Annotated in this window: 54 protein-coding genes and 3 pseudogenes (1 of these 57 cut by a window edge); 30 read left to right on the top strand and 27 right to left on the bottom strand. The window is 67.9% G+C overall.

From position 1 onward, the window contains the following. Positions 1 to 424 carry the 3' end of an o-succinylbenzoate synthase gene (locus AB0H49_RS18200; protein ID WP_357252759.1) on the top strand. Its footprint begins 548 nt before the window's first position, so only the last 424 of its 972 coding nucleotides appear in the window; the start codon falls outside the window, past its left edge; the stop codon is at positions 422 to 424. A 151-nt stretch (positions 425 to 575) separates the two neighbouring features. On the opposite strand, the gene AB0H49_RS18195 is transcribed toward AB0H49_RS18200, so the two are convergent. Both AB0H49_RS18195 and AB0H49_RS18190 read right to left on the bottom strand, forming a co-directional pair. Beyond that, positions 576 to 1,088 (bottom strand): TIGR04338 family metallohydrolase, encoded by a 513-nt coding sequence (locus AB0H49_RS18195; protein WP_357252756.1) that lies wholly within the window; start codon positions 1,086 to 1,088, stop codon positions 576 to 578. A 127-nt stretch (positions 1,089 to 1,215) separates the two neighbouring features. Beyond that, a complete protein-coding gene (locus AB0H49_RS18190; protein ID WP_357252753.1) occupies positions 1,216 to 2,061 on the bottom strand; it encodes a DUF2786 domain-containing protein in 846 nt (281 codons plus the stop codon). A 358-nt stretch (positions 2,062 to 2,419) separates the two neighbouring features. On the opposite strand from AB0H49_RS18190, the gene AB0H49_RS18185 reads away from it, so the two are divergent. From AB0H49_RS18185 to AB0H49_RS18160, 6 genes are all read left to right on the top strand, one after another. Further along, positions 2,420 to 3,721 carry an ABC transporter substrate-binding protein gene (locus tag AB0H49_RS18185; RefSeq protein ID WP_357252750.1) on the top strand — a complete coding sequence of 434 codons (1,302 nt, stop codon included), beginning with the start codon at positions 2,420 to 2,422 and terminating at the stop codon, positions 3,719 to 3,721. A 123-nt stretch (positions 3,722 to 3,844) separates the two neighbouring features. Then, positions 3,845 to 4,801: a sugar ABC transporter permease gene (locus tag AB0H49_RS18180; RefSeq protein WP_357253150.1), complete on the top strand. Its 957-nt coding sequence runs from the start codon at positions 3,845 to 3,847 to the stop codon at positions 4,799 to 4,801. 44 nt (positions 4,802 to 4,845) lie between these two features. Next, the gene (locus tag AB0H49_RS18175; RefSeq protein ID WP_354999008.1) at positions 4,846 to 5,715 is read left to right on the top strand and encodes a carbohydrate ABC transporter permease; all 870 of its coding nucleotides are present in this window, start codon (positions 4,846 to 4,848) and stop codon (positions 5,713 to 5,715) included. Between the two features lie 335 nt (positions 5,716 to 6,050). Beyond that, positions 6,051 to 8,333: a transglycosylase domain-containing protein gene (locus AB0H49_RS18170; RefSeq protein WP_357252748.1), complete on the top strand. Its 2,283-nt coding sequence runs from the start codon at positions 6,051 to 6,053 to the stop codon at positions 8,331 to 8,333. Between the two features lie 176 nt (positions 8,334 to 8,509). After that, a complete protein-coding gene (locus AB0H49_RS18165) occupies positions 8,510 to 9,091 on the top strand; it encodes a GyrI-like domain-containing protein (RefSeq protein ID WP_354998417.1) in 582 nt (193 codons plus the stop codon). Between the two features lie 9 nt (positions 9,092 to 9,100). Beyond that, positions 9,101 to 9,526 (top strand): GyrI-like domain-containing protein, encoded by a 426-nt coding sequence (locus AB0H49_RS18160; protein ID WP_067786841.1) that lies wholly within the window; start codon positions 9,101 to 9,103, stop codon positions 9,524 to 9,526. 99 nt (positions 9,527 to 9,625) lie between these two features. Here the strand turns inward: AB0H49_RS18160 and AB0H49_RS18155 are convergent, their stop codons facing one another. Beyond that, positions 9,626 to 10,144, bottom strand: a complete 519-nt coding sequence (locus AB0H49_RS18155) for a DUF3237 domain-containing protein (protein WP_357252744.1) — start codon at positions 10,142 to 10,144, stop codon at positions 9,626 to 9,628. Positions 10,145 to 10,200: 56 nt separating this feature from the next. Between AB0H49_RS18155 and AB0H49_RS18150 the strand changes: the two genes are divergently transcribed. Further along, positions 10,201 to 10,866, top strand: coding sequence for a TetR/AcrR family transcriptional regulator (locus AB0H49_RS18150; protein WP_357252741.1), 666 nt, complete (start codon positions 10,201 to 10,203; stop codon positions 10,864 to 10,866). Positions 10,867 to 10,986: 120 nt separating this feature from the next. Here the strand turns inward: AB0H49_RS18150 and AB0H49_RS18145 are convergent, their stop codons facing one another. The 6 genes from AB0H49_RS18145 to AB0H49_RS18120 form a co-directional block, all read right to left on the bottom strand. Beyond that, positions 10,987 to 12,171, bottom strand: coding sequence for an FAD-dependent oxidoreductase (locus tag AB0H49_RS18145; protein WP_357252738.1), 1,185 nt, complete (start codon positions 12,169 to 12,171; stop codon positions 10,987 to 10,989). 81 nt (positions 12,172 to 12,252) lie between these two features. Beyond that, entirely contained in the window at positions 12,253 to 13,194 is a 942-nt protein-coding gene (gene sigJ, locus AB0H49_RS18140; protein ID WP_357252735.1) for an RNA polymerase sigma factor SigJ, read from the bottom strand. Between the two features lie 179 nt (positions 13,195 to 13,373). Further along, a complete protein-coding gene (locus tag AB0H49_RS18135) occupies positions 13,374 to 14,474 on the bottom strand; it encodes an inositol-3-phosphate synthase (RefSeq protein ID WP_354998412.1) in 1,101 nt (366 codons plus the stop codon). Continuing rightward, entirely contained in the window at positions 14,467 to 15,024 is a 558-nt protein-coding gene (locus AB0H49_RS18130; protein ID WP_067786837.1) for a PadR family transcriptional regulator, read from the bottom strand. The genes AB0H49_RS18135 and AB0H49_RS18130 overlap by 8 nt, the downstream gene beginning before the upstream one ends. 114 nt (positions 15,025 to 15,138) lie before the next feature. Then, positions 15,139 to 15,927: a DUF1707 domain-containing protein gene (locus AB0H49_RS18125; RefSeq protein ID WP_354998411.1), complete on the bottom strand. Its 789-nt coding sequence runs from the start codon at positions 15,925 to 15,927 to the stop codon at positions 15,139 to 15,141. After that, positions 15,924 to 17,000 (bottom strand): DUF1707 domain-containing protein, encoded by a 1,077-nt coding sequence (locus AB0H49_RS18120; protein ID WP_357252731.1) that lies wholly within the window; start codon positions 16,998 to 17,000, stop codon positions 15,924 to 15,926. The genes AB0H49_RS18125 and AB0H49_RS18120 overlap by 4 nt, the downstream gene beginning before the upstream one ends. Positions 17,001 to 17,148: 148 nt before the next feature. On the opposite strand from AB0H49_RS18120, the gene AB0H49_RS18115 reads away from it, so the two are divergent. Together AB0H49_RS18115 and AB0H49_RS18110 are read left to right on the top strand one after the other, a co-directional pair. Then, positions 17,149 to 17,568, top strand: a complete 420-nt coding sequence (locus AB0H49_RS18115; protein ID WP_162272772.1) for a DUF5318 domain-containing protein — start codon at positions 17,149 to 17,151, stop codon at positions 17,566 to 17,568. Positions 17,569 to 18,376: 808 nt separating this feature from the next. Further along, a complete protein-coding gene (locus AB0H49_RS18110; protein WP_354999007.1) occupies positions 18,377 to 20,563 on the top strand; it encodes a transglycosylase domain-containing protein in 2,187 nt (728 codons plus the stop codon). Positions 20,564 to 20,667: 104 nt separating this feature from the next. Here the strand turns inward: AB0H49_RS18110 and AB0H49_RS18105 are convergent, their stop codons facing one another. Then, complete coding sequence (locus AB0H49_RS18105; protein WP_357252728.1) at positions 20,668 to 20,988, bottom strand: hypothetical protein; 321 nt, start codon at positions 20,986 to 20,988, stop codon at positions 20,668 to 20,670. An 82-nt stretch (positions 20,989 to 21,070) separates the two neighbouring features. On the opposite strand from AB0H49_RS18105, the gene AB0H49_RS18100 reads away from it, so the two are divergent. Then, positions 21,071 to 22,780, top strand: a complete 1,710-nt coding sequence (locus tag AB0H49_RS18100) for a glycosyltransferase 87 family protein (RefSeq protein ID WP_357253146.1) — start codon at positions 21,071 to 21,073, stop codon at positions 22,778 to 22,780. Between the two features lie 132 nt (positions 22,781 to 22,912). On the opposite strand, the gene AB0H49_RS18095 is transcribed toward AB0H49_RS18100, so the two are convergent. Further along, entirely contained in the window at positions 22,913 to 24,499 is a 1,587-nt protein-coding gene (locus tag AB0H49_RS18095; RefSeq protein WP_357252725.1) for a TerD family protein, read from the bottom strand. A gap of 31 nt (positions 24,500 to 24,530) precedes the next feature. Beyond that, a complete protein-coding gene (locus AB0H49_RS18090) occupies positions 24,531 to 25,835 on the bottom strand; it encodes a TerD family protein (protein ID WP_357252722.1) in 1,305 nt (434 codons plus the stop codon). A 180-nt stretch (positions 25,836 to 26,015) separates the two neighbouring features. Between AB0H49_RS18090 and AB0H49_RS18085 the strand changes: the two genes are divergently transcribed. The 5 genes and pseudogenes from AB0H49_RS18085 (at position 26,016) to AB0H49_RS18065 (ending at position 29,844) form a co-directional block, all read left to right on the top strand. Continuing rightward, a complete protein-coding gene (locus AB0H49_RS18085; RefSeq protein WP_097246425.1) occupies positions 26,016 to 26,639 on the top strand; it encodes an AIM24 family protein in 624 nt (207 codons plus the stop codon). 10 nt (positions 26,640 to 26,649) lie between these two features. After that, positions 26,650 to 27,342, top strand: a complete 693-nt coding sequence (locus AB0H49_RS18080; protein ID WP_141808141.1) for an AIM24 family protein — start codon at positions 26,650 to 26,652, stop codon at positions 27,340 to 27,342. A gap of 2 nt (positions 27,343 to 27,344) precedes the next feature. Then, on the top strand, positions 27,345 to 28,106 hold the full coding sequence (locus AB0H49_RS18075) for an AIM24 family protein (protein ID WP_357252718.1): 762 nt from the start codon (positions 27,345 to 27,347) through the stop codon (positions 28,104 to 28,106). A gap of 381 nt (positions 28,107 to 28,487) precedes the next feature. Then, positions 28,488 to 28,595, top strand: a pseudogene (locus AB0H49_RS18070) (IS200/IS605 family transposase); the annotation flags it as partial. Between the two features lie 115 nt (positions 28,596 to 28,710). After that, entirely contained in the window at positions 28,711 to 29,844 is a 1,134-nt protein-coding gene (locus tag AB0H49_RS18065; protein ID WP_357252715.1) for a transposase, read from the top strand. On the opposite strand, the gene AB0H49_RS18060 is transcribed toward AB0H49_RS18065, so the two are convergent. From AB0H49_RS18060 to AB0H49_RS18045, 4 genes are all read right to left on the bottom strand, one after another. After that, entirely contained in the window at positions 29,841 to 30,647 is an 807-nt protein-coding gene (locus AB0H49_RS18060; RefSeq protein ID WP_357252712.1) for an HAD family hydrolase, read from the bottom strand. The two genes, AB0H49_RS18065 and AB0H49_RS18060, sit on opposite strands and share 4 nt — an antisense overlap. Positions 30,648 to 30,704: 57 nt before the next feature. After that, positions 30,705 to 33,485: a phosphoribosyltransferase domain-containing protein gene (locus AB0H49_RS18055; protein ID WP_357252709.1), complete on the bottom strand. Its 2,781-nt coding sequence runs from the start codon at positions 33,483 to 33,485 to the stop codon at positions 30,705 to 30,707. Positions 33,486 to 33,558: 73 nt separating this feature from the next. Next, entirely contained in the window at positions 33,559 to 34,770 is a 1,212-nt protein-coding gene (locus AB0H49_RS18050) for an HpcH/HpaI aldolase/citrate lyase family protein (RefSeq protein WP_354998403.1), read from the bottom strand. 13 nt (positions 34,771 to 34,783) lie between these two features. Further along, positions 34,784 to 36,001, bottom strand: a complete 1,218-nt coding sequence (locus AB0H49_RS18045; protein ID WP_357252706.1) for a hypothetical protein — start codon at positions 35,999 to 36,001, stop codon at positions 34,784 to 34,786. Between the two features lie 145 nt (positions 36,002 to 36,146). On the opposite strand from AB0H49_RS18045, the gene AB0H49_RS18040 reads away from it, so the two are divergent. The 3 genes from AB0H49_RS18040 to AB0H49_RS18030 all read left to right on the top strand — a co-directional run bounded on the left by AB0H49_RS18040 (position 36,147) and on the right by AB0H49_RS18030 (position 38,702). Then, positions 36,147 to 36,722 carry a TerD family protein gene (locus tag AB0H49_RS18040; protein WP_354998401.1) on the top strand — a complete coding sequence of 192 codons (576 nt, stop codon included), beginning with the start codon at positions 36,147 to 36,149 and terminating at the stop codon, positions 36,720 to 36,722. Between the two features lie 160 nt (positions 36,723 to 36,882). Continuing rightward, positions 36,883 to 37,986 carry a DUF475 domain-containing protein gene (locus AB0H49_RS18035; protein ID WP_354998400.1) on the top strand — a complete coding sequence of 368 codons (1,104 nt, stop codon included), beginning with the start codon at positions 36,883 to 36,885 and terminating at the stop codon, positions 37,984 to 37,986. Positions 37,987 to 38,078: 92 nt separating this feature from the next. Further along, complete coding sequence (locus AB0H49_RS18030) at positions 38,079 to 38,702, top strand: Tellurium resistance (protein ID WP_354998399.1); 624 nt, start codon at positions 38,079 to 38,081, stop codon at positions 38,700 to 38,702. 50 nt (positions 38,703 to 38,752) lie between these two features. On the opposite strand, the gene AB0H49_RS18025 is transcribed toward AB0H49_RS18030, so the two are convergent. Next, positions 38,753 to 39,715, bottom strand: coding sequence for a DUF389 domain-containing protein (locus tag AB0H49_RS18025; protein WP_357252702.1), 963 nt, complete (start codon positions 39,713 to 39,715; stop codon positions 38,753 to 38,755). Positions 39,716 to 39,855: 140 nt separating this feature from the next. Next, on the bottom strand, positions 39,856 to 41,196 hold the full coding sequence (locus tag AB0H49_RS18020; RefSeq protein WP_357253143.1) for a glycosyltransferase 87 family protein: 1,341 nt from the start codon (positions 41,194 to 41,196) through the stop codon (positions 39,856 to 39,858). Between the two features lie 289 nt (positions 41,197 to 41,485). On the opposite strand from AB0H49_RS18020, the gene rpsF reads away from it, so the two are divergent. The 5 genes from rpsF (at position 41,486) to dnaB (ending at position 45,692) form a co-directional block, all read left to right on the top strand. Then, positions 41,486 to 41,773: a 30S ribosomal protein S6 gene (gene rpsF, locus AB0H49_RS18015; protein ID WP_067786805.1), complete on the top strand. Its 288-nt coding sequence runs from the start codon at positions 41,486 to 41,488 to the stop codon at positions 41,771 to 41,773. A 92-nt stretch (positions 41,774 to 41,865) separates the two neighbouring features. Continuing rightward, complete coding sequence (locus tag AB0H49_RS18010; protein WP_354998397.1) at positions 41,866 to 42,414, top strand: single-stranded DNA-binding protein; 549 nt, start codon at positions 41,866 to 41,868, stop codon at positions 42,412 to 42,414. A gap of 56 nt (positions 42,415 to 42,470) precedes the next feature. Then, positions 42,471 to 42,722, top strand: coding sequence for a 30S ribosomal protein S18 (gene rpsR / locus AB0H49_RS18005; RefSeq protein ID WP_067786801.1), 252 nt, complete (start codon positions 42,471 to 42,473; stop codon positions 42,720 to 42,722). Between the two features lie 17 nt (positions 42,723 to 42,739). Continuing rightward, positions 42,740 to 43,195: a 50S ribosomal protein L9 gene (gene rplI / locus AB0H49_RS18000; protein ID WP_354998395.1), complete on the top strand. Its 456-nt coding sequence runs from the start codon at positions 42,740 to 42,742 to the stop codon at positions 43,193 to 43,195. 673 nt (positions 43,196 to 43,868) lie between these two features. Continuing rightward, positions 43,869 to 45,692, top strand: coding sequence for a replicative DNA helicase (gene dnaB, locus AB0H49_RS17995; RefSeq protein ID WP_354998394.1), 1,824 nt, complete (start codon positions 43,869 to 43,871; stop codon positions 45,690 to 45,692). Between the two features lie 106 nt (positions 45,693 to 45,798). Here dnaB and AB0H49_RS17990 read toward each other — a convergent pair whose 3' ends face one another. After that, positions 45,799 to 46,278: a helix-turn-helix domain-containing protein gene (locus AB0H49_RS17990; protein WP_357252696.1), complete on the bottom strand. Its 480-nt coding sequence runs from the start codon at positions 46,276 to 46,278 to the stop codon at positions 45,799 to 45,801. Positions 46,279 to 46,359: 81 nt separating this feature from the next. Between AB0H49_RS17990 and AB0H49_RS17985 the strand changes: the two genes are divergently transcribed. Further along, positions 46,360 to 47,670, top strand: a complete 1,311-nt coding sequence (locus AB0H49_RS17985; protein WP_357252693.1) for an MFS transporter — start codon at positions 46,360 to 46,362, stop codon at positions 47,668 to 47,670. On the opposite strand, the pseudogene AB0H49_RS17980 reads toward AB0H49_RS17985, so the two are convergent. Together AB0H49_RS17980 and AB0H49_RS17975 are read right to left on the bottom strand one after the other, a co-directional pair. Further along, positions 47,660 to 47,974 (bottom strand): annotated as a pseudogene (locus tag AB0H49_RS17980) (GNAT family N-acetyltransferase); the annotation flags it as partial. The gene AB0H49_RS17985 and the pseudogene AB0H49_RS17980 overlap by 11 nt on opposite strands. Positions 47,975 to 48,213: 239 nt before the next feature. Continuing rightward, positions 48,214 to 48,381, bottom strand: coding sequence for a hypothetical protein (locus AB0H49_RS17975; protein ID WP_357252690.1), 168 nt, complete (start codon positions 48,379 to 48,381; stop codon positions 48,214 to 48,216). Here AB0H49_RS17975 and AB0H49_RS17970 point away from each other — a divergent pair. Beyond that, positions 48,380 to 48,637, top strand: a complete 258-nt coding sequence (locus tag AB0H49_RS17970) for a hypothetical protein (RefSeq protein ID WP_357253177.1) — start codon at positions 48,380 to 48,382, stop codon at positions 48,635 to 48,637. The genes AB0H49_RS17975 and AB0H49_RS17970 overlap by 2 nt on opposite strands. 170 nt (positions 48,638 to 48,807) lie before the next feature. On the opposite strand, the gene AB0H49_RS17965 is transcribed toward AB0H49_RS17970, so the two are convergent. Continuing rightward, positions 48,808 to 49,014 carry a hypothetical protein gene (locus AB0H49_RS17965; protein ID WP_357252687.1) on the bottom strand — a complete coding sequence of 69 codons (207 nt, stop codon included), beginning with the start codon at positions 49,012 to 49,014 and terminating at the stop codon, positions 48,808 to 48,810. A gap of 103 nt (positions 49,015 to 49,117) precedes the next feature. After that, positions 49,118 to 49,528 (bottom strand): RidA family protein, encoded by a 411-nt coding sequence (locus tag AB0H49_RS17960; RefSeq protein WP_357252684.1) that lies wholly within the window; start codon positions 49,526 to 49,528, stop codon positions 49,118 to 49,120. 78 nt (positions 49,529 to 49,606) lie between these two features. Here AB0H49_RS17960 and AB0H49_RS17955 point away from each other — a divergent pair, with 78 nt between their 5' ends. After that, complete coding sequence (locus AB0H49_RS17955) at positions 49,607 to 50,038, top strand: helix-turn-helix domain-containing protein (RefSeq protein ID WP_354999004.1); 432 nt, start codon at positions 49,607 to 49,609, stop codon at positions 50,036 to 50,038. Here the strand turns inward: AB0H49_RS17955 and AB0H49_RS17950 are convergent. Then, positions 50,004 to 51,011, bottom strand: coding sequence for an alpha/beta hydrolase (locus AB0H49_RS17950; protein WP_357252681.1), 1,008 nt, complete (start codon positions 51,009 to 51,011; stop codon positions 50,004 to 50,006). The two genes, AB0H49_RS17955 and AB0H49_RS17950, sit on opposite strands and share 35 nt — an antisense overlap. Positions 51,012 to 51,166: 155 nt before the next feature. Here AB0H49_RS17950 and AB0H49_RS17945 point away from each other — a divergent pair, with 155 nt between their 5' ends. Continuing rightward, positions 51,167 to 51,766 carry an XRE family transcriptional regulator gene (locus tag AB0H49_RS17945; protein ID WP_357253141.1) on the top strand — a complete coding sequence of 200 codons (600 nt, stop codon included), beginning with the start codon at positions 51,167 to 51,169 and terminating at the stop codon, positions 51,764 to 51,766. Between the two features lie 23 nt (positions 51,767 to 51,789). On the opposite strand, the gene AB0H49_RS17940 is transcribed toward AB0H49_RS17945, so the two are convergent. Together AB0H49_RS17940 and AB0H49_RS17935 are read right to left on the bottom strand one after the other, a co-directional pair. Then, positions 51,790 to 52,503 carry a MerR family transcriptional regulator gene (locus tag AB0H49_RS17940; protein ID WP_354998384.1) on the bottom strand — a complete coding sequence of 238 codons (714 nt, stop codon included), beginning with the start codon at positions 52,501 to 52,503 and terminating at the stop codon, positions 51,790 to 51,792. A 31-nt stretch (positions 52,504 to 52,534) separates the two neighbouring features. After that, complete coding sequence (locus AB0H49_RS17935; RefSeq protein WP_357252678.1) at positions 52,535 to 53,956, bottom strand: serine hydrolase domain-containing protein; 1,422 nt, start codon at positions 53,954 to 53,956, stop codon at positions 52,535 to 52,537. A gap of 165 nt (positions 53,957 to 54,121) precedes the next feature. Here AB0H49_RS17935 and AB0H49_RS17930 point away from each other — a divergent pair, with 165 nt between their 5' ends. Then, entirely contained in the window at positions 54,122 to 54,529 is a 408-nt protein-coding gene (locus tag AB0H49_RS17930; protein ID WP_141808122.1) for a YciI family protein, read from the top strand. Then, positions 54,529 to 55,701 (top strand): DUF6596 domain-containing protein, encoded by a 1,173-nt coding sequence (locus AB0H49_RS17925; protein ID WP_357253138.1) that lies wholly within the window; start codon positions 54,529 to 54,531, stop codon positions 55,699 to 55,701. Before AB0H49_RS17930 ends, AB0H49_RS17925 begins: the two co-directional genes overlap by 1 nt. 124 nt (positions 55,702 to 55,825) lie before the next feature. Here the strand turns inward: AB0H49_RS17925 and AB0H49_RS17920 are convergent. Further along, a pseudogene (locus tag AB0H49_RS17920) lies at positions 55,826 to 56,212 on the bottom strand (DNA-directed RNA polymerase subunit beta); the annotation flags it as partial.

Here is a 56,212-nt window from a genome sequence, read left to right as displayed (position 1 = left end):
CGCCGACGAATCCATCCGGCGCGCGGAGGACCCGCTGCGCGTCGCCGTGGCGGGCGCGGCCGACGTCGCGGTGTTGAAATGCACACCGCTGGGCGGCGTCCGGCGCGCGCTCGAGGTCGCGGCGGCAGCTGGACTGCCTTGCGTGGTGTCTTCCGCACTCGAGACCAGCGTCGGCCTGGGTGCGCAGCTGGCGCTCGCCGGTGCGCTGCCCGAACTCGACTTCGCTTGCGGACTCGGCACGCTCTCCCTCTTCGAGAGCGACGTAGTCACCGAATCCCTGCGTCCGGTAGCCGGTTTCCTCCCCGTCCCGCGCACCCCCTTTACACCGGACCCCGACCTTATAGACCGCTACCGCCACCCCGACCCCGAGCGAGTCGCTTGGTGGCACGCCCGTTACGAGCGCGTCCGCGCTTTGCTCCCCTGACGAACCCTGCTCGGCCCTTCGACGACCCTGGCCATCAAGACCACCATTTCTCTATCGACCGTAGTCGAACGGATCTGACGCGCGAGAAAAGGCGGTTTCGGCGGCCCCGAAAGCAACCATTTCACTACCGTCGATTGCGGACGCCGCCCGCTCAGCCGAATCGGACGCCGCAGCTGAGCATTGCGGTTCGCAGCACTAGGGCCGCTTCGGGGCCGATGACGCCGTCCACCAGTTCGAGGTAGCGGGTGCAGAATTCGGGGCCGTGGGGGGCGACTTTGTCGGCGGCGGGTTCCAGATGGTGGGCGAGTTCGTGCAGCACGACCAGTTCGCGCAGAGCCCACGCGGTGCCGCCGGTGTGCAGCGGCACCGCGAGGACCGCGTCGGCCGCTTCGTAGTGAGCGGCGGTCGCTCCGGCACGCGACCGCACCCGAACCGGCACCTCGGCTCTATCCCATTGGGCCCGAACCCAATTGAGGGCGAGCACTTTCTCAGCATAGGTCTGGACCGACGCGACCGAGGCGAAACGGCGTTCGATGGGCAGCGTGATGTGCGAGCCGTAGAGCTCGACCGTTCGGTTGCCGTGCTCGTCGGCCAGATCGAACATCCCGCGAACCAGCTGCTCGGCGTCGTAAACCTTGGCGCGCTGCACATCTCGCACACTCATCGCCGCGGAACCGGTCGCCGCCTACACCCCACCCGACGGTCCACGCCTCCGCTACGCCAGTCCTGGGTCGAGCCGAAACCTCCCCTACTTCGTACGTTCCAGCGCTTGCCCGATGCCACCGGACGAATCACCCTCCCGCGCCCGAGGACAACTGCCCACGCACCCCACCCAATTCCGTCGACGTCCCCAACCGCGCCGCCTGGCCAGCGCGATCACCAGCGCGCCGGGCGGCTGCCGAGTGCCCGGCCGACGCCTGCGGACCGCGCCACGTTCCGCGAGCCTCCGAGGTGCTGGTGTAGAAGTCGGCGAGTTCGAGTTCTTTGTCGCGCAGGGCGAGCGCGGTTCCGGCGGCTGCGGTTTCCGGCGCCACCGCTTCGGCTTCCACTTCCGATTTCACCTCGGCGAGCCGGCGGCCGATGCGCGCGGCGAAGGCCATCTGGAAGTTCAGCCGGGCGGTCACCGGCGCCGCCGGGGCTTGGACGCGGCGCTGTACCGTGCGGCCCCAGCGCTTTTCGCTGACGACCTTCTCGACGGTCGCCGAACGGTACTGCCCCGTTTTTATGTAGTAGTCGGACGCGCGCACCATCTGGACGAGCAGGCTGGCGTAGAGCGCCTCGCAGGTGTCGATGTCGGTGTCGAAGCCGTAGGCGTAGACCTGGGTGGAGGTGCGGGCAACATCGCAGCGCACGTCATTGGCGTGCGCGATCGCGACGAACAGCTGCACGTAGGTGCGCAGCCCTTTCTTACCCGGCTCGCCGATCGGGATGACCCGCTGCACCGGCGTCGGCCTGCGCTCGCGCCCGGCTATGTGCGCCCGCGCCACCGCGAGATCGATCGAGGAACGGGTGGCCAGCCGCTGCGCCGCGGCGAGGAACGCCTCCGCCTCGTGCTCGTTGTCGGTGGCCTCGGCCTTGCGCAGCAGACCGCCGATGCGTGTGAGCATCCGATCGGGAACCGCATTCGGCGAAGTCATCGGCAGCCAGAGTAACCGCGAACGCCGACACCGTCCGCCCGCCGCCCACCCCTGCACACGGGCCAGCCGCTCCCCGCCTCGCCGGCGCCCGCCGCCCGCCCCGCACCGTTCGGCCGCCCGGCGGACCAGCCACGCTCGCCCGCGGGCTGTCTCCGCAACGCGAACGTGAGCTCGGCATCTTCCGAACCGCGCAGCCGGACACGGCGGCCACGCACAGCCGCACAGCACCGCCCCGACATCCTCCAAGACCTGCGCATCTGGACCGCTCTTCGGGCGTGGCGGGTGAACACCATGTATCTTCCGTTGTGCAACCGGCAGGGTGTGCTGCTGCTCACGTCGTACCCATGGAGTGTTCGCGATGGCTTTGAAGAAGGTGTCGTCCCTACGTTCGTCGCTCGTATCGAGGGCTGCGCTGGCGGCCGCCTCGGTGGCGCTGCTGACGGCGACCTTCACCAGCGCGTGCTCCAGCGACAGTGGCGGCAACCCGACGAGCCAGAACCTCACCGGCCGCGGCCCGATCACCTACGTCGAGGGCAAGGACACCACCGAGACCGGTGTGGTCAAGCAGCTCATCGAGCGCTGGAACGCCTCGCATCCCGACGAGCAGGTGACGTTCAAGGAGCAGTCGAACGACGCCTCGCAGCAGTACGACGACCTGGTCGAGCACATGCGCTCCAAGCAGTCCAACTACGACGTGGTCGCCCTCGACGTGCCGTGGACCGCGGAGTTCGCCGCCAAGGGCTGGATCCAGCCGCTGAAGGACTCCTTCGCCATCGACACCTCGACGCTGCTCTCCCCGCCGGTCGCCAGCGCCACCTACAACAACACGCTGTACGCCGCGCCGCGCAACACCAACGGCGGTCTGCTGTTCTACCGCAAGGACCTGGTCCCGAACCCGCCGAAGACCTGGGGCGAGATGCTCGGCCAGTGCCAGATCGCCCGCGACAACAACATCGGCTGCTACGCCGGACAGTTCGCGCCCTACGAGGGCCTGACGGTGAACACCTCCGAGGTGATCAACGGTTTCGGCGGCACCTTCGTCGGCGCGGACGGCAAGACGCCGACGGTGGACAGCCCGCAGGCGCGCGCCGGTCTGAACACCCTGGTCACCGCCTACAACAACGGCGACATCCCGAAAGAGGCCATCACCTTCAAGGAGCCGGAATCGGCCAACGCCTTCACTCAGGGCAAGCTGATGTTCCTGCGCGCGTGGCCGTCCACCTTCGGTGACGCGGGCGCCGAATCCTCGCTGGTCAAGGACAAGTTCGCGGTCGCGCCGCTGCCCGGCGAGAACGGGGTCGGCGCCTCGACGCTCGGCGGCTACAACGCGGCCATCAGCGCCTTCTCCAAGAACAAGGCCACCGCGCTCGACTTCCTGCGCTTCCTGATCAGCGAGGACGCTCAGCACATCATCGCCTCGGGCGCTCTGCCCTCGGTGCGCGCCTCGATGTACGACGACCCGGCGCTGATCGCCAAGATGCCGTACCTGCCCGCGCTCAAGGAATCGATCGCCAGCGCGGTGCCGCGCCCGGTAACCCCGTTCTACCCGGCGGTGTCCAAGGCCATCCAGGACAACGCCTATGCTGCCCTGACCGGAAACAAGTCCGTCGACGACGCGATCGTGGGGATGCAAAAGGGCATCGAGACCGCGGGATCGTAATCGATTGCGCAACGGACCCGACCTACCCGTAGGAGAGAGATAACGGTGTCGGATCCTTCGGGAGCGGCCACACGCGTGCCGAGCGACGAATTCCTTCCGCGCAAACGCGGTTTCGGTGCGAGCCTGGCCTGGGAGCTGCGCCGTTCCGGCAAAGCCTGGGTGTTCGTCGCGCCGGTGCTGGTCGCGCTGGCGGTGGTCATCGGCTATCCGGTGTTCCGCGCGCTGTACATGTCCTTCCAGAAGGACTCCGGGCTCGACCCGAGCACGGGCATGTTCGTGGAAGGCGGCAACGCCGGATTCTCGAACTACACGCACTGGCTGCTGCAGCAGTGCAGCCTGCCGACCGGCGAGACCATCGCCTGCCCCACCGGCAATCTGGGTTCGCAGTTCTGGATGGCCATCGGCGTCACGCTGTTCTTCACCGTGATCACGGTGGCGCTGGAGGCCGCGATCGGTCTCGCCATGGCGATCGTCATGGGCAAGAGCTTCAAGGGCCGGGCGCTGCTGCGCGCGGCGGTGCTGATCCCCTGGGCGATCCCGACCGCGGTCACTGCGCGGTTGTGGGAGTTCATGTTCCAGTACGACGGCGTGGTGAACCGGGTGCTCGGCACGCACATCCTGTGGACCTCGGATCCGTGGGCCGCGCGGTTCGCGGTGATCGCCGCCGACGTGTGGAAGACGACGCCGTTCATGGCGCTGCTGCTGCTCGCCGGTCTGCAGGTGATCCCGAACGACCTGTACGAGGCGGCCAAGGTCGACGGCGCCTCGGCCTGGCAGCGGTTCACCCAGATCACCCTGCCGCTGCTCAAACCCGCACTGCTGGTGGCGATCCTGTTCCGCACCATGGACGCGCTGCGCATGTTCGACCTGCCCGCCATCATGACGCTGGGCAACCCGTCGACCCGCACGGTCTCGATCCTGGTCGTCGACCAGGTGCGCCAGGGTCCGAACAGCGCGGCCGCCCTGTCCACCATCACCTTCCTGCTGATCTTCGCGGTGGCCTTCGTGCTGGTGAAGATCCTCGGCGCCAACGCCGTTCGCACTCAGGAGGCCCAGCGCGAGGGGAAGGTGCGCGCATGACGACGAGTGATCAGGTGCGCACCCGCGAGACAGGAGGCGCGCCGATGGCGACCGAACCGACCACCGTCCGGCGCGCACCGTGGACCAAGCGGCTCGGATCGGCGCGCATCTACCTCGGCGTGCTCGTCGTGCTGGTGTGGGGGCTCGGTCCGTTCTACTGGATGGCCGTCACCGCATTCCGCGATCCGGTCTACCAGTTCGACAACACGCCGTGGCCGACGCACGTCACGCTGGAGAACTTCCGCAACGCGTTCGACACCAGCCGCGGCAACGACTTCGGCAAGGCGCTGATCAACAGCGTGATCATCGGCGCGTGCACCACGGCGATCGCGCTGGTGATCGGCATCTTCGCCGCGTACGCGTTGGCCAGGCTGACCTTCCGCGGCAAGTACGTGGTGGCCGGGCTGATCCTCAGCGCCTCGATGTTCCCGGTGGTCGTGCTGGTGACGCCGCTGTTCCAGCTGTTCACCAACCTGGGCTGGATCGGCGAATACCAGGCGATGATCATCCCGAACATCTCGTTCGTGCTGCCGATGACCGTCTACATCCTCGCCTCGTTCTTCACCGAACTGCCGTGGGAATTGGAAGAGGCGGCCCGCATCGACGGCGCGAGCAAGATGCAGGCGTTCCGCCTCGTCATGCTGCCGCTGGCCGCGCCCGCCGTGTTCACCACCGCCATCCTGGCTTTCATCGCCGCGGTGAACGAGTACCTGCTCGCCCGGCTGCTCTCCAGCGACCAGACCGAGCCGGTGACCGTCGCGATCGCCCGCTTCTCCGGCAACAACCCGCTCGTGCAGCCCTACGCCGCGATCATGGCGGCGGGCACGATCGTCACGATTCCGCTGGTGATCATGGTGCTGCTGTTCCAGCGCCGCATCATCTCGGGTCTGACCGCGGGCGGCGTCAAGAGCTGAGTTGTTGGCGCGCTGGCGCGCGCGTGTTCGCGGCCTTCATGTCTCGAACGGTCGCTCGTCAGGCTCGCTCCCGACGGGGCTGGTGGGGCTGGATTGTTTCGTTGGGTTGGCAGGTTCAGCCGCTTGAAAATGGGGCGGCGTCGAGAGCTGAGTCTTTGGCGCGGGGGTTCGCGGGCCGCGGGATGGCCTGTGGAATTCGGGTTACTTTGTCTAAGAAGCGGAATGCTGTGGACTGTGTGCGGCATCGAACCGCGTGGGCGGGGTAAAGTCCGGTCATAGTTCGGTTCGGCGATCGTTGTCAGTGCAGGTGGGTTCGACCGACGCTCCGGGAGGAGATGATCGTGAGCTCGTTCGGCAAGCGACGCGGCAAGCGCGGTGCCGGGGGCAAACCATCGCAGGCGGCACACGCCTCCATCGCGGGCTTCCGGGAACGGCGTAGAACACCGCCGCCCCGCGAGCGGAAAGCGCTGGCGCCCAAACCATCCCGGCCCACCGCCAAACCGACGCCGGCGACGGATCCCGACCGGCCGCCGCGCAGCCGCGCCGAACGTCTCCGTCGGCTCGCGCTCGCCCTGTTCGTCCTGTTCGTCGCGGTACCCTCGCTGCTGTTCGTGCTGGTGTACTGGAGCGCCGAGATCCCCGATCCGGCCGCGGTGCAGACCAACCAGATCGCCACCATCCTGGCCTCGGACGGCAGCACGGTGATCGCCAAAGTGGTTCCGCCGGACGGCAATCGGAGTCCGGTGCCGCTCTCCGAGGTGCCCGAACCGGTGCGCGACGCGGTGCTCTCCGCGGAGGATCGCGATTTCTACACCAACCCCGGCTATTCGACGTCGGGCTTCCTGCGCGCGGGCCGGGACAACCTGTTGGGCAAGGAGGACGCGGGCGGCGGCTCGACCATCACCCAGCAGTACGTGAAGAACGCCTTCCTCGGCTCGGAACGCACCCTCACCCGCAAGATGCGCGAGCTGATCATCGCGGCCAAGATGGCGCGGCAGTGGAGCAAGGACGACATCCTCGCCGCCTACCTCAACACCATCTACTACGGGCGCGGCTCCTACGGCATCGCCGCGGCGTCGAGGGCGTATTTCGGCAAGCAGCCCGCGCAGCTGACGCTCGCCGAGGGCGCGGTGCTGGCCGCCCTCATCCGCACGCCGTCGATCCTGGATCCGGAGACGCACCTGCCGGAATTGAAGGCGCGCTGGCAGTACGTGGTCGACGGCATGGTCGAGATGGGCGTGCTCGCGCCGGGCCACCGGGACGCCACCGTCTTCCCGACGATCCTGCCGATCACCGATATCCCCGACGCCAACGCCGCCCGCGGCCCCGAGGGCTTGATCCGCACCCAGGTGCTTCGCGAACTGCGCGCGTCCGGCATCAGCGAGCGCGAGCTCAACACCGGCGCACTGCGGATCACCACCACCATCGACGCCAAGGCCCAGCAGGCCGCGCTCACCGCCGTGCACGACCGGCTCGGCCCGCAGCCGCCGCACTTGCGCGCCGCGGTGGTCTCGATCGATCCGCGGTCCGGCGCGGTGCGCGCCTACTACGGCGGCGAGGATGGCATCGGCTACGACTTCGCGCAGGCGCCGCTGCAGACGGGGTCGGCGTTCAAGGTCTTCGCCGTCATCGCCGCGCAGCAGCAGAGCATCCCGCTCACCCGCGTGCTGGACAGCTCGCCGGTGACCGATCGCGGCACCAGGATCACCAACGTCGACGGCGAATCCTGCGGCAAGTGCAGCATGGCCGAATCGCTGAAGCGTTCGCTGAACACCAGCTTCTACCGGCTGACCATGTCGATGCTCGGCGGGCCGCAGTCGATCGCCGACGCCGCGCACCAGGCGGGCATCCCGGAGGAGATCCCCGGCGTGGCGGGCAAGACCCTCACCGAGGACGGCGGCCCTCCGCTCAACGGCATCGTGCTCGGGCAATATCTGGTGCGCCCGATCGACATGGCCTCGGCCTACGCGACCATCGCGGCCTCGGGCATGTACCACCAGCCCTACTTCGTGCAGCGGGTGGAGACCGGTGACGGGCGGGTGCTGCTCGATCGCGGCGCGCCCGAGCAGCAGGTCGGCGAGCAGCTGCCAGCTGGGGAGCAGCGGATAAAGCCGACCATCGCGGAGAACACCATCGCCGCGATGATGCCGATCGCCGCCTATTCCAACGGGCACGCGCTGGCGGGCAATCGACCGTCGGCCGCGAAGACCGGCACGACCCAGTTGGGCCAGTCCGACCAGAACAAAGACGCCTGGATGATCGGATTCACGCCCTCGCTGTCCACCGCGGTGTGGATCGGCAGCGAGCAGTCGCAGCCGATTCACACCGCGCGCGGCGCCGACATCTACGGTTCGGGTCTGCCCGCCGACATCTGGAAGCAGATGATGGACGAGGCGCTCGCGGGCACGCCGATCGAGCAGTTCCCGATCGCACCCGCGGGCGGTCCGGCGGGTGGGAACCAGCAGCAGCCCTCGGGCAATCCCTACGACATCCTGAACCCGAATCCCGCTCAGCCGCAACAACAACCGCAGGAGCCGTCGATCGTCATCCCGCCCGCGCCACCGGAGCCGCGGCAGGTCGAGATCTTCCCCGGACTGAGCGTTCCGGTGCCCGGCTGACCCGCCTCCGGCCAAATAACTGTGACCGAACCCATCTCGAGTCGATCTTGTGACCTAGCGTGCCTCCGGGGAACGCATGACATGGCAGCATCGTTTTGCCAGAGTGAGAGCGCGACCGAGCGGCGCCGAGGTGAACATGGGGCGACGCCCGTCCCACGGCGACGATGCGGAAGGATATGCGCTCGAGCGACGACGGCAGCGGCGCGAGCGACCGGCCGAAAGGCGGTAGCCTGCGGACCAACTACAGGGGCCCGGAAGCGCCGCCAATTGAAAACAGACTAGACATAGGGGCTACGCCGGTGGATTTCAATGTCGTTGACCGTCCCGAGACGCTGGTGGCGGGCACAGTACTTCGCAGCCCGGCGCTCGCGGTCGAGGGGCCACGCCGCGCGAAGGTGGAGGAAGCGTGGAAACGCATCCTCTCGCGCCGCCTACCCGGGCCCCCGACCACCGCCTATGTCGACCACGCGCCGGAGATCAATTCGTATCTGACCCACATCGTGGGCTACCGCTGCCGCAGCCTCGACGACCTGCTGCCCGGCGATGTGCTGGCCAGGGTGCCCGCCGGTCGCTTCGCCCGTTTCATCGCGAGCGGCGACGATCTCGGCGATACGATCGTCAGCATTTGGCGGGCGGTATGGGATGCCGAGGCGGCGGGCCGACTCGTGCGCTCCTATTCCGGCGATTGGGAGCACTATCCCGACGACCGCACCGCCGAAGTCTTCGTGGCGCTGGCCGACGAACCGAGCGACGGGTAGGACAAAGCAGTGGATTTCGAGATCGTCACCTTGGATGAAGGCTTGGTCGCCGGACTGACCATCCCGCTGGCCGGCCGTGAGGTGGCCGCCCGCGACCTGGACCTGGTGAATTTCACCTGGGACCGCTACCTCGCCAGGGAGAAGAACGTACCGCGCGTCGCGGCCTACATCGGCCAGAACGACCACGCCGTCGCCGTCCTCGGCTACGAGGTCGCCTCGCTGGACGATTTGGACCAAGGCGACGTCGTGACCCGCATCCCGCACGGCCGCTACGCGAAGTTCGTCGTCTCCGACAAGCCCTACGACCTGCTGCGCACCGCGTGGGCGCAGGTCGCCAAGGCCGAGAGCGCGGGCATCATCACCCGCTCCCACACCGCCGAGATCGAGCGCTACACCGGCCCGACCTCGGTCGAGGTCTACGTATCGCTGGACTGAGTCCGGCTTCGACGCGGCGTGTCCGCGGCCCGTCTCGATCGGGTCGGGGCACGCCGCTCGCGTAGTCCAGCCGACACCTCTCACCGTGTCGGCCGCACCTCACAGCACCCGCGAGACCTGGTACGCGACCCCACCCTCGATCAGGTATCCCGAGCCGACGCAGACTATGTCGTTCAACCAGGCGTACTCCTTCGCGCCGGTCTCGAACATGGGGGCCGTGCGCCAGTAGTACTCGGCAGGGTCGACCTGACGACTCTTGACCGGGTCGGCGATGTCCGCGCGCAGTTCGGCCGGGACGATCCAGCGACCTCCGTAGGTCATGTGCACCAGAGCGCCGTCATCCGTGCGGAGTGTCAGCCGGACATCCAGCGACATCCCTCCGTCGGAACGGAACAACGCCCAGTCACCGCCGCCGGGCAGCACCTCCCCGCGTAGCTCGGGGCCCGAGAACGACCCGCCCGCCGCGCCGAAATAGACGCGCTTGCCGAACGGGCCGTCACCGATGGTCAGCCGTGGGGCCAAATCGACCGCCATGTCGAAGAGGTGCGTTGTCGAGATCTCGTCGACGGCCTTCAAGCGCGCGTCCGACCTCATGTCATCACCTGTGCGAGTAGTCATGAATTTAAACGTACGACCTATCGTATGTTTAAACAAGACATGGCATGATGAAGACGATGAGCGAACTCGAGCAGCAGCACAGCGCACGCGGCGACTTCCGTTCGCCGGAACGACCGGAGCCGGTGATCACCGATCAACGCCTTCTGCGCGGCGCGCAGACCAGACGCACGATCGCGCGCCATGCCGTCGACGTCGCCTCCCTCGAAGGGCTCAACGGACTCAGCCTCGGCAGGCTCGCCACCGATCTAGGGCTCAGTAAAAGCGGTGTCCAGACGCTGTTCGGCACCAAGGAGAACCTGCAACTCGCCGCGATCGACAGCGCGCGAGAGCAATTCGTCGACGCGGTCGTGCGACCGGCCCGCGGCGCGGCGCACGGTACGGCGCGACTGCGCGCGCTGATCGAACACTGGATCGATTACGCCACGGCACCGCTCTTCCCCGGTGGCTGTTTCCGAGCGGCCAACATCGCCGATTTCGACAGCAGGCCGGGCCCGGTCCGGGACGCGCTCGTGCGCGATCAGACGGCGTGGGTCGATCTACTCGCGAGCGAGTTGCGCATCGCAGCGGACGCGGGCGAGATCGCCGAGCTCGACGCCGATTTCGCCGCCTTCCAGATCGACGCGGTGCTGTGCGCCGCGAACACGGCGATGCGCCTCGGCGACGCGGACGCCGCGCACAAGGTGCGCCGGGTAGTCGAAGGATTCCTCGCGCCCCCACGCTGAATATCACGGAATTCGACTGCGGCACAATGGCTCCCGGAAACGGCGAAGCCGGTCGCAGAGTTGGTCTCCGACCGGCTTCCCTGAGGCCGAAGCGGACCTGTGCAGTCCGCACCCGCGTGCTCAGACCGTCGCGTCCTGAGCCGTGGCGGTCACGACCAGGCGGCGACGCCGGCTCGGCACCATCAGGGTCGGGTGGTTGACGCTCCACGCGGCGCCCTTGCAGATCAGCTCCTTCACGCGCGCGCCCTTGCGGCCGACGTCGACCTTCGAGGTCGGCTGATCCTCCTTGGTCACCTTCTGCACGATGGCATCGTGGCGGCCGAGGCTGATGCACTGGCTGTTGTAACCGATCGGGGCGTCCGGGACCGCACGTCCGGTCAGCCGGGCGGCAATGGCATCGGCGCCCAGCCAGGCCATCGGGGAGGCGGTGGCGCAGCCCATGCGCAGCGTCTTGCCGCCCACTCCGGCGGCGTGCGCGGCATCGCCGACGGCGTAGACGTCCGGGTGCGAGACCGAGCGCAGGGTGGCGTCGACGACGATGCGCCCGGCCTCGGAGACGGTGAGCGTGCTGGCGGCCGCGATCGGGTGCGCGGCGAAACCCGCTGTCCAGACGGTCATCCGGGCCGGAATCTCCGCACCCGATCTGGTGACCACGCCGTCCCCGGTGACGCGGGTGACGTCGGCGTGTTCGTGCACGGTGATGCCGAAACGCTCGAAAGAGGCGCGCAGGTGGGTCTGCGCCTTCTCGTCGAGCCAGTCACCGACGCCGCCGCGCGCCGCCACGGCGACCTTCAGATCCGGGCGCGCTTCGGCGATCTCGGTCGCGGCCTCGATGCTGGTCAGGCCGCCGCCCACGATCAGCACGGTCTCGCCCGCCACCAACTCGTTCAGGCGCTCCCGCAACCGCAGTGCGGCCGGCTTGCTCGCCACATTGTGAGCGTGCTCGGCGACGCCGGGCACGCCGAAATCGGCGATGGTGCTGCCCAGGGCGTAGACCAGGGTGTCGTAGGGCAGCGTCTCGGCGCCGTTCTCGCCGATCAGCCCGACGGTCTTGCGATCCGCGTCGACCGAATCGACCCACGCGATTCGCACCTGAACACCGGTGCCCGCGAACACCTTCCGCAGCGGGCGGACCGGCAGGTCCTGACCGGCGGCGAGCTGGTGCAGGCGGATCCGTTCGACGAAATCGGGATCGGCATTGACCAGGGTGATCTCGATGTCGTCGCGGTGTAGTCGCTTGGCCAGGCGGCCGGCGGTGATGGCTCCGGCGTACCCGGCTCCGAGGACGACGATGCGGTGCTTCATGGTTTTGCTCCTGTCTCGGTGGGTTCGATACCTGAACCGGACAGGGCTACGAATGCTGACAACTACCGACTGTGATGTAGGTCACCACAATTCGGGCAGGGGCGCTCCCGGCGCGTAGGCGGCCCACTGGCGGTTGGCATGTGCCAGCTTGTCGGGGTTGACGTGGGCGTGCACGGCGGCGATGCCGTCGACGGTGACGTGCAGGACCACGATGCCGACGACCCGATCCTCCGACACCAGCACCAGCGCGGGCATCCCATTGGCGATGGCCGCGAACATCTCGGGCTTGCCGCCGAGCTTGTCCCACGTACCGTTCGAGGGCTTGATCGCGAGACGCACGAACCGCGCGATGCGCTCCGCGCCGAGAAGCGGCCGGCTCAGCGTCGCGATGAATCCGCCGCCGTCGCCGAGGATGGAGGCATCGTCGGTGAGCAGTGCCACCAGCGTCTCGGTCTGTCCACTGACCGCTGCGGCCAGGAATTCCTCGACGATCCGTCGAGCGGCGGCCTCGTCGACCTCGATGCGCGACCGCTCCATCGAAAGGTGCTGTTTGGCGCGGCGGTAGACCTGCTGGCAGTTGGCTTCGGTGATGTCGAGCAAATCGGCGATCTCTTGGTGCGGGTAGCCGAAGGCCTCGCGCAGCACGTACACCACGCGCTCCTTGGCGGTGAGCCGCTCCATGAGCGTGAGCATGGCGATCGATACCGATTCCCGCTGCTCCACGGTGTCGGCCGGACCAAGCATCGAGCCGCCCGCCAGCACCGGCTCCGGAAGCCATTGCCCCACATAGGTTTCCCGGCGGGCGCGGGCCGAGCTGAGCTGGTTGAGGCAGAGATTGGTGAGCACCTTGGTCAGCCACGCCTCGGGCGTCTCCACGTACTCGCGGTCGGCGGCCTGCCAGCGCAGGTACGTCTCCTGCACCGCGTCCTCGGCATCACTGGCCGAGCCGAGCAGGCGATAGGCAATCGCTTCCAGGCGGGCCCTGGAGCCTTCGAACAGATCGGCCTCGCGCGTGAGCAACATGCCGCCATCGTCGGCCATGCGTACCGGGCACGTCCACCCGCGCCCGGCCGGACCTTCGAATCCGGGCACGAACTATGCGACCTCCCTGCGGAGTTCGACTGCGACACAACGGATCCCGGAAACGGCGAAGCCGGTCGGAGAGTGGTTCTCCGACCGGCTTCCCGCGTCGACGAGAGGGCTTACTCCGCGTCGATGATGAACGCTTCCAGCTGGGCGCGGGCGACGTCGTCCGCGAGCTGCTTCGGCGGGGACTTCATCAGGTAGGCCGAGGCCGGGATGACAGGTCCGCCGATGCCGCGGTCCTTGGCGATCTTGGCCGCGCGCACCGCGTCGATGATGATGCCCGCGGAGTTGGGCGAGTCCCACACCTCGAGCTTGTACTCCAGGTTCAGCGGCACGTCGCCGAAGGCGCGACCCTCGAGGCGCACGTAGGCCCACTTGCGGTCGTCGAGCCAGCCGACGTGGTCGGACGGGCCGATGTGCACGTCGTTGGCGCCCAGTTCCTTCTTCAGGTTGCTGGTGACGGCCTGCGTCTTGGAGATCTTCTTGGACTCCAGGCGCTCGCGCTCGAGCATGTTCTTGAAGTCCATGTTGCCGCCGACGTTGAGCTGCATGGTGCGGTCGAGCTGCACGCCGCGGTCCTCGAACAGCTTGGCCATCACGCGGTGGGTGATGGTCGCGCCGACCTGGCTCTTGATGTCGTCGCCGACGATCGGGACGCCCGCGTCCACGAACTTCTGCGCCCACACGGGGTCGGAGGCGATGAACACCGGGAGCGCGTTGACGAAGGCGACGCCCGCGTCGATGGCGCACTGGGCGTAGAACTTGTCCGCTTCTTCCGAGCCCACCGGCAGGTAGGACACCAGGACGTCGACCTTCGCGTCCTTCAGGGCCTGCACCACGTCGACCGGCTCGGCCTCGGAGAGCTCGATGGTCTGCGCGTAGTACTTGCCGATGCCGTCGAGCGTCGGGCCGCGCTGCACGACCACGTCGGTCGGGGGCACGTCGGAGATCTTGATGGTGTTGTTCTCGCTGGCGAAGATCGCCTCGGCAAGGTCGAAGCCGACCTTCTTGGCGTCCACGTCGAACGCGGCGACGAACTTGACGTCGCGGACGTGGTACCGGCCGAACTTGACGTGCATCAGACCGGGCACGGTCGAGGTCTCGTCCGCGTCCTTGTAGTACTGCACGCCCTGGACCAAGGAGGAGGCGCAGTTGCCCACGCCCACGATGGCCACGCGAACTTCGGTGGCGTTCTCAGCCGTATTGATGTCACTCATGGCCGATGGTTCCCTCTTTCTGTGGTGCCGCCTTCGTTGATTGCTCCGCCGCAATCAACTCGTTGAGCCAGCGCACTTCGCGCTCGCTTGATTCCAGACCGAGTTGGTGGAGCTGGCGGGTGTAGCGATCCAGCGACCCGCTGGCCCGTTTGATCGCTTCCCGCAATCCCTCTCGGCGCTCCTCGACCTGCCGGCGCCTGCCCTCCAGGATTCGCATCCGCGCTTCCGCGGGAGTGCGACTGAAGAACGCCAGGTGGACGCCGAAGCCGTCGTCGGTGTAGTTCTGCGGTCCGGTGTCGGCGAGGAGCTCGGTGAAACGCTCCCGCCCCGCCGGGGTCAGCTGATAGACCCGTCGCGCGCGGCGCATGGTGACGCCCGCGACGTTCTCCTCCGCGATCAGCCCGTCCGCCTGCATGCGCCGCAGCGTCGGATAGAGCGACCCGTAGGAGAAGGCACGAAACGGCCCGAGCAGACCCGTCAGCCGCTTGCGCAGCTCGTAACCGTGCATGGGCGCTTCGAGGAGCAGCCCGAGAATTGCCAGCTCGAGCATCGGGCGTCACCCCCTGACTGTTGTGCAGACCTAACCAATGGATGCGACTTCCGAGTATATCGCGCCGATATAACTGGGCACAGCGATGGGCGATACATGCGGTGTGTGCGCAGGTCAGCGACCGGGCGGGCGGACTTCCAACGGTTCGCCGTCGAACAGCACGGTCATGAAGCCGCTCTCGTCGACCTCGTTGCGGACGAAGATCTGCAAGCGCGGCTGGGCGTTCTTCTCGGCTTCGCGCTCGATGCTCACGTGCGAGATGGGACTGCCAGGCAGCAGCAACGACTGCGGGGCCCCCGCGAGCAGCCGGGAGACGACCGGCAGGTCGATGGTGGCGAGGTCGACGGTCGGAGTGTCGAGCTTGCGCGCCTGCGAACTGCTCGACGCGTCGAAATCGCCGTCGAAGTGGAAGTACTGGGACCTGTTGTTCACGTTGCGATAGAAGATCGCGTACCGCGGATACACGGTGAGATCGTCGACGACCGTGTCGCCGAACTCGGCGCGGTACCGATCGATGAAGTAGGCCAGGCCGGGGCCGGTGGTCAGGTCCGGCAGCGGATCGGCGGCGACGCGATCGGCCCCGCCGCGGCCGACGCAGCCGACGAGCGCGCCGAACAGCGCGGCCGCGAGCAAGATCGCCGCGGGCAACCACCACCCGCGGCGGCGTCCGCCACGCACGACCGGCGCGTCGACCAGGTCGCCGGGGATCTGCAGGTCGGCGATCAGCTTGTCCAGCTCGCCGAACGACTGCGCCTTCATCGCCGCCTTGGTGCGGGCGGTGTGCTCCTGCTCGGTGAGCTGGCCGTCGGCGAGTGCCGCGTCGAGCAGACCGCACACATCGGCGCGATCGGTGTCGCGGGCCCGCAGCCGAGCGGTGTTCGACGCCATCCCGCCCCGGTTCATCGGACCTCCCAGACCTTCAGCACTTCGCCCGCGGGCGTGAGCACGACGCGACCGTACTGGCCGCGCTCGTTCTTCACTCGAATCTCGACCAGCGGCCGACCCGGCGCCGTGCCGGAATCGTCGGCGGAGACGTCGATCGAGTCGACGACGCCGTCGGGCACCTTGGTCAACCTGGGCGCGTCGGCGAGCACCTTGCCGATCGCCGCGACATCGAGAACGGCCAGGTCCACCGTCCGGGTGTCGGGATCGCGCGTCGTGACGGTGTCGTGCCGCCGCTCGAATCCGCCCCAGTAGTCCCAGTCGACGGACCACCGCGGGCCCTCCGGCGCGACCCGCTGCACCGAGGCGAAATTCTGGTGCAGCGCGAGTTCGTCGACGATGGTGTCGCCGAACTTCTCGCGATACCGGTCGCGGAACAGCGTCATGCCCGCGACCGTGTCGAGTTCGGGCGTCGGCAGCACCAAGGGCTGCACCGGATTCGGATCGAGCGTCTGGCGAGACGTTGCCGTCACCCCGGCATCGTCGCGTCCCGCGGCGACGTAACCCGCCCACACGCCGAGCACCGCCGTGACACCTACGGCGACGCGGAACAAGAGCCGACGGCGCGACCGCGGTGGGGTGGGCGACGGCGCGGCGGCGCGCTGCAGATCCGCGACCAATTCCGCCAACTCAGCGAGCGTTTTCGCCTCCGAGGCGAGTTCGGTCGCCGCCTCGTGTTCCTCGGCGCTGAGCTGCCCGTCGCCGAGTGCGCTGTCCAGCGCCCGAACGGTGTTGGCGCGATCGACATTTCGCGCCCGGGTGTGACCGGCGTAACCCGCACGGGATCGACCACGTCGCAACGGTTTCCGTGACACGCCGCGTGGCGTCAGATCTCGCGCGGCCGCCGGGACCTGGAGATCGGACGTCAAACGCGCCAGCTCACCGAGTGTTTTCGCCGCGGATGCCTTGGCCGTTCGCTCGCGATACTCCTCACCCCCGAGCTGCCCCTCCGCATAGGCCGCGTCCAACACCCCGCACGCATGGACTCGATCGATGTCTCGCGCTCGCATGCGCCCGTCATTCCCGGTGGACACCACCGAATCGTAGACGGCCCCGACCCTCGCCACCGGCGAAATCCCTATCGACGAAGGCCGGTGCGCCGCCCGAACCAATGCCCCGCGCGGCCTAGATAAGCCCGGTGGACCGAGGCGCTCGCGCCCGCGCCCCGCTACTCTGGTTGGCGTGCGAATTCAGCGGCAGGTGGTCGACTACGCGCTCCGGCGCCGGTCGCTGCTGGCTGACGTCTATGCGGGCCGGGTCGATGTCGCCGAGGTGTGTGATGCAAATCCCTATCTCCTGCGTGCGGCGAAGTTCCACGGTCGGGGGAGCGAGGTCACGTGCCCTATCTGCCGGAAAGAACAGCTCACCCTCGTATCCTGGGTCTACGGCGACGGCCTAGGACCGGTGGCTGGTTCGGCTCGCACACCCGAGGAGCTCACGCGCCTCGCCGAGACTCGCGAGGAGTTCTCGGTTCATGTCGTCGAGGTATGCCGCAGCTGCAGCTGGAATCATCTGGTGCAGTCCTACGTGCTCGGCAACGCCCCGGCGCCTACGCGTCGCCGTACGGGTACCCGAGCGAACCGACGTACCGCCGCCGAGTGATGTGCCTGGTCATCTGCCCGTTGGGTGACATGCGGAGCCCACACGTGTCCGCTGCGGTGCCCGTGACCGCACCGAGCCAGCCTGACCGATACGAGTTATGGAGATCTTGTCAGTGAATTCGCCTTACGAGACTTCCCCCTACGGCGATGAACCGCACGGCGGCCGTACTCAGCGAAGTTCACAACCGGCTCCGAACCCGTCACCAGGCCAGCGCCAAGCGCCGCCGCCCGGTTTCCGTCCGCTACCGCCCCCCGGCGGTCCGCGCCCGGGTGGCCCGCAGGGCGGCCCGCGTCCCGGCGGTCCACAGGGTGGACCCAACGGTGGCGCGCGCGGTCCGCAGCCGCCGCACCGTCCCGGCCCGCCGCCCCAGGGCCGTCCTCCACAAGGTCGTCCCCCGCAGGGTCGTCCGCCGGAGGGTCGTCCGCCGGAGGGTCGTCCGCAGCCGCCCGGCGGCGCCGCGGGCGCGACCCAGCGCATTCAGCGGCCCGGCCAGAATCCGCAGGGCGCGCCGCGACCCAGCTCGCTGAGCGAGGCGGTCGCCGAGCGCGACCGGCGGTCCGGTCCGAGCGCCGCCGTCCGTCCCGCGGGCGGCGCGCGGCCGAACACCGGCCAGCGGCCCGCGATCGACCGCGATCGTCGTCCGAACGGTCCCGTCACCGGGGAGCGCCGCGCCCAGTCGGGTCAGCCGCCCTCGGGCCCGCCGCCGCGTCGCAACGGCGGCGGTGACGGTGGTTCCGGCGGGGCGGGCAAGCGACCCGGTGCGAAGCGGATTCCATGGAAGCTGATCCGCCGGACCCTCTACGTGTGCATGGCCCTGGCCATCGTGGTGCCGAGCGCCGTCTTCCTCGTCGCCTACAGCACGGTGTCGGTGCCGCAGCCCGGCGACCTGAAGACCAACCAGGTCGCGATGATCTACGCCAGCGACGGCAGCACGGTGCTGAGCAAGGTGGTTCCGCCGCAGGGCAACCGCACCGACGTGACCATCGAGCAGATCCCGCCGCACGTGCGCAACGCGGTCATCGCGGCCGAGGACCGGGATTTCTACACCAACCCCGGCTTCTCGATCTCCGGCTTCGTGCGCGCGGCCCGCGACAACGTCATGGGCAAGGAGAGCGCGGGCGGTGGTTCGACGATCACCCAGCAGTACGTGAAGAACGCGCTGGTCGGTGACGAACGCTCGCTCACCCGAAAGATGCACGAGCTGGTCATCTCGGCGAAGATGGCGCGGCAGTGGAGCAAGGACGAGATCCTCGCCGCCTACCTGAACACCATCTACTTCGGTCGCGGCGCGTACGGCATCGACGCGGCGTCCAAGGCCTACTTCGGCAAGCCGGTCCAGGATCTGACCGTCGCCGAGGGCGCGGTGCTCGCCGCCACCATTCAGCTGCCGTCGCTGCTCGATCCGGAGAAGAACCCGGAGGGCGCCAAGACGCGCTGGAACTACGTGCTCGACGGCATGGTCGACGGCGGCAACCTGAAGCCCGCCGACCGGCAGGGCATGCAGTACCCGCAGGTGACCCCCGTCGCGCAGACCCAGGACAAGACGCTGGATTCCGGTCCCGAGGGCCTGATCAAGACCCGGGTGCTCGAGGAGCTCTCGGAGGCGGGCATCAGCGAGCAGCAGCTCAACACCGCGGGTCTGCAGATCACCACGACCATCGATCCGAAGGCGCAGCAGGCCGCGGTCGACGCCGCGACGAGCAAGATGCAGGGCGAGCCCGAGCAGCTGCGGACCGCGGTGGTGTCGATCGACCCGCGCACCGGCGCGGTGCGCGCTTACTACGGCGGCACCGACGGCCAGGGCTACGACTTCGCCAACGCGCCGCTGCAGACCGGTTCCTCGTTCAAGGTGGTCGGCTTGGCCGCGAACCTCGAACAGGGCATCCCGCTCTCGCAGATGTACGACAGCTCGCCGCTGACGGTGAACGGCATCAAGATCACCAACGTGGAGGGCGAGTCCTGCGGCATGTGCACCATCGCCGAGTCGCTGAAGCGTTCGCTGAACACCAGCTTCTATCGGATGCAGCTGGACATGGGCAACGGTCCGCAGAAGATCGCGGACATGGGTCACAAGCTCGGTATTCCGGAGGAACTGCCCGGCGTCGGCAAGACCCTGTCCGAGCCGGATGGTTCCGGCCCGAACAACGGCATCGTGCTCGGCCAGTACCAGGCCCGGCCGCTCGACATGGCCTCCGCTTACGCCACGCTCGCCGCGTCCGGCGTGTACCACCAGCCGCACTTCGTGCAGCGGGTGGTGACCGCCGACGGCCAGGTGCTGCTCGATCGCGGTGACGTCGCGGGCGAACAGCGCGTCTCGGCCGCCGTCGCCGACAACGTGACCGCGGCGATGAAGCCGATCGCGCAGTACTCGCGCAACCACAACCTGGCGGGCGGCCGCGAGTCGGCGGCCAAGACCGGTACCGCGCAGCTGCTCGACACCGGCGAGAACAAGGACACCTGGATGGTCGGCTACACACCGTCGCTGTCCACCGCGGTCTGGGTCGGCAGCGTGGACAACTCGCCGCTGCGCAACTACGCCGGCGCCATGATCTACGGCTCCAGCCTGCCGTCGGACATCTGGAAGGCGACCATGGACGGCGCCCTGCAGGGCACACCGGTCGAGACCTTCCCGAAGCCCGCGCCGATCAAGGGCCAGGCGGGTGTCCCGGAGTGGACCGCGCCGTACACCCCGCCGTCGACCGTCGACGCGCCGGTGCCGCCGGTGGTGATCGCGCCGACCCAGGTGGAGATCCTGCCGGGCATCACCATCCCGGTCCCCGGCGTGCAGCCCAACCCGCAGACGCAGCAACGTCCGCAGCAGCGTGAGCAGGATCCGGGCCCGCTGCCCGGCCAGCCGGTCGCCCCGACCGGCGGTGGCTCACCGACGCAGACCGGCTCGCCGCGTCCGGGCGGAACCGGAAACGGCGGCGGTGGAGCGGGCGACAGCGGCGACGAAGAAGGGTCGAACAGCCCGCAGCCGACGCGCAGTCGATAACAGCCGAGGCCGCCCGGGAGAATCCCGGGCGGCCTCGCTGTTTGTCCAGTGCACGCGACTGGCCGCGCCGTCGTCGGCCTGAAGCGGCCTGGCACCCGACGGGATCAGACGCGGGTGATGTACCAGAATCCGTTCGGGTCCTGATAGCAGCGGTCGTGCACGCCGGCCCAGGTCAGGCACTCGGAGTACGAACGGTAGCCCTCGAGGACGACCCAGTCGCCCTCGCCGACCTTGACGCACCTGTCGCGGACGCCTGCCCATGTCAGACACTCCGCATACGACGCGTACCCGGCTGATGCGTTCCCCGCGAGTCCGAAGACCGCAGCGCTCGCTATGGCGAGCACCGTCAGCAATTTCTTGAACATATAGCCCCAACGGCAGCCGTGTGCGCCGGTTCCATCGACCGAGTGCTGCCAGTCGCCCACACTCCTGTCACGTCGGGGCCGTACGTCGGCTCAGGCGGACCTACTAGGCTCGGGTTCCGTGACCGATCAGCAAGTGGTGGACGTGCGGACGGGAGAGGCCGCGCGCTCCAGCGGGGGCTCTGGTGGCGGGACACACTACGTGGCGCCCGCGCCGCTCGCACCGGACCTACGCTCGGCCGACGCGCGGGATCGCCCGAGCCGCAACGATTCCCTCGCCGCGCAGCTGAGCACCGTCGTCGGCGGGCCGGTGGGCGATCACGCGCTGATCGGCCGGGTCCGCTTCTGGACACCGATGCGGGTCGTCTTCGCTTGCACTGTGATCTTCCTGGCGCTCGGCTGGGCCACCAAGGCGGGCTGCATCCAGCAGACGGACGCCGGTGACGGCACGCTGACGCTGGACTGGAACAACGGCCGCCAGTACGTGGCGATGTGCTACTCGGACACGGTGCCGCTGTACGGCGCCGAACGCCTCGACGAGGGCGCGTTCCCGTACAAGAAAGCCTGGGTCGAGAAGACACCCGACGGCGGGCGCGAGACGCGGTACATGGAATACCCGGTGCTTTCGGGTCTGTACCAATACGTGTCCATGCAGATCGCCAAGACCTGGGACGCGCTGCCGCTGCCCCGCGCGCTGCAGGTGGTCATCTACTTCAATGTCGTCGCGTTCGGCCTGGCCCTCGGCTGGCTGGTCACCGTGTGGGCCTCGGCGCTGCTCGCCGGACGCCGGATCTGGGACGCGGCGCTCGTCGCGTGCTCGCCGCTGGTGATCGTGCACGCGTTCACCAACTTCGACGCCCTCGCGACCGCGTTCGCCGCCACCGGCCTGCTGGCCTGGGCGCGGCGCAGGCCCGTCCTCGCCGGTGTGCTGCTCGGGCTCGGCGGCGCGGCGAAGCTCTATCCGCTGCTGCTGCTCGGCCCGATCGTGGTGCTGTGCCTGCGGGTGGATCCGATGCACCGGGTGCCGAGCACGCGGCTCGGGCTGCGGATGCGCGATATCGACGGTTGGCGCGCGGCGCTCACCTGGGTGCGCGAAACCCCGTACCGCATCCAGTTCCTCAGCTTCCGTCCGCTCGGCGCGGCGATCGTCGCGGTGGTGGCCGCGGCGGGCACCTGGCTGGCGGTGAATCTGCCGATCGCTGTGCTGTATCCGAACGGCTGGCGCGAGTTCTTCCGGCTCAACACCACCAGACACGCCGACCCCGACTCCATCTACAACGTGATCACCTCGTTCACCGGCTGGACCGGATTCGACGGCGAACTGAACCACGGCGAGGCGCCGACCGTGCTGAACGCGGTCTCGCTGCTGCTCTTCGTGGTCGCCTGCGCCGCGATCGCGTATATCGCGCTGACCGCGCCGCGCCGCCCGCGCCTGGCCCAGCTCTGCTTCCTCGTGGTCGCGGCGTTCCTGCTCACCAACAAGGTGTGGAGCCCGCAGTATTCGCTGTGGCTGGTGCCGCTCGCCGTGCTCGCGCTGCCGCACCGCCGAATCCTGTTGGCCTGGATGACGATCGACGCGCTCGTCTGGGCGCCGCGCATGTTCTACTACCTCGGACTCGATCGCAAGGGTCTGCCCGAGCAGTGGTTCACCGGCACCGTCGTCCTGCGCGACCTCGCGGTGCTCGGGCTCTGCGCACTGATCGTCTGGCAGATCTACCGGCCGGGCGAGGACCTGGTCCGCCGCGATTTCGTGGACGACCCGGCGGGCGGCGTCATCGACCGCAGCGCCGATCCGCTGCTGCCGTGGTTGCCGGAATTGTTGCGCCCCAAGGCGACTCCGTCCCGCACCGGCTGAGCCGCGCGATCGTCGACCGAAGGTGACCTATGGTCGGTCCGAATAGCTCACGGTCACCTTCAGTCGGATTGCGCCCATGCGGTATTCGACCGAAGGCGGCCGGTAATGGCTGACGGTCACCTCGATCGGTAGCTACTCCGAACGCAAAAGCTTTGCCGCCCGCTGCGGATCGCTTGGCAACAGATCCAACTCCAACTGCCAGGCGCTCCCGGTCCACGGATCGAACAGCGGGGTGTCCTCCACAGTCGGCAGGTGACGGCAGGCCTGCGACAGCGCCGCCACGGTGCCGTCCGGTGATTCGGACTCGTCGCTGCCGACGATCACGATGGACAGCCCGATCAGATCGCCACGCAGGGTCAGCGCCGTGATGCGCTGGGCGTCGGAGGCCTGGTATCCGTGCGGGAAGTCGGCCGCGAGCAGCACCCGATGCTCGGCGGGCGGTGTGAAAGCGCCGCTGTCGTAAGCCATTTCGGCCAGCTCGGCGGCGTCGACAAGGGCTTGCAGCCGCGCCGAGATATCGCCGTGGTCGGTGATCGGCGGACCGTTCAGCACCGCTCCGAGCGGCGCGAGCAGTCCGGTGAACGCCCCGGTCAGGTCGATGGCGTCGATGCGGGTGCGCCTGCCGGGGTCGGACGCGAGGAGCCGGGCCAGCAGTGCGCCGACCACCGGAACGACCGCCGCCGAATGCTCGGTGTCGATCCACAGCGGCCTGGTCAGCGGCACCGGCACGCAGTACGGGATGCGCAGCGACCCGCGTTCGATCGCGTACAGCTCACCCAGCCGGATGCCGTCGCTCGGCTTCGCGCGGCCCTCCCAGGCCGGTGACGACCAAGAGGCCAGCGCGGGCGGCAGCAGCCGGTCGGCCTCGGCGAGCTCGCGCATCAGATGCTCGCTGTCGCGCCGATGATTGCCCTCGGCGACCGCGACGAGTTCGTCGCTGCGGCGTTGTGCCTCCTGGCGCTTGGCCTCGGCGACGGGGGTGTTCCTGGTCGCGGGATCGGAGACCGCGGCCGAGAGTTCCTCGTCCAGCCGTTTCGCCGCGTAGTCCCGTGCCGAGATGAGCGCGGCGGCCGAGCGGGCCGCGTCCTCGAAGATCATCCACAGCCGTTCCAGACCGTGCGACACCTCCAGCCCGGGACCACCGGTCGGATGCTGGGCCTGCTGCGGCCCGGCGATGGCGTCCCGGTCACTCGCGGGATGCGGGGCGTGCGCCGCGGCATCCGGTCCACCGGACACCTCGACGCCGTGCGCTGGCAGCAGCACCGGCAGCCCGCCCGCGTAGCCCTGGCCGACGGCGCGCACCTTCCACGCGTCCCCGCGCCGGTAGACCTCGAGGCAGATCAACGCCGCCTCCCCCGCCGCGGGCGCGATCGCGAATTCCGCGGTGACCGTGCCGTTCTCGGAGAGAGACGCGGTCACCGGCCCGAGTTCGCCGCCGCCAGGCGCCGCGGGGTCGGCGCTGACCACCAGCAGCACCGCCTTGGCGTCGGCGCGCACCTCGGCCAGGGTGATGCTCACCTCGTCGCCGTCCAGCGCGACGCCGCCGGTGTTCGGCTGGTTGTAGAAGACGAAGTCCGACGCGTCGAACACGCGCAGGTTCTCCGCCACCACCAGCGCGGAAACATCCAGCGCCGCACCGGCTTTCGCACTGAACCGAAGCACCTGACCGTTCAGCGGGATGTTCTGACCCGCCTTCAGTTGAATCACGTTGTCCGCCATGCTCTTCGCGTGTACCTCCGGCAAGCCTGCCTCAGAGGAAACGGCCGAGCTGGGGAATCGCCTCGCCGGGATGTTTGGCCTGGAAGCCCTCGCCGAGCGCCTGCATCTTCCAGTCGCCGCCGACCCGGAACACCTTCGCCATCGCCATCGCGGTGAACGCCATGCCGCCCGCCATGGTGTACCTGGCGAGCTCGGCGTTGTTGGAGCCGTCGACGAGACGGGTGAACGCGTTGCGCACCTGCTCGAAGGTGTGGCCCTTGTAGGAGGTCACGATGAACACCAGCGAGGTGATGTGCGCCGGGATCCTGGTCAGGTCGACCAGGATGACCTCGTCGTCGCCCTCGCCCTCGCCGGTCAGGTTGTCGCCCTGGTGGCGCACCGAGCCGTCCTTGGAAGAGAGCTGACCGTAGTAGGCGTAGTCGGCCGGGTTTCCGTCGGCGAACATGATCACCGAGGCGTCCAGGTCGATGTCGACGGTCCGGTTGCCGAACATGCCGCGGGTTTGCACCGGATCCCAGCCCAGACCCATCTTCACGAAGGTCAGCGCCTGGCCGCCCTCCTTGCGCAGCGTGACGCGCTGACCCTTCTGCAGGCTGACCGGGCGGTCCTTGCTCAGGCTCACCTCGCCCGTCGGCTGCGCGGCCTGCTGCGGTGCGGTGGCCGGTCCGGGCGGCGGCGGGTAGCCACCACCGGTCGGGGGCGCGTACCCGGATCCGGGCGGCGGGTACGAGCCGCCGGTGGCGGCGTACTGCGGCGACTGCTGGGCCGGGGCCGTCTGCTGCGGGTAGTGCGTCGGCGGCGCCTGCTGCGGGGCCTGCTGGGCCGCGGGCGACTCGTCGACGGACACGCCGTGATCGGTGACCAGCGCCGCGAAACCACCCGCGTAGCCCTGGCCGACGGCGCGCACCTTCCAGGAGCCCTGGCGGCGGTACAGCTCCAGCGCGATCACGATGGACTCGGTGTCGAGCCCGTCGATCCGGTACTCGTACAACGGATTACCGCCGGCGTCGGAGACGATGGCGATCGGCGGCGCGGTCCTGCCGAAATTGCTGGAGGCGTCGTCGAGGGTGATCACCGCGCGGATCTGCTCGATCTCGGCGGGCACCGCGTTCAGCGACACGGCGAGCGAGGCGGGCTGTCCCGCGGGCGCGGGCTGCAGGTTGACGCCGGGGCCATTGGGCTGGTTGAAGAAGACGAAGTCCGCGTCCGAGCGGACCTTGCCCCGCTCGGTCACCAGCAGTGCGGACAGGTCCGCCGGTGCCGACAGCTGGACGGAGATCACCACATCGTTGGTGGCCAGCGGGCCGTTCTGGCCCTTGGCGAGTGTTGCGGACAAGGTCGACCCTTCGCTTGTCGGTGCGTACGTTTGCCACTCTACGAGAAACGGCCCGGCCACCGCCGAAGTAAACGCCGCGCGGGGCGTTGCGAACCCTGTGTGTCCGTTACAGTGACCGCTGGCAGCGGAACGCGACGACGACCCACGTTCCCGAACTGAGACAGCAGGGCAAACTCCCAGATGGCACAACTTTTCGAACAGTCGAAGAAGGTGGTCGAGGCCCATCTCGCCGGAACGAGTGTCCGCGCGATCGCCGGGTCGATGATCGCCTACGAAGGAAACGTGCAGTTCAAGGCCGCCGGATTCGGCGGAGGCGACGGCGTGCTCGCCGGACTCAAGCGGCGCGCCACCGGCGAGAAGCTGTCGCTGATGGAATGCGGCGGTAACGGCAGGGTCTTCTTCGCGGTGAACGGCCAGCACGTGTCGGTGGTGAACCTGAACGGTGAGACGTTGCAGGTGGAATCGCAGCAACTGCTCGCGTTCGCCGGGAATCTGCGCACCGACGTGCGTTTCGCGGGCTTGCGCGGCGCGTCCACCGGGGCGGGGCTGTTCACCACCACCGTCACCGGCCAGGGACAGGTCGCGCTGCTCTCCGCGGGCGGCCCGCTGATCCACCTCGAGGTGTCGCCGCAGTATCCGCTGGTGGTCGATCCGGACGCGTTCGTCGCCGCGCAGGGCAATCTGAACCAGTCCTTCGTCACCGATGTCTCGTGGCGGACCATGGTCGGTCAGGATGCGGGCGAGGCGTTCTCGCTGCGCTGGGAAGGCCAGGGCGTCGTGTTGATCCAGCCCGCGGAACGGTAAGGGGCCGGGGATGTTCGAGAAAGTCAACGGCAAGGTCGTCAAGGTCGACGTCGGCATGGCGGGCGGCGTCGTCGCGCGCAGCGGCGCGATGCTGTACTACAGCGGCGACGTTTCCTTTGCGCCGCACCAGATTCCGGGCGCGCAGGGCATGGGCGGCGGCGGGCTGATGGGCATGGCGGGTCGCATGATGGCGGGCGAGCACGAGCGCACCATGCTCGCGCAGGGCAACGGCCAGGTGCACTACGGCTTCGCGGGGCTCGAGGTGCACGTCGTGCAGATGCAGCCCGGCGCGTCGCTGCGGGTGGAAGCCTCACGGCTGCTTGCCAATACCGCTGGCCTGCAGAGTTCGATCGTCTCGGTGGCGAGTTCCGGCGGCGGTGGCGGCGGCGGGCTGATGGGCGCGCTACGCGGCGCGGCCTCCGGTGCGCTGACCGGGCAGGGCATGTTCACCACCCAGCTGTCCGGGCACGGTGCGGCGGTGCTGCTCGCGCACGGCGGATTCCTGGAACTGCAAGTGGGCGGGCCGAATCCGATCGTGGTCGACCCGCAGGCGTTCGTCGCCGCGTACGGCAATGTGCAGACCGAACTGAAGACCGCGCTGAGCTGGCGTGACGCGGTCGGGCGCGGCTCCGGCGAGGCGATGCAATTGCATTGCGTCGGACAGGGTGTCGTCTACGTGCAGGCCTCCGAAGAGAAGTTGTGACCATGGCCCAGATCCTGAACCCGATGACGCTCGGCGAGAGCGACAACATCCCGGGCAACAGCTACGCCTACTGCATCGACCTCGACAAGCCGTGGTTCATGCGCAAGGGCGCGATGATCGCCTACTACGGCCAGATGAACTTCCAGCTGCTCACCCACGGCCTGCACGGCGGGCTGATGCACATGGTGTCGCAGCAGTTCTCGGCGCCGCTGTTCACCAACGACTACGTCGTCGCCGAGGGCCACGGCAAGCTGATCATCGGCGACCGCGGCTACGACATCAATTCCTTCGATCTCGACGACGGCAATCTCACCATCCGCGCGGCCAACCTGCTCGCCTTCGAGCCGGGTCTCGCGCTGAAGCAGTCGATCGTGCCCGGCTTCCTCACCCTGATCGGCACCGGCAAGTTCCTCGCCTCCTCCAACGGCCCGGTGATCTTCGCCGAACCGCCGCTGCGGGTCGACCCGGAATCGCTGGTCGGCTGGGCCGACTGCCCCTCCCCCAGCCACCACTACGACCACCAGTGGGTCTCCAGCTTCCTGGCGGCGGGCGCGGCGCGCTTCGGCGTGAACTCCGGTGAGGAACGGCAATTCGACTTCACCGGCGCGGGGACGGTACTCATCCAGTCCAGCGAGAAGGTCATGAGCGACTCGGTGCTCGTGCGCACCATCGAGGGCCAGCTGCAAAGCGGCGTCACCGTCGGCGGCCTGCAACGCCTGCAGAGTGTGATCGCCCAGCAACTCGCGGGCCAGCAGCAGTACTGAGTTCGCGGACCGGCGCGACTTCCGCGCCGGTCCGCACACAGCCGGACGAAACCCGGCATCCAGCCCGACCGAAATGCGTCCGACAAGCCGCGGTCAGCCAAAGCTCGCGAAGTCCGATAGCTCGTCCAGCCGCTGCGTCAGCCTCACGGCGGTCGCCCCGATGACGACGGAGGTTATGCTCCGAGCGCTAGCGCACATCGATCGGCCCGGTGACCGCGACGCGCGATCGACATCAAAGCCCGCGCCACACCTGGCATGGCTGTCACGCTGCGCTCCACCTCAAACGAGGGTGTTCCAGTAAGCATTTCAAGTTGTGCGACGCCCTGGAGTATCGGCGGCCGGATGAGCGGCCGAGGGAGTTATCTGGGGTGTCGTCGAGGAGAAGGGGCGTGGTTGGTGGAGATGAGGACTATGCCCGACCGCGTTCACTTTCTCGTAGAGGTGGATCCCCGGTCCGGAGTCCACCGACTGGAGAAGGCCATCAACGGGCTCTTATGTCGAGCAGCAGCAACAGTGATCCAATGCTGACGGGCCGGAAGTACAGGCTGGAATTCACGCCGGACAGGCCGAATTCGCCGACACCATCGGCGCGATCTGCAGGTCGGTGTGGAACACCGCACTGCAACAGCGCCGTGAGTATCGCCGCCGGGGCGCATGGATCGACTACAACGAGCAGGCTGGACAGCTTGCGGATGCGAAAACCGAGCACCAATGGTTGAAGGCTGCCCCGTCGCATGTGTTGCAGCAAACCATTATGGACTTGGACCGGGCCTGCCGGGAGCACGGCGCGTTACGAGTGAAGTGGCGTTCTGTGCGTCGTTGGTTGCCGTCGTTCCGGTTCCCTGACCCCAAGCAGATCACCGTGGAGCGGCTCGGCAAAAAGTGGGGCCGAGTGAAGTTACCGAAGTTCGGTTGGGTGCGGTTGCGCTGGTCACGCCGACTCGACGGCGCGGTGCGTTCGGCGACGGTGTCTTGGGACGGCGTCAGCTGGTACATCTCGTTTCTCGTCGAGGATGGCCGCACCACGCCGGAGCGGCACGCCAGCACCACGGCTGTGGGCGTGGATCGCGGCGTGAGGGTGGCGGTTGCGGTGTCCGACGCAACAATGTGGAACCGTGAGTTCCGCACCCCGGGCGAGGCCGTCCGGTATAGACGTTTGCAGCAGAAACTCGCCCGGCAGCACAGGGGCAGCGCGAACCGGTGCAAGACCATCGCCGCGATGCGGGCGATCCGGCGGCGGGAGCGCAACCGTCGGGCCGATTTCTGTGCGTGGACCGCAAACCAGCTTGCCACCCGACACGGCCTGGTCGCCATCGAGGACTTCCGCACAATGAGCATGACCGCCTCGGCTAAGGGCACCATCGAGCACCCCGGTAGCAGAGTAGGGCAAAAAGCCGGGCTGAATCGCAGCATTCTGGACAAGGGCTGGCATGCCTTCGAGCGGGCCCTTGTCAGCGTGTCCCGCTACACGGGCACCCACGTTGTAAAAGTCCCTGCCGCGTACACGTCACAACGCTGCTCGGTGTGCCGCAGCGTGGACCCGGGAAACCGTGAGAGCCAAGCGGTGTTCCGGTGCGCCACCTGCGGATACAGAGAGCATGCGGACGTGAACGCAGCAAAGAACATACTGGCGGACGGGCTGTCCGTGTCAGCCTGTGGAGACCTCGCCGTTGAGCAGTCGATGAAGCAGGAACCCGGCGGGAACCCGCGAGGTACTACCGCCCCAACCGTGGCCTAGGCAGGTTGGAATCCCCCGGCTTCTGCCGTGGGGAAGGACGTCAAGAACCAGTTGATGATCTCCTCGCCCGCGAGGATGCCGGTGGCGCGGGTGATGGTGAGGTTGGGGCTGGTCCAGTTGAGTTGTTCGAGTTCGCCGTGCCGCGGGCGGATGGCGGAGTCGGCGGCGCGCAGCATTTCGGCGTCCAGCGCGCCGTCACCGGCGGCGAAAGTCTTGGCCGCGTCGGTGAGTTCGCCGGATTCCATGAGGCGGCGGCGCACCTCGGCGACCGCGACGCTCTTGCAGACCGACTGCGGCATCGTGTAGATCTTGCGGCCCTGTTGAGAGGCCGACCAGCCGCGCTCGCGGCACCAGGCGTCCCATTCGGCCAGGAAACCCTCGGGCACCGCCTTGGGCTTGACCACCAGGTAGCAGAACAGATGGTCGGCGACGCGGAACTTCGTCACCCAGGAGTCATCGATCCTGGCGCGTAGCTCCGCGCTCACCTCCGACAGGGTGGCGCCGCTCTGGCGCACTCGCACGTCGATGTCGATGCGCCAGCGCATGTCCGGGACGCCGTCCACCAGGATGTTGCCGCCGTTGCTCGTGATCGCGTAGCGCCAGGGCGCCCCGGGTAGTCGAATCCGGTTGAACTGCTTGATGGTCCGGGTCGTCGTCGGGATGACGGCCGCCGGTTGGGTGAGCGTCTGCATGCGCAGCGCCGCGGCCGTAGTCATGAACGACAGCGGCGCGCCCTCCAAATGCTCGACGCACACCATCGGCACCTCCGAGGCGGTGCTGAAGGCGTTGCGCGAGTAGATCATCGTGCGGTCGAGATCGGTGGCGACTAGCGCTTGTCTTCGTGGTCTTACCAATAGCATCTACTTCGGTACTTCCTTGATCAAACCCATGCACGAGTACGCCAGATCGGGGACGACCTCGACGGGCACACCGCGCGCGGCGGCGAGCATCCGGATGTGCGCGTGCTCGGGGGCGTCGGCCTCGCGGACCAGCACCCGCCACGGCACGCGGCGCAGCAGCACCCGGGTGGTCTCACCGACCCCCGGCTTCACGAAATTCACACTGGCGATGCCGTATTCGGCACGCACCTTCTCCACCGAGGACCAGCCGGTCCAGGTGGGAGTCCGATCCGAGCCGAGCACCGCGGCGAGTTCGGTGGGCACGCGCGGGCGCACGGCGTCGAAAGCGCCGGTGACGGCGTCGAGCAGGCGCCCGGAGACGTCGTCGGCCGCCAGTTCGCGATAGAACTTCGCGCCGTGGAAGTCACCGGGCCCGATGAGCGTGTCGTTCAGCACGGTGCGCGAGATGAGGCCCGACACTGTGGAATTCAGGCACGCGGAGGCGATCAGGAAATCGTCGCGGGTGCCGTAGGTGCGCACGCAGTGGCCGGGATCGGCGAGCACGGCGAGCTCGTCGTCGAATCGAGCGCCGCCCGCCGCGTGGTAGGCGTCGAGCGCCTCGGTGAGCTCCTTGGTGATCGCGCCCTTGCCGGTCCAGCCGTCGACGAACACCACCGAGGCCGGATCATGATGCCGGGCAAGGTAATCCAGCGCGGTCGCGTCGATGCCGCGGTCACGGACGATGGACACCGCGTAGTGCGGCACGTCCAGGCCGGGCAGTCCGTCCCCACGTCCGGAGCGCAACCAGCGCTTCATCAGAATCCCGACCGGCGTGCCCGCGCGCGCGAGCGACACCAGCACGATGTCCTCGCCGCGCTCGGCGACCACGAGTTCGGCGACGGTGCCCACGGCGAGCGCCAGCCGCTCGGCGCTCTCCGCGAGCACCTCGTCGAACAGACCGCGATAGGCGGCGTCCGGCTGGTATTCGATCGGCAGCGATTCCGCGTAGTGCGCGACGCCCGCTTGGATGCGGCGCTCCCGCTCGGCGATGTCGGCCTCGAGGTCGGCGTCGGACAGATCTTTCAGCAGCCAGGAGACCTCGTCGGCCGCGTACGAGCCGAAGTCCGGCCCGTACAGGGGTGCGGGTAGCCGAGGCTCCCCGGTCGCTTCCGGCAACGTCGCGGCACGCACGGCGCGGTTCGTCTCGACCTCCTCGTCGACGTTCGCGGCCTTCGCTGTCGCACGCCGCTCGATGTCCAATTTACGCGGATCGGCGCCCGGCACGAGCGCGACGAGCACGTCGGCCCCCGAAGCGGTGAGAACGTCGACCAAACCGCCCTCCGCGATCAGCTCCGGCGTGTCGGCGGGCGGGTCGAGCACCACGATGAGGACCGGATCATTCCCGGTACCACCGTGCACGCCCGCGCCCGGCGCACCACCGCGCGCATCGCATGCGGCGCGCAGGTCGTTCTCTGCGCCCCACGCGTCCGCATCGGCGGCCCGCACGCCATCATTCGCAACCCAGATGTCCTCGCCGGCGACCCCCACATCCCCGCCGGCGGCCCGCACGCCATCTCCCGCGACCCGCGCATCGTTGTCGACGGCCGACACGTCCTCGGCCACGACCGAACTCTGCGCCGTGAGCTCGCGCAACTCCGCGTCGAAATCCTCCGGCCAGCAGGCGTTGTAGAGATACCGCGGCGCGTCCGCGTCGGATTCCGGTGCGACGAAACGGAACCCGCGCCGCAGCGGATATCCGGGCTCGTCCAGCACGTAGGCGGGCGAGCGGGTGGTGGTCTGATACCTCGTCGGGATGCCCGACTCGGCCAACGCCGCCGCCAACCGCAGCGGCAGGTACATCAGCTCCTCGTGCCCCAACACGATGACCGGACGATCCGGCGCGTCCACGGCCAGGCGCGCGGTCAGCACCGCGGCCGCGGCGGCGACGGCCGATTCGAAGGCCGGGGCGTCGGAATCCAGTATCCCGTGCCGTCCACCCTCGGGCACCGAATCGGGCCAGGGCAGCTCGATGCGACCGAACGAGCCACGCTGCGGCGCAATGGGATTCAGCGCCGGATCGGGCATCGAGGTGACGGCCTCGATCAAGCCTTCCGGCAGCTTGGTCAACCCCGAGGCCAGGCACACGGTGTCGATGCGGGCACCGAGTTCGGCTGCGGCGCTCTCGAATACGGCCCGATCCTCGGCGGTGCGCATGTCCACCAACGAGGCGAGCACGTAGTGCGAGCGCGGGGCGAAGTCGTGCAGCGCGCGCACCGCGTCGATCGCCGTAGCGCCAGTGGAGATCTCGTCGTCGACCAGCACCAGCGGCAGGTCGTTGCGGAAGATCTCGGCGGGCGCGGGTTGCAGCAGGTGCGAGGTGGCGTGCGAGTGCCCCTCCTCGAAACCGGCCAGGGTGTCGGCCTCCGGCACGTCACGGCGCGTCGAATGCAGGTAGCACCGCGCGCCGATTCGCGCCGCGACGGTGTGACCGAGACCCGTTGCGGTCTCGGCGAATCCGAGCACGACCGCGCCCGACTCGTCCGCCCGCTCGGTCAGCGCGGCGCGCACCAGATCACCGAGCCGGTTGCCCGCGTCGAGCACCACCCGCGGATCGGTGGGCAAATGCTTGCCGAGCACCGTCGAGACCAGCAGGTGCGCCCGGCGCGGATTGCGCCGCAAACCGGGCTCGATCAGCATCTCGATCGACAGCTCGGCGGGCAGCACGCCGTCGGAACTCGTGCCGTGACAAGACAGATGATGCAGTTCGATACCGAGTGTTCGGGTCGCCCACGGCGAGGTCATGCCTGCGCCTCGCCGACGCTCGGCTCCTGCATGCGCGATGCACGCTGGCACATGATTCGCGCACTCCGTTCGCTCATACCTTCACCAACGCCGTGAGCAGATCCACGAAAGAAACTCCCTTGTTCGCCACACCGAACACGCGGGCGCGCAACAGCGTCTCGCGGGCCCAACTGCGGTGTGGCCGCATCTCGTTCATCTTGTTGCGGTAGCCCGAGGCCGCCACCCCGCCCACGTCGACCTGGAGGATGTCGAGCGCGTCGGAATACTCCTCGTGCGACACCACCGACAGCGCGTGCACCGCCGCGACGTGCGAGGGGTGGATCACCGTCTTGCCCTGGATGCCGTTGGCGCGGTCCAGGGTGATCTCGCGCAGCAGTCCGTCCAGATCCCTGCTGACCAGGTACTGCCGGAACGGCACCGCGTCGGACTCCTCGAACGGCGCGGTCCGCAGCAGCGGACGGAACATCCGCTCGTGATCGGCGAAGTACTCCCACACCGGTCCGGTGATCACGAAGCCGGTGCCGTCGGCGCGGCCCAGGTAGTTCACGATGTCGGCGATGACGTCGGCGACCACCCGCACGTCGTAGATGGTCAGGTCGCGGTCGCGGCGGATGCCGAAGGTCGAGCACATATCGGTGGCGCCGACCCGCACCGCGAGCACCCTTTCCCGGTGCTCGGCCAGCATGGCCGCGATGTTCGTCAACTCCTGATCGCGGGTCTGGCGGTGCACGAGGGCCGCCGATTCGAGCACCGGCATGCCGTAGAGCGGCCGACCCAAACGTTCGGCCGCCGCTGCCAGCGCGTCCAGATAGGCCCGGCCGGTGGAGCTGTCGAACTTCGGGAAGACGAAGCCGGTGAGCGCGGGCGCGCCAGCCCCGAGCTGGTCGACGATCTCGCCGATGGCGCCGGCTTCGCGCACCCGAATGAACAGCAGCGGATTGGGATCCGGTCTGGCCGCCAGCTCGCCGAGTGCGTCGACGGCCTGTTTCTTCGCCAGCTCCACCTCGTCGTCGGCGACGGCGTCCTCGAGGTCGATCACCATCGAGCAGACGCCGCGCTCGGCGCGGCGCCGGATGGTCTCGGCGAGATCGGGTCTGGTGGCGGGCGCGTAGAGCGTCGCGCCGAGTCCGTACGCGAGCATCTCCCGGTCGGTGTGCTCACCGAACGGTTCGGGCTGCCGGTGGAAGAGATGTCTGGCATCGGGGCCTTGCAGCTGCCGAAAGTGGCGCAGCGGCAGTCGCTTCCGCAGGGATACTTCCTGCTGGACGGCGACGGGAGCGGTCATCGGTGCTCCGTCCTCATTCTCGTCGTGGTCCTGCTTGTTTTCTCATTCGATCCACTACTCCGGCTATGAATTCGGTGACGGCATCCAGTTCCGCCACATAGGCCCAGTAATCGGGGTGCCGCCCCGACAGTGTTTCGGTGATTCGTTCGATTCGTTCGGCCTGCGCGTCCAGCACAGATCCCCATTCGCCCGCGAGCCCCCGACTCATCGCGAGCATCTGTGCGTCCCGCAACCTGAATCGTACGGCCTTTGCCTTGTCTTGCGGGTCCTCGCGAACCGAGCGCAACAGCTCGAGCCGCTTGGTGACGGCATCGATCAGCTGCTCGGCCTCGGTGAGGCTTCCCCGCGCGGTAGAGGTCAATTCAAGGGCTGACTCCGGATTCTTCGCGACCGATGCGGCGCGCGCCCTGGCGAGAGCGTCGGCTGCGGCATCGATGGCTTGCTGGCTTTCCCGCCCATTGTTGGCCAGATCCGCCGAACTCGCAGCATTGAATTCCCGCAGCAGCGCCGAGTAGGCGGGCCCGAGCCGCTCGGACCGGTTGCGTACGGCGGCCAGCCTGGTATCCACCGAGGTGAGCGCGGTATTCGCGGCGCCGAGCCGAGATGGTGCCTGCGCCAACGCTTCTGCCAATTCCTTGGTGACCGCGTCCAAGCGGTTCGCGGCCGCGCGGACGGCGCCCGAACCACCGCTCACACCTGCCGATTCCAGTGTGACCAGCGCCTCATCCACGGCGGCCGCGCGCGACCGCACCGAGGGGTAGTCGGCGTACTCGGATTCGGCGGCCTGCCCGCGCACCGCGGCGGCCGCGACCTTCACCTGCTGCGCCAGCTGCGGCACCGACCGCACGATCGCGACGGCTTCCTCGAGCCGAGCCTGATTGCCTCGATAGAACTCGTCCACCGCGCGCGCGGCCTCGACCAGCTGCCGCGTGACGGCGTCGGCGCGCTGCTGACCGTCGGCGACGCTCGTGCCGTCGCGCTGGGCCGCCTCGAGTTCCTCGCTCAACGCCAGATACGCGCCCGCCGCGTCGTAACAGCGGCCGCGCACCGGATCCCACGCCGCCGAGAACCCCCGCTCGGAGAAGACTTCCTCCGAGGCGTGCACCGCGGCCTCCGCCGCGCTCTGCCGCCGGTCCATGTCGAGGAACGCGTCCGCGAGCCGGGCTCGCGCCTGCTCGATCCATTCGCTGTTCCCGGACGACCGGAACCAGCTCCGCCTGCGCCCTACCACGCCCCGATGGTAGGAGATCTTCCTGTTCGCCGGGGGTTCCCCCAGTTCCTACGCAAGTTCGGCGAAACCTACTACTGTCGTAAGTCGTACCCGGCGATTCGGACATGCTGGGAACCACAGACGGACTAATGAAAGGGATCCCCGCATGGGTGTCAGTTTGTCCAAGGGCGGCAACGTCTCGCTGACCAAGGAGGCGCCTAACCTGACTGCTGTTTCCGTCGGCCTGGGGTGGGATATTCGGACCACTACCGGTACCGACTTCGACTTGGACGCCAGCGCGATCGCGACCGGTGGCGACAAGAAGGTGCTGACCGACCAGCACTTCGTCTTCTTCAACAACCTCCGCTCGCCGGAGGGCGCCATCGAGCACGCGGGCGACAACCGCACCGGTGAGGGCGAGGGCGACGACGAGGTCATCAACGTCGACCTGGCCAACACCCCGCCGACCATCGAGAGCATCTTCTTCCCCGTCTCGATCTACGACGCCGACACCCGTCAGCAGTCGTTCGGTCAGGTGCGCAACGCCTACATCCGCGTCGTGGACCGCAGCAACGGCACCGAGCTGGCCCGCTACGACCTGAGCGAGGATGCCTCGACCGAGACCGCCATGGTCTTCGGTGAGCTGTACCGCAACGGCGCCGAGTGGAAGTTCCGCGCCATCGGCCAGGGCTACGCCTCCGGCCTCGCGGGCATCGCCCGTGACTACGGCGTGAACGTCTGACGAAAACACGCACAACACGAGGGGGCTCGGGCGACGAGCCCCCTCGTCGTGCGACCGGGGCAGCTATCGCGCCGGTCGCATTCGTTGGACATCCGGCGGTTCAACGGCCACGCTGGTATCGATCTCGCCGTTTCAGTTCCCATTCACGAAAGGTCCACGCGTGGTCCTGCGCATCTTCGGCCTGTCCGGCCTCGTCACCGTGGCGTCCCTGGTGGTGGCGTTCTTGTACGGTGGCCCCACCGCCCTGGCGCTGTGCGCGATCCTGGGCATCCTCGAAGTCTCTCTCTCGTTCGACAACGCCGTCATCAACGCCACCATCCTGCAGCGGATGAGCGATTTCTGGCAGCGCATCTTCCTGACCATCGGTGTGCTCATCGCCGTCTTCGGCATGCGCCTGGTGTTCCCGCTGGCGATCGTGTGGATCACCGCGGGCCTGGACCCGGTGCAGGCCCTCGACCTCGCGCTCAACCCGCCCGCGGGTGACGCGCCGTACTTCCCCGACGGCAGCCCGAGCTACGAGACATTGCTCACCGACGCGCACCCGCAGATCGCGGCGTTCGGCGGCATGTTCCTCGCGCTGCTGTTCCTGAACTTCATCTTCGAGGAGCGGGAGATCACCTGGCTCGGCTGGCTGGAGCGGCCGCTGGCCGCGGCCGGCAAGCTGGACATGCTCTCGGTCGTGGTGGCGGGCGCGGGCCTGGTCCTGACCGCGGAGCTCCTGGCCGCCGACGACAAGCGCGCCACCGTGATGGTCGCGGGCGTGCTCGGCATGATCGTCTACATCGCGGTCGACGGGCTCGGCTCGATGTTCCACACCGAGGAGCACACGGGCGGACCGTCGGAGCTGGCCAAAGCCACCGGTAAGGCGGGCTTCTTCCTGTTCCTCTACCTCGAGGTGCTCGACGCCTCGTTCTCCTTCGACGGCGTGATCGGCGCGTTCGCCATCACCTCCGACCCGATCATCATCGCGCTCGGCCTCGGCCTGATCGGCGCCATGTTCGTCCGGTCCATCACGGTGTACCTGGTGCGCAAGGGCACGCTCTCGGAGTACGTGTACCTGGAGCACGGTGCGCACTGGGCGATCGGCGCGCTCGCGGCGATCCTGCTGATCTCGATCGGCGTGCACGTCAACGAGCTCGTCACCGGTGGTATCGGTGTGGCGTTCATCGGCGCCGCGTTCATCAGCAGCGTGCTTCGCAACAAGCGCGAGGGCGGCGACGAGGAGGAACTCGAGAGCGAGCGAGCTGCCACGCCGGTAGGCTGATTTTCGGCAGGCAGCCGACGAACTCGACGCGGCAGCGGCCCCTCCGAAGGAGGAAGCCGTTGCCGCTTTTCTTTTCCCGAGGGGGACCGCGCATGGCGTCCGAGCAGCAGTCCGGCGGTGCGAATTCGACGAAGGTGACGCTGTCCAAGGCGACGCCGAGCATCAATCTCACCAAACCCGGTGAGCAGCAAGGGGTCTTGCGGGTCAATCTGAACTGGTCGCGGGCGGCCAAGGGTTTCTTCCGCAGATCCAAGCCGGTCGATCTCGACCTCGGCTGCCTCTACGAACTCGCCGACGGCTCAAAAGGTGTCGTGCAGGCGGTCGGCGAGAATTTCGGTTCGCTGCGGGACGAGCCGTACATCCAGCTCGACGGCGACGACCGCAGCGGCGCCGTCACGGCGGGCGAGAACATGCACATCGATCTCGCGCGCCCCGAATTGTTCAAGCGCATCCTGATTTTCGCCTTCATCTACGAGGGCGTGCCGAACTGGGCCGCCGCCGACGGCGTGGTCACCCTGTATCCCAGCAACGGGCCGCAGGTGGAGGTGCGCCTCGACTCCCCGGTCGACGGCGCCCGCTCCTGCGCCATCGCCCTGCTGCAGAACAACGGCCGCGGAATCACCGTGCACCGAGAAGTGCAGTACATCAACGGAACCCAGCGCCACATCGATGAGGCCTACCGCTGGGGAATGCAATGGAGCAGCGCGAGCAAGTGACGGCCAGGCCCTGTCTCGAAGTCCGGCCGGATGGGACTTCGAGACAGGGATTAGAGCATCCGGCGGGGCCTGCTCATCGCCCTGGCCCGGCGCACCGAGACGCGCGACCACACGGCCTGCTGGAACGCCAGCGTCGCCCATCCCGCGAACGCCATGCCGGAGAGGTTGACGATCAGCTGCAAGGTGCTCCCCCAGATCGCCTCTTGGACACCGAAAGCCACACCGAGCGCGATGTTTCCGGCGGCGGGCACCGTCGTCACCGAGATGAAGACACCGGCGAGCCCGGACGCCTTCGACGAGGTCAGGGCGAGCACGCCGGCGGCGGCCGCGATCACCGCGACGATGAACGACCACTTGTCCGGCGTGTAGATGAACGCTGTGCCCGGGCGGGGCCCAGTCACGTCCTCGATGGTGATCCAGCCGAGTCCGCGTCCGATCAGCACCAGCACGAACGTCACGACGATGGCCGCCGCGAAACCGAGCAACAACGTGCGCACCGCGAGTCCGAACAGCACGAAACGGCGGCGCACCAGCGCGACGCCGAGCGCGGCGATGGCCCCGAACTCCGGGCCGAGCACCATGGCGCCGATGACCAGGATCTGCGAGTCCAGCACGATCGCGATGGCAGCGATCACCGTCGCCAGCGTCATGAAACTCAGGTAGGTCCAGTTCAGCTCGGTTTCCTCGTACGAGCGCTGTGCGACGTCGGCCCACACCACCGCGTCGGCGCTGCTACCCGGCGTGCGCACCTCGGCGTCGAAACCGCTGCGCGACAACCACGTTCGCACCTGATCGACCTCGATACTGCCCGCACGATGAACCCCGAGCGCGCGCAGCTTCTGGATAACGTCGTTGCCCGCCTCCCGCGCGACATCCGCGAGCACCAGGTCACCGGGCGGTTTCAGCGACGAACCGCGCACGACGGCCAGCCCGCTCACTCCGGTGTCCCTGTCGAGGATGTCGATCACGTCGTCGGTCATCTCTTTGGGCGACAGGATCCGCATGTGCAGCATGCGCCCAAGTGTGGGGGGGCGGGTGCGCCTGCACAACGGGTGGTTCTCCGGGTGAATGCCTACCAACGGAAAAGACACGGCCTGACCGTGCGCCGTCTCCGCGCAAGTGCACCCCTCAGTTGGTGGAGTGCGGGCCTGGTTCAGGCGGCGACCAAGTCCCCTCGGTCCGGGCTCGTCCGCGCGGCCTTCTCGTCCGCCCCGCGCAAATCGGCCCTGATGAACAGGAAGAACAGCGCGACGAGCAGGGCCGCGCGGCCCCACACGCCGAACTGGACGACGACCTCCTGGGTTTCGAACGGCGCACCGGAGCCCATGGCGTAGAAGTAGCGGAACACGCCGATCCCGATGGCCGCGTCGGCGAGCAGATACGCGCCGATCACCTGCCACGGCACCGCGAGCAGCACCAGGAACGGGATCAACCACAGCGTGTACTGCGGTGAATGCACCTTGTGGAAAACCAGGAATCCACACAGCATCGCGCCGCTCACGCCGACCCACGGGAAGACACCGGTCGCGCGATAACGCTTCCAGCCCAGCCAGACCGCGAGGACGAACGCGGCGAGGATCAGGGTCGGCGAGGCGATGGAGACGCCGTCGTGCCAAGCCTGACTGGTCTCGGACTCTCGCCCATACAGCAGGTGGTGTCCCCAGTACCAGATGGAGTTGGTGGTGATGTCGGCTTGGCGCAGCTGCTGGAAGGTGATCGACGCCCGCCAGCCCTCGTATCCGATCAGCGCGAACGGCAGGTTCACCGCGACGACGGTGCCGATGGCCGCGCCCGCGGTCAGCAGCGCGCCGCGCACGTCCAGGCCGGAATCGTCGTCGGGATCGCGCTCGCCGCCGCCGGTCAGCACGTAGATCATCAATGGCAGCACGAAGATCCCCGGATACAGCTTCAAACAGAAGCCGAGCCCGAGCAGCACGGCGGCGAGCACGCCGCGGGTCCGCAGCGAATACCTGGTCGCCGTGGTGACCACATAGACGGCCGCGACCGCCGTGCAGACCACGGGCAGCTCCCAGTTGTGGAAGGCGTAGAGCACCAGCGGCGGACCGATCGCCCACAGCAGCGCGGCGCGTCCCGCGAGCCGGGCCAGGAACCAGGCGGTGAGCAGCGCGAAGGGCGCGAGCAACAACGCGGAGAGGCGCAGGAAGCCGGCGTCGTCGTCCGCGCCGATCGCGCCGACCCACATGAGCGTGCCGCTGAGCACCGGGTATTCGACCGCGCCGCCGGTGAGCAGGCCGTCGTCGGTGATGCCGCCGTCGACATAGGGGAAGACGTGCCGATCGATATCGCGGCCCAGCCAGAGGAACTGGATGTCGGAATAGCAGACGTCCGAATCCTTGATCACGTCGAAGACCGCGCTGCGACCGTTCTCGTAGAACGGAGCGCCCGCGCACCTGGCCTTGTTCGCGTACGCGAACGCCAACGTCAGGCCGCACAGCAGCACGATCACCGCGGCCAACGCGGTCCGGCGGTGCATGCGCCGGGCCTGCACCTGGGTGGCGGCGGGTCCGGTCGACATGTGACCACCTTATGTGCCACACCCGCACCGCGTCATGACGCGAAACCCCGCCCCAGGCAGGTGTACTTGTGCGGGTACGGCCCACGAGCAGACCGTGATCTCCCGTTGACTGACATTCACCCGGAGAACCACCCCTTGGCAGGTAAACCTGCCCCCATCATGTAGCCTTACCGGGTTGCTGACGCAACGACCCTCCTGCCACGGACCGTCCGTGGCCGTTTCCTAGTCCACAGGAGGTGATTGGTCCGTGCGTCATTACGAAGTGATGGTCATCCTCGATCCGAGCCTGGACGAGCGCACTGTTGGTCCGTCGCTGGACAACATGCTGAGCGTCGTCAAGACCGAAGGCGGCAAGATCGACAAGGTCGACATCTGGGGCCGTCGCCGGCTCGCCTACGAGATCCGCAAGCAGGCCGAGGGCATCTACGCGGTGGTCGATCTGACCGCGACCCCGGCCACGGTGAGCGAGCTCGACCGCCAGCTGGGGCTCAACGAGTCGGTGCTGCGCACCAAGGTTCTGCGCCACGACAAGTAGTTCCACCGCGCTCGTCAGCGTCGGTGCCTATCTCTAGGCTCTAGCGCAACAAAGCGAGTGCATGCGGACTGCACACCGAGCAGGAGGAACCCATGGCAGCAGGCGACACGGTCATCACCGTCATCGGAAACTTGACGGCCGACCCCGAACTGCGTTTCACGCCCGCGGGGCAGGCGGTCGCGAACTTCACCGTCGCGTCCACCCCCCGCGTGTTCGACCGTAATACCAATGAATGGAAAGACGGCGAAGCGCTTTTCCTGCGCTGCAACATCTGGCGCGAAGCCGCGGAAAATGTCGCCGAAAGCCTGACCCGAGGCGCTCGCGTCATCGTGAGCGGACGGCTCAAGCAGCGCTCCTACGAAACCCGCGAGGGTGAGAAGCGCACGGTCGTCGAGCTCGAGGTCGACGAGGTCGGCCCCTCGCTCCGCTACGCGACGGCGAAGGTCAACAAGGCCAGCCGCGGCGGCGGTGGGGGCGGCGGCTTCGGTGGTGGCGGTGGCGGTAACTACGCCTCTTCCGGTTCCGGCAGCAGCGGTGGTGGCGGCGGTCGTTCCGGCGGCGCCGAGGACGACCCCTGGGGCAGCGCGCCCGCGGCAGGTTCCTTCGGGGGCAGCCGCATGGATGACGAACCGCCGTTCTGAGACGGCTTTCATAGGCCCGGATCACTTGGGCCACAATAATTTTGGAGTAAAAGACCATGCCTAAAGCGCCCGCGCGCGAAAAGGTGCTGAAGAAGAAGGCTTGCGCTTTCTGCAAGGAAGCCAAGTCCGGCACCGTTTCGATCGATTACAAGGACACGACGCTGCTGCGCAAGTACGTCAGCGACCGCGGCAAGATCCGCGCCCGCCGGGTGACCGGCAACTGCGTGCAGCACCAGCGCGACATCGCCGTTGCCGTGAAGAACTCGCGTGAGGTGGCCCTGCTGCCTTACGTGTCGACGGCTCGCTGAGTAAGGGAGGCACGCAAATGAAGTTGATTCTGACCGCTGATGTGGACAACCTCGGTGCCCCCGGCGACACCGTGGAGGTCAAGGACGGCTACGGCCGCAACTACCTGCTGCCGCGCGGCCTGGCCATCGTCGCCAGCCGTGGCGCACAGAAGCAGGTCGAGGGCATCCGCCGGGCGCAGGACGCCCGCAAGGTTCGCGACCTGGACCACGCCAACGAGCTGAAGCAGGCCATCGAGGGCCTGGAGTCGGTCTCGCTGAGCGTGAAGACCGCGGGCACCGGCAAGCTGTTCGGCTCGGTGACCCAGGCGGACGTCGCCGCGGCCATCAAGACCGCTGGCGGCCCCGTGGTCGACAAGCGCAGCATCGAGCTGCCGAAGGCGCACATCAAGTCGACCGGCAAGCACGGCATCGTGGTGCACCTGCACCCGGACGTGGTCGCCAAGTTCGACCTGCAGGTCGCCGCCGCGAGCTGAGTCCGCACCGCCCCCGGGCGGTTCGCGCTTCACGTCGAAGACCACCCCCGTGTTCGCTCGGGGGTGGTCTTCGGCTTGCCTTTTCGCGTCCCGATCTTCTGTTAGCCGGATATTTGCCCTGATGCAGGGCGGTGAATTGGGGCACTACCGGCTCGCGTCGGCTATCGCCTTTCACCTCCGGTTATTCGGCCTGTGGATTACTGACCAAACCGACCGATCGCAATGTGACTCAGCCCATAGCGTGCGCACCCGCTGTTTACCCAACACGCCCGGCTGTTCATCTCGGGCGACACGCCGAGGTGAGATCTATCCACACGTGGATGGATGCGGAAACGTGCATCCATCAGCGGCTTTAGTGGGAGTGACCTGGGTTTTCCCCAAGTTGTACACAGGGGGTGCACACGGTTTGGTAAACAGTCCCCAACTTATCCACAGTTGTGTGCACAGCTCGGTTTGGCGACCTCCCACCGAGTCGCCTAGGTTCGTCGCATCGCCCGGATCGGGCCGTACGGAATGGCGCGAATTCGAGCTGTCGCGATAGTTGCTGGTCGAGGTCGACGCGGCTGTGGCAAACGCGTCCGTGGCTGTGGCAAACGTGTCAGAGGCCCGGAGTAAGAACGAGTCATCGATACGGTGAAATCCGATCGTGGGGTAGAGAGGACGGTCGAGTCTGGTGACGACCACCGATGACCGCGGGCACACCGACTTCCCGCCCGAACCTCCCGGCGAAGACTTCGGCCGTCAGCCGCCGCACGACATGGCCGCCGAACAGTCCGTCCTCGGCGGCATGCTGCTGAGCAAGGACGCCATCGCCGACGTCGTCGAAGTCATCCGGCCCGGCGACTTCTACCGCCCGGCGCACCAGGCGGTCTACGACACCATCCTCGATCTCTACGGCCGCGGCGAACCCGCCGACCCTGTCACCGTCGCCGCGGGCCTGGACCGCCGCGGCGAACTCAAGCGCATCGGCGGCGCGCCGTACCTCGTCACCCTCACCCAGACCGTTCCCACCGCGGCCAACGCGGGCTACTACGCCGAAATCGTCGCCGAGAAGGCGATTCTGCGCCGCCTCGTGGAGGCAGGCACCCGCATCGTCCAGTACGGCTATGCGGGCGCCGACGGCCAAGACATCGCCGAGGTCGTCGACCGCGCCCAGGCCGAGGTCTACGAGGTCACCGAACGCCGCACCACCGAGGACTTCCTCCCCCTCGAGGAGCTCCTGCAGCCCACGATGGACGAAATCGACTCCATCGCCTCCCGCGGCGGTATCTCCCTCGGCGTCCCCACCGGCTTCACCGAACTCGACGAGATCACCAACGGCCTGCACCCGGGCCAGATGATCATCGTCGCGGCTCGACCTGGCGTGGGAAAGGCACTCGCCCTCGACACCCCGCTGCCGACCCCCACCGGCTGGACCACCATGGGCGAAGTCCAGGTGGGTGACGAACTCCTCGACGCCGAAGGGCGCCCCACCCGCGTCCTCGCCGCCACCGAAGTCCTCACCGATCGGCCCTGCTTCGAGGTCGAATTCTCCGACGGGACAGTGATCGTCGCGGATGAAATGCACCAGTGGGTGACCCGGTCGGCATTGGATGTGGTCAGGCCGATCGCGGTCCGCACCACAGGAGAGATCGTCCACACCCTGCGCGACCTCACGGGCGACCTCAACCACTCCGTAAGCGGCACAGCCCGTTCCGCACCGCGCCGAATCGTCGACGTGCGCAAGATCGACAGCCTCCCGGTGCGCTGTGTCGAGGTCGACAACGCCGATCACCTGTATCTCGCCGGGCGCTCGATGATCCCGACGCACAATTCCACGCTCGGCATGGACTTCATGCGCAGTTGCTCGATCAAGCACGGGCTGGCCAGCGTCATCTTCTCGCTCGAGATGAGCAGGACCGAGATCGTGATGCGTCTGCTTTCCGCGGAGGCGAAGATCAAGCTCGGTGATATGCGGTCGGGGCGGATGAGCGACGACGACTGGACGAAGCTGGCTCGGCGGATGAGCGAGATCAGTGAGGCGCCGCTGTTCGTCGACGACTCGCCGAACTTGACCATGATGGAGATTCGCGCGAAGGCGCGTCGTCTCAAGCAGCGCCACGACCTCAAACTCGTCGTGGTGGATTACCTCCAGCTGATGACCTCCGGAAAGAAGGTCGAATCCCGCCAGCAGGAAGTCTCGGACTTCTCCCGAAACCTCAAGCTGCTCGCCAAGGAACTCGAAGTCCCGGTGGTAGCCATCAGCCAGCTGAACCGCGGACCCGAACAGCGAACCGACAAGCGGCCCATGGTGTCCGATTTGCGTGAATCGGGCTCGCTCGAGCAGGACGCCGATATGGTCATCCTGCTGCACCGCCCCGACGCCTTCGAACGGGACGACCCGCGCGGCGGTGAGGCCGACCTGATCCTCGGCAAGCACCGTAACGGCCCGACCGCCACCATCACCGTCGCCCACCAGCTGCACCTGAGCCGGTTCGTGGACATGGCCCGCGGCTGACCGGAGCTGTAGGGTCGGCCCTTCCGTCTGTCAGCTCGACGTTTGTGGTCCGACTGTCCGGTGATACCGGAGATCGGGATGTCCGAATCTCTTGCGGCGCAGCAAATCACGCATCCACCGCAGAGGCTTCGCGTTCACTCACTTTGCGAACTCGAGTGGTCCTCGCGGTGACGCGCTTGCCCTTGTGGTTTTCGGTGCGAAGTTCAGCGACGGGGTTACCGTCACGGTCGACGAGTGTCGAGTGGGGTTCGTTGTCGGTGAAGGCGTGGCGTTCTCCCCATTGACGCAACGCCACGACGAGGGTGAAGAGATCCTGCCCGGCTTCGGTGAGTTCGTAGATGTGCCGCTTGCCGCCGGGTGTGGCACTCGTGGCGAGGATGCCATGGTCGACGAGCCTGCGCAGGCGGTCGGTGAGGATGTTCCGGGCGATACCGAGCCGCTGCTGGAATTCGGTGAAGGTCGCCGCGCCGTCCATGGCGTCACGCACGATCAGCAGGCTCCACCGGTCGCCCACGAGGTCGACGGCTCGCGCGACGGGGCAGGTGGGATCGGTCCACTCGCGGCCGGAACCGAGTGTCACGGTCATGAGTTACCTCCCAATCGGTTGCAATTCGAAACCATTATGCCCTACCTTCAAATGGTTGCATTTTGCTACTGATTGGGAGGTGTGGTGGCACAGAGGGTCTCGCGTTCGCAGCGATTCATCTTGGCGCTGGTGTGCGCAGTGGCCGTGTCCACGATCTATGCGGTCCAGCCGGTACTGGAGACAGCGGGCACCGGCCTGGAATTGGCGCACGATTCGCTGGGCGTGCTGGTCGCCGCCGGGCAGGTCGGCTACTTTGTGGGTCTCGTCCTGCTGGTCCCACTCGGAGACGTAGTGGATCGTCGCCGGCTCATCACCGCCCTGCTGGTACTCACCGCCGCGGGCGCTACGGTCGCGGCTGCCGCCCCGAACAGCGCCGTCGCGGTGACGGGGCTGGCGGTCGCGGGTCTGTTCGCGGTCGTGGTTCAGGTGACAGTCGCCTATGTCGCCGCGGTCTCCGCACCGAGCGAGCGGGGCCGCAATATCGGCGCGGTCACCTCCGGTGTGGTGATCGGCATCCTCGGCGTCCGTGTCCTCGCGGGTGTCCTGGGCGACACGGTCGGCTGGCGTGCCGTGTACGCGCTGCTCGCCGCACTGTGCGTGGCTCTGGCCCTCGCTGTCCGCACGACACTCGACCCCGACCGCGGCACTTCCGGCGTCCGGTACGCGCAGGTCCTGGCATCGATGGGGCGGCTCGCGCGCACGGATCGCCTGTTCCGGAGCCGAGGACTGATCGCCTTCTTCCTTTTCGGGTCCTTCGGAACACTCTGGAGCGGGCTCGCCCTCCCCCTCGGCACCGAGCCCTGGAACTTGGGCACCACGCAGATCGGCCTATTCGGATTGGCGGGCCTGGCCGGAGCGCTCGGCGCCGCCCGCGCGGGACGATGGGCCGACTCCGGTCACCCACAAGCGATCACCGGTTCCGCACTGGCGTTGCTCACCGCCTCCTGGCTGCTCATCGCCCGGACCGAAGCAACACTATGGCTGCTCATCATCGGCATCGTCCTGCTCGACTTCGCCGTCCAGGCAGTACATGTCAGCAGCCAACACCTGCTCACCGCAGCGCACCAGCACCACGCCAGCAGCGTCATAGGCGCCTACATGGCCTGCTATTCCCTCGGATCCGCACTCGGCGCGATCACGACCACCTGGGCGTACAGCACCTGGGGATGGTCGGCCTCCTGCTGGGTCGGCGCGACCTATTCCCTCTGCGCGCTGGTTGTGTGGGGACTTGCCCAGGCTACCGGCGCGGTGTCGGTGAGCGGCGAAGGCTCGAAACCGGCGGCCCGTCCGGCAACGGCTGCGGTCGCCGGTCCTTCTCTGTTGCGCCGATCTTGTCACAGATGCGCTGCACCGCGAGATTCGACTCGTTCGTGCCGATCTCTACGCTGGTGAATCCGGTGTCGTGGATCGCGTCGACGAGGGCGGCCACCGCTTCGCTCGCGTAGCCGGCTCGCCGGTGACTGGGGCCGATCCACCAACCGATGGACGGGAACGACGTCTGGTCGTCGCTGAGGTGTACAGTCGCGCCACCGATCACGGTTGTGTTCGATCGCGACTCGATCACCAGAAGCCCGAGAGTCGGGTAGCCGTGCCCGACCGCCTTGATCAGTGCCCGGCCATTTCGTTCTGTCCAACCGTTGCTGGCGAGCATCGCATCGTCGATCGTGGCCGCGAGCGGGACGGCGTCCTTCGGCATCGGTCGGCGCAGAGTGAGCCGGGTGAAAGCGAAACTCTCTGCTGTGTAGCAACTTTGGACATTCGACCGATAGGGGACTCGGGTGCGGCGAGCGCGCTTATCTCGAGTTGGAGGTCGACGATGTCTCATTTGAGGAGAAGTCCGCGCACGGTTCGGCAGTCGGTCCTGCTGGCCGCAGTCGCCGGGACGGTGATGCTTGCTCCGGCCGCGCTGGTCATACCGGCATTCGCAACCCCTGATCAAACCCCGGCTACTACCGCACCTGTCACCATCGCGCCCGTGACGACGGTGCCGCCCGTGACGACCGCGCCACCGGTGACGACCGCGCCGCCGGTCACCACCGTGCCGCCGGTGACGACCACGCCGCCGGCCACCACCGTGCCGCCGGTCACGACCGAACCGCCCATGACGACTCCGTCATTTCCGAAACCTGTTGAGCCGGAGGACCCCTACGGCCCCGACGGCTTCGACGGCTGGGGCTACGACCGGTGGGGTTACGATCGCTGGGGTTACGACAGGTGGGGCTATGACCGGCAAGGCTACGACGAACAGGGCTACACCTCGCAGGGCTGCGCTCGTTCCGGCGAGGACCGGCCGGATGCCGACCGGCTGGCCTGCGAACTGCGCAGGACGCGACCTTCCACCGGCAGCGCGGGCAGCTGAAACCTATAGCGCTGCTGTTCGACACCCGCGCATCGACTCGGAGCGCAGACGACCGCGCCGCGTGCGACGACCGTGGGTACTCGGTCGTCGCACCTATGACGAGTGCCGACGGGAGAACGTAACAGGACCTCTCCGCCGGAGTGGTTGCCGAGCGTATGCGGCTAGCGGCATCACGCGTCCAGGCCGGACCGGCCTCCTCGACCGGTGTGGTGATCGAAGCAGCCGCCGCGTTCCCTGGCCGCACGTCGGCGGGTACTGCCCTCGGCGGCGAGCTCGTCGCCGTGGACATCCCAGCCACCGAACGGCGCCTCTCCATCACACAGCACCAGGAAAAGCCCGTCGTGCAAGGGATTTCGGATAGATCCGAGGTAGTTCACGATAGGTCAGCCTACGGCCGGAGGATCGGTCGCGGTCGACCTTCGGCTCACCCTGCCGAACCCGCCGACACCGCGAAAGCTTCGCTGTTCGCGACAGGGGATCTCAGTCGAGGACGGCGAACGCCTCGACCTCGACGAGGACGTCGGGCTCGAAGAGGTAGTCGACGCCGATCGCGGACAAAGGCGGTAGCGGCCGCGGGATTTCGAGTTCGTCCGCGACGCGCTCGATACCTGCGATGAAGTCGTCGTACTTGTCCGGGGTCCAGTGGGTGACGAAGAAACGGAGACGTACGACGTCGGCGAAGCTCGCTCCGGCGCCGGCCAAGCCGCGTGCCGTGTTGCGTAGCGCGTGGGCGAGCTGGCCGGCGAGGTCACCGGGAGCGACAGGTTTGCCCTCGGCGTCACGGGCGATCTGGCCCGCCACGTGCACCTGACGGGCGCCCGTGCTGATCGAAACATGGTGGTACGGAACGGGAGCGAACATGCCGTCCGGGGTCAGCAGCTGCACTGCCATGGTGTGTCCCTTCATGGTCGGAGTAGGTATCTGATGTCTACCTGGTACTCGAAGGGAACTTCAACGAGACTAGGTGTCATGCAGGAAACCGCTCCACACAGTTCGGACAGTCCTCAACTCACCGAGCAACACCGTGAGCTGCTCGACCAGGTGCTCGACAAGTGGTCGCTGCAGATCCTCGACGCCCTGTGCGAGCGACCGTTGCGTTTCAACGAGCTCCGCCGGGCGATCCCGGTCGTGACGCAGAAGCCGCTCACGGCGGCGCTGCGGCGCCTCGAGCGCAACGGGATGGTCGAGCGCGTCGTCACAAGTACGCGGCCTGTCGCCGTCGAGTACCGGATCACGCGGATCGGGAAGTCGTTGCAGGACCTCATCGACGCGCTCCTGCACTGGACCACCGCCACATTGCCCGCCGTCGAGCGGGCCCGTGCGCGCTTCGACGACCAGGAAGAAGAGCTGTCACTCACCACCGACGTCATCCGTCGAGAAAGCGCAGCAGTTCCGCGGTGACGAATTGCGGGTTCTCCTCGACGAGCCAGTGTCCCGCGTTCGGGACGTCCACCGCGCGAACGATATTGGTGATGCGCGGGGCCGCGGTGGCGCGGACCGGGTCGAGTTGTCCTTGGGCGGTCATGAGCAGGGTCGGGACGTGTACCGGTGCGGCGGCCGTGGTGTCGCGGACGTCTTCGTCGAGGGCGCGGTAGAGCTCGAAGCCGCCCGACAGGACTTCGGGTCGACGGTATGTGCGTGCGTACTCGTCTATTTCGGCGTCGGTGAACGGGGATCGGTCGGATGTGCCGCCGAAAGCCGTTCCACCGTAAGAGACTTGCGGATAGAACAGGGCGAGATACTCGCGGACGTCGTCGCCGACCACCGCCTCGGGGACCCGCCGCTGGGAGTGTAAGGCGATGTGCCAGCTCAGTGTTCGGTATGTCGGCGCATCGATTCCGGGGCCGGGGAGCGGCAGGTCGAGGTAGCCGAGGCGTGCGGTGTCGGCGGGGAACTGTGCCGCGTACTGGAACGCCACGGCGGCGCCGAAGTCGTGTCCGACGACGCGGGCGTCCCGCACGCCGAGCCGATCGGCGATCAGGGTGTGCACGTAGCGCGCCAGGGTGGCCTTGTCGTAGCCGGTGGGGGAGCCGGTGCTGTCGCCCAATCCGGGGAGGTCGACGGCATAGACGGTGTAGTGCTCGGCGAGCGCGGGCATGATCGGCCACCAGCCGTACCAGGTCTGCGGCCAGCCGTGGATCAGCACCACGGGCGGGCCGCTTCCGCCGGTCACGTAGTGCATCCGGACGTCGTCGACGTCGGCGAATTCGTGCCGAAAAGTACTCGTGAACTGCGGGTCGTCTTGCGTGATGGCAGCGTGGGCGGGAACGTCGTCGGCGGCCGGCGTGCCGCAAGCCGCGGTGTAGATCGTGAGCAGGAGGGCGAGTACGGCGGTCGCCACCCTGCGCGCGGAGAGGCGCGATGTGGTGATCATGGGTCCTCGATTCGAGAATGCGGGTGGAGTCAGCGCCCGGTCGCGCCGTCGATCAGTTCGCGGAGGATGTCGGCGTGGCCGGCGTGGACACGACGAGTCTCGCCAGGCCGACCAGGAACTGGCACGCATTCTTGCGGTTCCGGCAAGATGAGCCGGTGGACCGCGATACGGAAAACGTGCTCGACACAGTGGGACCGAGGTTGCGCGCGCTGCGCCGCGAACGCGGCATCACCCTCGCCGATCTCGCCGCGACGACCGGCGTCTCGGAGAGCACCCTGTCGCGGCTGGAGAGCGGGCAGCGCCGGGCGACCCTGGAATTGCTGTTGCCGCTGGCCCGTACCTACGACGTCCCGCTGGACGACCTCGTCGGCGCCCCGCGCACCGGCGACCCCCGCATCCACCTGAAACCGATCCGGCGGTACGGGATGACCTTCATTCCGCTGTCCCGGCGTCCCGGCGGTGTCCAAGCGTTCAAGATGATCATCCCCGCTCGGCCGAAACCGCTCGAACCGACACCGCAGACGCACGAAGGCTACGAATGGCTGTATGTGCTCAACGGTCGTCTGCGCCTAGTGCTCGGCGAGCGCGACCTGACGTTACCCGCCGGTGAGGCAGCCGAATTCGACACGTCCGTACCGCACTGGCTTGGCAGCGCCGACGGCGGCGTGGTCGAGCTGCTCATCCTGTTCGGTCCGCAAGGGATGCGCGCGCACGTGCGCCCAGGCTCTGATCGGCCTTCTTCCGGATCATCGTGACAACGCTTGCCGTGGCGCGGCGCCTACCCTTTCACCAGCTGGGCGAGACGATCCCAAGCCGGGGACGAGACTCCGGCCTTGGACAACGCGGCCAACCGGGCGATAGTCGAGTTGTGGGCGGCATGGGTCTCGCTGTGGTGGTTGGCGAACCAGTTCCGGGTACGGTCCGCGAGGGCGAGCAGGCGGGGATCGTCCGGCGGCCAGTCGTAGGCGGCGTCGTATCCGAGGTAGAGGGCGCGGCCCTCGGGATCGGTGATGTGCTCGCGCTTTTCGGCGATCCACGCGGCGGCGTCCTCGGGTGCGGCTGTTTGCAACAGGATCCAGCCGTCGCGTTCCAGGCGAAGCTGACGCTCGCTGACGCCGAGCTCGCGCAGCTCGTCGAGATAGTCGGCGACTTCCTCGGAGACGAAAAGCCGGTCGCCGCTACGCAACTGGGCGAGTTGATCGCGGGTTCGCCGCAGCTGCGCGATGCGGTCGGCGAGGTCGTGGTCGATCTCGGCGATGGCTGCCGTGAGCGCGTCCGGATCGGCGCCGAGGAGGTCCTCGATGCGAGCCAGTGGCACGCCCGCATGGGCCAATGTCCTGATCTTGACGAGGGTGATGGCGTCTTGGGCGGTGTAGCGGCGATACCCGGACGAGTCGCGGTCGGGCTCGGGGAGCAGACCGCGCTCGTGATAGTGGCGGATGGCTTTGATGGTCACTCCGGCGTAGTCCGCGAGCTGGCCGATCGTGATCATGGTCGACATCCTCGCAGGTCGTTCGGAACGGTCAGGCCCGTCGGGTCAGGCGGCCGCCTGCGTTGTGGAAGCGCGCTCGACCCTCGCGGACATCGTGGTAGGAGACGAGCAGCAGTCGCAGGTATCCGTCGAAAGCCTCCAGCGGGTATCCGGCGGGCGCGAAGAGGCCGGGCTGGATCGGCACGTAGCGCTGCGGCGGTGCGGAGGTCGTGCCGCCGGTGAACTCGGTGAAGATACGCTCCTGGGAGGCGTCGGCCGGTTCGTAGGTCACCCGCTCCTCGAGCTGACCGTCGACGATGTCGACGTCGATGCGAAGCTGATTGGAGCGGTAGGTGCCCACGTACGGGGTCAGATCGACGTCCTGCGCCAATTCGGTGACGAGGGTGGGGATCTGGACGCCGAGATGCTCGCGCACGAGCCACTGCAACAGTTGGTCCTGCAGCATGATCGCCCCGGGGGTGTTGCCGAAGGCGGTGAAGACCAGGTCGTGTTCGGGCACGACGCACAGGAGGGACACCCCGCCGGGCGACGCGCCCGACATGGCGAGGACGGTCGTCTCACCGAACGGATACAGCACCCAACCCAGGCCGATCGGCGGGACGTTCGGGCTGGCCATGTCGTAGGCGACTTGCTGCATCAGCGTGGTCGACTCGGTCGAGAGGACGCGGGCGCCGGTGGGCGACACACCGCCCGCGAGGTGCGTGCGTCCGAAGGCCAGCAGGTCGGCGATGGTGCCGATCGGTGTGCCGCCTGCCGGTCCCCAGGTTTCGGGCAACGTGAACATGCCGGTGGCCGCGGCCGCCATGGTCTCGTGGTCGTTGAAGTGGCCGACCGCGGTGCTGCGCAGGATGGCCTGCTCGGCCGAGGTGCTGGAGTTCGTCATGCCGACGGGGCGGTAGATGTCGCGCGCGAGCAGCTCGGGGAAGGGCAGCCCGGTGACCACTTCCAAGAGGCGGCCCGCGACGATCATGCCGCCGTTGGAGTAGCTGAGCTGCTCGCCGGGTTCGAACAGAGTGCCGCCGCTGCTCGCGAGGCCATCGACGTAGGTCTTCAGGGCGTCGCGACCCTTGGCATCGGGAAAGTACAGGTCGGCGTCGATGCCGTTGGTGTGCGAGATCAGGTGCCGGACCAGGATCCCGTCCGTCGCGCCCGGAGCGGCCAAGGCGAATTCGGGGAGGTACTTCACCACCGGCATATCGAGGTCCAGGAGTCCGCGCTCGACCTGCCGCAGGACCAAAGTGGTGGTCAGGACCTTGGTGACAGAGCCGAACAGGAATCCGGTGTGTTCGAGCATCGGTGCGCCGGTGGTGACGTTCGCGGTGCCGTGCGCGACGACGATCTGCTCGCCCGCGTGATAGACGCCCGCGAGGAAACCGGGGACGTTGTTGGACTCGCAGTAGGACTCGGCCTGTTCGCGGATCTGGGCTTCGACGGTGTGGAGTGCGTTGTTCATACGAAGGATCGTCGAACCCTGCCCCAGGGGCAAGGTCAAGACCGTTCGACGGACGCGTTCATACATCGCGCGAAAAAAGTTCGGCGGCGGGTGTCGAGAACGTCGTGACGGTTCCGTCCCAGGGGTGAGCGACCAACTAGGGTCGCAAGCCGAAGGGAGAATCTCATGGCCAAGTACCTGCTCCTCAAGCACTACCGAGGCGCCCCGGCGGCCGTCAACGACGTGCCGATGGACCAGTGGACGCCCGCCGAGATCGAGGCACATCTGCGGTACATGAACGACTTCGCGGCCCGCCTGCAAGACAGCGGCGAGTACGTGGACGGCCAAGCCCTCGCGCCGGAGGGCGCCTGGGTCCGCTACGACGGCGAGGGCAAGCCGCCGGTGACCGACGGCCCGTTCGCGGAGACGAAGGACCTGATCGCGGGCTGGATGATCATCGACGTCGACTCGTACGAGCGCGCCGTCGAGCTGGCGGGCGAGCTGTCCGCGGCGCCCGGCGCGGGCGGCAAGCCGATCCACGAGTGGCTCGAGGTTCGGCCCTTCCTGACGGCTCCGCCGACCGTCACCGAGTGATGGCCGCCGACGCGGTGGACGAGTCCCAGCTGCGGGACCTGATTCCGGGTGTCTTGGCGGCTCTCGTCCACCGCGGGGCGGACTTCGCGACCGCCGAGGACGCCGTCCAGGAGGCACTGGTCCGTGCCGTCGAGACCTGGTCGAACCGGCCTCCCGACGACCCCAAGGGCTGGCTGGTCACCACGGCGTGGCGTTGCTTCCTCGATCTCGCCCGCTCCGACGCCGCGCGGCGGCGCCGCGAGCTTCGGGTCTCCGAGGAGCCGCCGCCGGGACCGGCCGCCACCGTGGACGAAACGTTGCGGCTCTACTTCCTTTGTGCGCACCCGAGTCTCACGCCCGCGTCGGCCGTCGCGCTGACGCTGCGGGCCGTCGGCGGCCTGACGACCCGGCAGATCGCGCAGGCGTACCTGGTGCCCGAGGCGACGATGGCCCAGCGGATCAGCCGGGCCAAACGCACCGTGAGCGAGGTCCGGCTGGATCGTCCGGGTGACCTGCGCACCGTGCTTCGGGTGCTCTACCTGGTGTTCAACGAGGGGTACAGCGGCGACGTCGACCTCGCCGCGGAGGCGATCCGGCTGGCCAGGCAGCTCGCGGCGACCACGGGTGGTGACCCGGAGGTCGCGGGACTGCTCGCCCTTTTCCTGTTGCACCACGCGAGGCGCCCGGCCAGGACACGCGCCGACGGCAGCCTCGTGCCGCTGGCGGATCAGGACCGCGACCTCTGGCGGCGCGACCTGATCGCCGAGGGCATTGCGATACTCCAGGCGGCGCTGGCCCGCGACCGGCTCGGGGAGTACCAGGCGCAGGCCGCGATCGCCGCGCTGCACGCCGACGCGCAGACAGCCGAGGAAACCGACTGGGTGCAGATCGTCGAGTGGTACGACGAACTGGTCCTTCTCACCGACAGTCCCGTCGTCCGGCTCAACCGCGCGGTCGCGGTCGGCGAGGCGGACGGACCCCAAGCGGGCCTCGCCGCACTCGCCGAACTCGACCCGAAGCTCCCGCGGTACACCGCTTCGTCCGCCTACCTCCACGAGCGCGCTGGCGACACCGCCACGGCGGCAAGGCTTTACGTGGAGGCGGCCGCGCAGGCGCAGAACCTCGCCGAGCGCAACCACCTCACGCTTCGCGCAGCGACCCTCCGGCAGCGCCTCTCCAGCGAAGGAGGCTGAGCGCCACCGCGTATCCCCTGGTTCGAGATGTCGGCTGGCGCCTGTAACGACTGCCCGGCACGCTCGCGCCGTACGGCGGGCGATATCTCGTGCACGATGCGCGGCGCGCGGCAGCCCGGGCGAATCACCCCGGAAGGTCGTCGACCGATGCCGATTCCGTGCGAGACAGCGTGATTCCGAGATTGGCGGCGGTGCGGTCGAGTTCGTCGTCGTCGCCGTGCTGCAATTCGATGGCGGATCCGGCGGAGAGGACCTCGACGTTGAGGCACAGCGACTGGAGTTCCTTGAGGAGCACCTTGAACGACTCCGGGACGCCCGGCTCGGGGATGTTGTGGCCCTTGACGATCGCCTCGTAGACCTTCACGCGGCCCACTATGTCGTCGGACTTGATGGTGAGCAGTTCCTGCAGCGTGTACGCCGCGCCGTAGGCCTGCATGGCCCAGCACTCCATCTCACCGAAGCGCTGACCACCGAACTGCGCCTTACCACCGAGCGGCTGCTGGGTGATCAT

The sequence above is a fragment of the Nocardia sp. NPDC050713 genome (assembly GCF_040654315.1).
In the GTDB taxonomy this organism is placed as follows: domain Bacteria; phylum Actinomycetota; class Actinomycetes; order Mycobacteriales; family Mycobacteriaceae; genus Nocardia.
The sequence above is the reverse complement of the archived record's forward strand: the minus strand, read 5'-3'. Positions and strand labels throughout refer to the sequence as shown.

Coding starts and splice junctions, on each gene's coding strand:
- AB0H49_RS18195 (WP_357252756.1), bottom strand. CDS start 1,088: ATGAGTGTGCGAGATGTGCAGCGCGCCAAGGTTTACGACGCCGAGCAG.
- AB0H49_RS18190 (WP_357252753.1), bottom strand. CDS start 2,061: ATGACTTCGCCGAATGCGGTTCCCGATCGGATGCTCACACGCATCGGC.
- AB0H49_RS18185 (WP_357252750.1), top strand. CDS start 2,420: ATGGCTTTGAAGAAGGTGTCGTCCCTACGTTCGTCGCTCGTATCGAGG.
- AB0H49_RS18175 (WP_354999008.1), top strand. CDS start 4,846: ATGGCGACCGAACCGACCACCGTCCGGCGCGCACCGTGGACCAAGCGG.
- AB0H49_RS18170 (WP_357252748.1), top strand. CDS start 6,051: ATGATCGTGAGCTCGTTCGGCAAGCGACGCGGCAAGCGCGGTGCCGGG.
- AB0H49_RS18165 (WP_354998417.1), top strand. CDS start 8,510: ATGCGCTCGAGCGACGACGGCAGCGGCGCGAGCGACCGGCCGAAAGGC.
- AB0H49_RS18155 (WP_357252744.1), bottom strand. CDS start 10,144: ATGACTACTCGCACAGGTGATGACATGAGGTCGGACGCGCGCTTGAAG.
- AB0H49_RS18150 (WP_357252741.1), top strand. CDS start 10,201: ATGAGCGAACTCGAGCAGCAGCACAGCGCACGCGGCGACTTCCGTTCG.
- AB0H49_RS18145 (WP_357252738.1), bottom strand. CDS start 12,171: ATGAAGCACCGCATCGTCGTCCTCGGAGCCGGGTACGCCGGAGCCATC.
- sigJ (WP_357252735.1), bottom strand. CDS start 13,194: ATGTTGCTCACGCGCGAGGCCGATCTGTTCGAAGGCTCCAGGGCCCGC.
- AB0H49_RS18135 (WP_354998412.1), bottom strand. CDS start 14,474: ATGAGTGACATCAATACGGCTGAGAACGCCACCGAAGTTCGCGTGGCC.
- AB0H49_RS18130 (WP_067786837.1), bottom strand. CDS start 15,024: ATGCTCGAGCTGGCAATTCTCGGGCTGCTCCTCGAAGCGCCCATGCAC.
- AB0H49_RS18125 (WP_354998411.1), bottom strand. CDS start 15,927: ATGAACCGGGGCGGGATGGCGTCGAACACCGCTCGGCTGCGGGCCCGC.
- AB0H49_RS18110 (WP_354999007.1), top strand. CDS start 18,377: ATGGCCCTGGCCATCGTGGTGCCGAGCGCCGTCTTCCTCGTCGCCTAC.
- AB0H49_RS18095 (WP_357252725.1), bottom strand. CDS start 24,499: ATGGCGGACAACGTGATTCAACTGAAGGCGGGTCAGAACATCCCGCTG.
- AB0H49_RS18085 (WP_097246425.1), top strand. CDS start 26,016: ATGGCACAACTTTTCGAACAGTCGAAGAAGGTGGTCGAGGCCCATCTC.
- AB0H49_RS18080 (WP_141808141.1), top strand. CDS start 26,650: ATGTTCGAGAAAGTCAACGGCAAGGTCGTCAAGGTCGACGTCGGCATG.
- AB0H49_RS18075 (WP_357252718.1), top strand. CDS start 27,345: ATGGCCCAGATCCTGAACCCGATGACGCTCGGCGAGAGCGACAACATC.
- AB0H49_RS18060 (WP_357252712.1), bottom strand. CDS start 30,647: ATGATCTACTCGCGCAACGCCTTCAGCACCGCCTCGGAGGTGCCGATG.
- AB0H49_RS18055 (WP_357252709.1), bottom strand. CDS start 33,485: ATGACCTCGCCGTGGGCGACCCGAACACTCGGTATCGAACTGCATCAT.
- AB0H49_RS18050 (WP_354998403.1), bottom strand. CDS start 34,770: ATGACCGCTCCCGTCGCCGTCCAGCAGGAAGTATCCCTGCGGAAGCGA.
- AB0H49_RS18040 (WP_354998401.1), top strand. CDS start 36,147: ATGGGTGTCAGTTTGTCCAAGGGCGGCAACGTCTCGCTGACCAAGGAG.
- AB0H49_RS18030 (WP_354998399.1), top strand. CDS start 38,079: ATGGCGTCCGAGCAGCAGTCCGGCGGTGCGAATTCGACGAAGGTGACG.
- AB0H49_RS18025 (WP_357252702.1), bottom strand. CDS start 39,715: ATGCTGCACATGCGGATCCTGTCGCCCAAAGAGATGACCGACGACGTG.
- AB0H49_RS18020 (WP_357253143.1), bottom strand. CDS start 41,196: ATGCACCGCCGGACCGCGTTGGCCGCGGTGATCGTGCTGCTGTGCGGC.
- AB0H49_RS18010 (WP_354998397.1), top strand. CDS start 41,866: ATGGCAGCAGGCGACACGGTCATCACCGTCATCGGAAACTTGACGGCC.
- rpsR (WP_067786801.1), top strand. CDS start 42,471: ATGCCTAAAGCGCCCGCGCGCGAAAAGGTGCTGAAGAAGAAGGCTTGC.
- rplI (WP_354998395.1), top strand. CDS start 42,740: ATGAAGTTGATTCTGACCGCTGATGTGGACAACCTCGGTGCCCCCGGC.
- AB0H49_RS17990 (WP_357252696.1), bottom strand. CDS start 46,278: ATGACCGTGACACTCGGTTCCGGCCGCGAGTGGACCGATCCCACCTGC.
- AB0H49_RS17970 (WP_357253177.1), top strand. CDS start 48,380: ATGACGACTCCGTCATTTCCGAAACCTGTTGAGCCGGAGGACCCCTAC.
- AB0H49_RS17975 (WP_357252690.1), bottom strand. CDS start 48,381: ATGGGCGGTTCGGTCGTGACCGGCGGCACGGTGGTGGCCGGCGGCGTG.
- AB0H49_RS17960 (WP_357252684.1), bottom strand. CDS start 49,528: ATGGCAGTGCAGCTGCTGACCCCGGACGGCATGTTCGCTCCCGTTCCG.
- AB0H49_RS17955 (WP_354999004.1), top strand. CDS start 49,607: ATGCAGGAAACCGCTCCACACAGTTCGGACAGTCCTCAACTCACCGAG.
- AB0H49_RS17950 (WP_357252681.1), bottom strand. CDS start 51,011: ATGATCACCACATCGCGCCTCTCCGCGCGCAGGGTGGCGACCGCCGTA.
- AB0H49_RS17940 (WP_354998384.1), bottom strand. CDS start 52,503: ATGATCACGATCGGCCAGCTCGCGGACTACGCCGGAGTGACCATCAAA.
- AB0H49_RS17935 (WP_357252678.1), bottom strand. CDS start 53,956: ATGAACAACGCACTCCACACCGTCGAAGCCCAGATCCGCGAACAGGCC.
- AB0H49_RS17930 (WP_141808122.1), top strand. CDS start 54,122: ATGGCCAAGTACCTGCTCCTCAAGCACTACCGAGGCGCCCCGGCGGCC.
- AB0H49_RS17925 (WP_357253138.1), top strand. CDS start 54,529: ATGGCCGCCGACGCGGTGGACGAGTCCCAGCTGCGGGACCTGATTCCG.